This window comes from Algoriphagus aquimarinus (assembly GCF_900112005.1).
Lineage (GTDB): Bacteria > Bacteroidota > Bacteroidia > Cytophagales > Cyclobacteriaceae > Algoriphagus > Algoriphagus aquimarinus.
Genome location: NZ_FOKK01000004.1, coordinates 1 through 57671, shown reverse-complemented (window position 1 = coordinate 57671; position 57671 = coordinate 1). Strand labels below are relative to the sequence as shown.

The following is a 57671-nucleotide window of genomic DNA, read 5'->3' as shown; positions in this document are numbered from 1 at the left end:
TATAAATGAACGGTACGCTAAATGCGCACATCAGTAAGCATGACATGAGTAATGTCACAGGTTCAATTTCAAACATTGTGATGATAGTAAGGGTATGTAAAAAGAGTACTGAGCCAGTTAAAGGCTCATGGCTTTTTTATACCCCTACCAGGTATAGAAAAAATGGATAAAAGTCTCCTTTACATCAAATAAAGGAAGCGACTTTTTAAAAAATGAAGAATGAAGAAAAGCCTCTCCAACCTCAACTTCAAATGGAATCCAGGTCGAATTAAACTTAGACCAAACAGACCAATCAATGCAAAACGGTGGAGTCTTTGGACTGTAGTTGGAACCGAAGAAATAAACTGCAGGAGATACAGATTCCTGTACTGTCACTAATCTCCGCTCTCCAGTTCTGCTATGTTCAGAATCAGGCTGAAATGACATAAAAGCGAATAGACTCACGAGCCAAATTAGGCCAAGAAAGTACGTAATAAGCTTTTTATACATCTTTTTATCCAGGAAATGTCTGCAAGTTACATGAATAAAAAATCGATTTGCAAGTGATTTTCGAATGCTATTTAAAAATTCTTACGTCTAGAATATTCCTGTTAGAAAATTCAAAATAAACCCTTCATTAACAATAGCTTACAGCTAATCAAACTGATGACACTTTCCCAAATTTCTCTATTTTTCTGCTATAAAGACACCTAAAGATAACACTGCCCCAAAATGGTTACTGAATTAGAAAGATTTACAGAATAATAACCTAGCTGAAATACCTTGTCAATCATAATTCATAATAGCTAGGAAACTGAGGACAATAAGATCCAAATTAAAAATTAGACGAATTTAGAGGTATCTATCAGAAATCAAAAAATACCGATTTCTACAGCAATTTTAATAGCGTAAAGAATTAAAAATCAGATAAATAAAACCTAATCTGCACTACTGATCGCGTCCAAAGTTGATTAGACAATTAGAATTCCACCAATCAGCTGGAAACAAAAACCGGAGAGGAATTATTAACAATGACCTTCCGTATTACGGGAATATGTGCATGAAAAAGCAAGTAATTAATCCCTGGTAGAAAATCAAGATTTAGGGTAACAGTCGGATTTGAAATCATTATATAATACCTAATTATTTAAACAGGGAATAAATTCGCTAGCTGTTATTAAAGTAATAAAGTTTTAAGTTGACTATCAACCATTTTATTACTTACTCAATGCCTTTACTATCCGTTCCTGATTAATCACCACATCCCGAAAGAGCACATGAGGAAATGTCATATACTTTGAATTTTTAAATGCTTCATATATAGACAGCAAGGTAGAGGCTGTAAGTAAGGAGAGATTCATATCCACATCCATTTCACAGTCAGTCACAAAATCATCACTAAACTCAGGAGCAACCAACAGGATCTTCACGATCCGGAGGTTGTTTTTCAGAGCAATATTCTGGTAAGATTTCAACTGGCGGGAAACTGTACTGAATTTATTGTATCCGCTTTCTTTGCTCGTCTTACACTCTACAATTATTACTTCCTTATTTCCCAAATTAATCAGAATATCCATGAGGTCTTTCTGTGTATTCAGCTCTTGACGAAACTTCTCATCCACATTAAATCCTAAACCCTCAAAAATCACTTTTGTAAGTTCTTCGAATTTGACACCCAATTCGCTCTCACGGATCTGAATTCCATTCTCCTTCAGCTGGTTATAGTTTCGGTAGCCTACATTTTCGTAATTCTCCAGATAGAGATTTTCCACATCTTTATAGTGCTCTAGTATATTAAGAATATCATCTCCTCTAAGCTTTACCCCATGGTCTTTCTTGAACTTGTCGAGATCAGTTTTTTCGATAAGATCTAATATATCACGTGGCTTGATGTTATAATCGAGTAAAAACTCTGCATCTAATACATATTCATCCTGGAGCTCAAAGTGTTCTTTCATGGCTTTGTTCGAAGCAGGAATAGACTTATGAAGGTCAGTCAAAAGCTTGTCATACCCATCCACGGAGATCCCTACTTTTTCATCCTTTTCTACTGATTCAAAATATTGGATTAGGCTATCTATTTTTTCCTGAAGTGTACTACCTCTCAGATTTGGAATCTGCAGTCCCTTTTCACATAACTCATTAAGTATTTTCTTCTTATCGGTCAGTGTAGTTCCGTCCTTGTAAATTTCATCCAAGAGTAAATCAGTAAATGAAATTCCTGCATGGATAATACCTTCAATTTTCTGAGTGTATGAAAGCTTTCTGTCAAGGTTATGATTTTTGGCTATCGTGTTGATAATGGGTTCACGAAGCAGTTTTAGCGTCCTTCTAAAAAACTTATCCGCAACCTCTTTATTACGAACTTTCCGTAATAGTCGAACCATTTCATCTGCAACAAAAAGAGTGTTTTCTTTTTTGGAATAGAACACCACTCCTATGTTTTTAAGATTATTGATAACTTCCTGAATTTCCATCTTCTTGACTCCCAGAATAGAGTAATTGATCAATTTGATTTCTTCCTGAGACAAACCGAGCTCCTTTGAAAGAGTAATAATGATGGTAAGTTCGTCTGCAGTTATTTTGGCTTCTCTGTTATTGGCTACGTCATTGAAAAATGCTGTCGACAAACAAGCTTGATAAATTCTGTAATCACGCTTACGCTCCGGACCAAGATCTGACTTATCATCCTTAAAATCTACTGACAAAGCTTTGATTTTCCCATTGATCACTTTGAGTTCAGCTTCATATAGTCGTGAAAACCAATCCTGACGCATGATGCAGTTACCATCCCTTATGATGATATCTATCAGGATATCAAGCTGGGAATTTACTTCTTGAAACTCGCATTGAACATATTCAGTAAACTCGTCTGAAGTCAAGTCAAAAATCTTCGAGATGTTTTGGTTGTCCACTGTTTTCAAACCCTTATTGTCCGGCGCAAGGATTTTTTCAATCTCTTTACTCTTCTCCTTGCTTTTGGATATGATGTTATCAATTATTTTAATGAACGAATTTTTCTCAATTGAACTGAGTTTATCCAAGATCTTTTCAAGCTTCATGACTGGTTATTTATAAGGGTTTAAAAAGAGCTATCTGCGAAAAAATTGAATCGAAAAGAACCAATCCTTAAGAGGATGCACATGAGTAAACTATCTGATGGTTTCCGGATTTAAGACCGGACAGGTATTAAAAGTTGGTGTATTCTTCAGAAACTAAAAGGCTATATGCAAGAAAATAGATTTTGGACGCAAAAAAATACCCTATATAGGGTATTTTTCAGATTACCTTACCCTAACTCCAGATATCGCTTTACTCATCGGGAGTTAGGGTAAGGTAGGCCTCAGCCGCTGAGCGGTAAAAATGAAATCCGTTTACATCCTCCAGCACAATTTCTCGTTTCCAGAAGATGATTTTGCGAGGGAGGTTGGTTTATATGGTAATCTTTTAACCATGGGTTGAAACCCATGGCTATAATAATTTCGCTCCGACGGAGCTAGTGCCGATAGTAATCTTCTTTGCGGAATTCTTTGTGCCCTCTGCGACTCGGCGGTAAAAATGAAATCCGTTTACATCCTCCCGCACAATTTCTCGTTTCCAGAAGATGATTTTGCGCGGGAGGGTAATTGTGTGGTGGTCCTATTTACCATGGGTTGAAACCCATGGCTATAATAATTTCGCTCCTACGGAGCTCGTGCCGATAGTAATCTTCTTTGCGGAATTCTTTGTGCCCTCTGCGACTCGGCGGTAAAAATGAAATTCGTTTCCCATCCTCCCGCACAATTTCTCGTTTCCAGAAGATGATTTTGCGCGGGAGGTTGGTTTATATGGTAATCTTTTAACCATGGGTTGAAACCCATGGCTATAATAATTTCGCTCCGACGGAGCTAGTGCCGACAGTAATCTTCTTTGCGGAATTCTTTGTGCTCTCTGCGACTTAGCGGTAAAAATGAAATTCGTTTCCTATCCTCCCGCACAATTTCTCGTTTCCAGAAGATGATTTTGCGCGGGAGGTTGGTTTAAATGGTAATCTTTTAACCATGGGTTAAAACCCATGGCTATAAACATGTCGCTCCTACGGAGCTTTTTCCGTTAATAATCTCCTTTGCGTAATTCTTTGGGTTCATTGCGCATGTGAGGTTAAAAAAACTAGACTAGTGTCTCCACATTAGAATTTTACTCTTGCTCTGCACTGTAAAATACATCCTGCAAAGCTTCTCGAATACCCAAACTGTACAGTTTCTGGTGATCTCTAGACGGATAAACTCGATTGGATAGAAATATATACGTGAGCTTTTTTACGGGATCAGCCCAGACTAAAGTTCCCGTAAAACCGCTGTGACCAAAACTTTCGGGACTTGCCAAAGGGGAAGGATAAGCTTCCGCCAAGGGAAGCTCGGCATTGTTCAAGAGTGGTTTGTCAAAACCCAAGCCGCGGCGGTTTTCGTTTTCGCGGAATTGAACCTCGGTAAACTCTTTCACGGTTTCGGCTGAAATGAGCTGTGAGCCTCCCACACTGCCATAATTCTGATAAAAGAGCATCAATTTAGCCAAATCATCGGCCGTTGCGAACAAGCCTGCATTCCCCGAAACCCCACCTTTTAGCGCAGCATTTTCATCGTGCACCCATCCGTTTACTAGGGTTTTTCTAAAGAGGGAATCCACTTCGGTAGGGACAATGTCGTTAACATAGCCTTTCCCCTCGGGTAGATATCCCAAAGTATGAGCACCTATAGGTTGATAGAAATTCTCTTCCAAATAGCTTTGATAGTCGGTCCCAGTGAGTTGCTCGATCAAAGAAGGAAAAATTAGAAAAGTGAGTCCTGAATACAGGTATTTCTTTTCATCGGATACTTCGGATCGGTTGATGATTCGGTTCATTTTCCGTTCGAAACGATCGTTTATATAAAGCCCATCGTATACTTGTCCTTGAAATCTTTTATCGGGCGAATGATGCACAAATCTTCTTTTGACCTTGCCGTTTTTCCGAACGACTTCATCCAAAAACACTATGTAAGGGATTAAACCTGCTTGATGGGCCAAAATCTCCCGAAGCGTTAAGTCTTTTTTGTCCTTTCTGTTTCTCCAAGGCTTCCAATAGTTGCTGAAAGGTTTATCCAGATCAAGTTTCCCTTCGTCCACCAACTTCATTATGGCAGGTAAAGGCCCAGCAATTTTGGTAACAGAAGCCAAATCGTATAAGTCGTTCAGTGCTACAGGTTGGATGTTGTCGTAGGTATGATACCCGAAGGCTTTATGAAAAATAACCGTATCGTTTTTTGCTATCAAAAGTTGTGCACCTGGAAAAGCCAAACTGTCCATGCCCATTTTCATTATAGAATCCACTTTGTGGTTGATGAACTCTTCATTAAATCCTAGCGCAGCTGGCTCGGCAAGGATCAGTTCCCGTTGAGCAAACCCAAGTTGAATCACTGAAGTAAATAGGAAAAACGAAAGCAGAAATTTTTTCATTAGGGACTAGTTTTATCCTTAAATATGCAAAAATCTGCGGCAAAATAAATGGGAAGAGTATGAGTGGTTTCCTTGCTTGAAGCCCTTCCCTAATCGATGGCTATTTAGAACTCAGTTTGTCTCGTTTCTATCCTCCCGCAGATGCATCCGTTTACAGAAGATGGCTTTGGGCCAGAGGGAAATTGTGTGGATAGGATTTTCCTTCAATTTTGAATAGTAAACACATCTATACTATGATCAACTGAAACAAAAAACCGACAGGTCATCGACCCATCGGTTTTCAACATACAAACCCAGCTATCCAACTTGCTTAATCACTTTACGGACTTTAAAATCCATCCATTCGCATGTATGATTATAAAATCAACGGTTAATGTTGAGGTAATTAACATCTCTGATGCTGTCCTGCATATCGTATAAATAACCCCATTTTGTCATGTACTCATCAGCAGGAAGAAAATCGTCCTTAGTTTTCTTCAGTTTGGCTTTAAGCACTTTTTCTAAAGAGTCTTGTAATTCCTTATATTCTGCCTGACCTGCCAAATTATCCATTTGATAAGGATCTGTTTTATTGTCATAAAACAGCCAAGGACCTAGTAAATCCTTCACATATGTATAGCGTTGAGTCCTTATACCTCTAAACTCCCTACCTCCATTTTTAAATTGCCATTCATGAAAAGGCACTGGAAGCATGATTAAAGCGGCCTCATTATCTATATCATTTCCTGCCTTCAACTGAGCGGAAAAGTCTGTCCCTTCGACAGTTTTTGGTGTTTTCAAGCCACTAAGCCCCAATAGAGTTGGCAATAAGTCTGGAGTATCAATCGGGTTTGCTATAGTTCTTGGTTTAGAAATACCCTTAGGATATCTCAGCAGCATAGGAACTTTGATAGATTCATCCCAAGGTCTTTGTTTTCGAAGAACCCCTTTAGAAAAAAGCATGTCTCCATGCTCTGAGGTGAATACAAGAATCGTGTTGTCCGCTAGACCCTCTGATTCCAAAGTTTGTAACAAATCCCCCATCGCTTTATCCAGCGCTGTAATATGAGCGTAGTAACCGGCAATTACCTGTCTTGCACTATCTCTCAAATTTTCGGGAACGTTTGGCCTGAGGGAAATTTTAGCAGGGTCATACATTGCTTTGTATTTCTCAGGTGCAGTTTGATATGGGTTATGAGGTGGTCCCCAGGACATTACCAAAAGGAAAGGATTCTTCTTGTTCTTTTTTATATAACTGATAGCACTATCCGTTTGGGAGAAAGCATCATATCCTTCCCAAACATGCCTTTCATCATTTTCGTCAAAATAAAAAGAGTCGTTATAATCATGTGACACTTCTCGCACTTTCCAATAATCAAACCCTTGCCTGCGTTCTTTTGGTACTGGCAAATCCCTTGCACTAAATGGATGCTCACCCGGAGCATGCCCATTCAAGTGCCACTTACCAATATAACCAGTCTGATATCCAGCATCTTTATAAATCTTAGCCATAGTTACGGCTTCAGTTGCTAGCGGTTTGTCATTGTAAAAAACACCATTCGTTAGAGGGTATTGACCTGTAAGAAAACTAGCCCTCCAAGGAGCACAAACTGCCATAACAGTAATCGCATTTTCGAAAACCAAGCTCTCCTGTGCTAATTTGTCCAAATTTGGTGTGATTACATCCTTGTTTCCAGCATATCCAACAGCGTCTGCACGCCATTGGTCTGCTAGAATGAAAATCACATTGGGTTTCTCACTTTGTGCAAATAGCTTAAAAGGCATTGCAAATAAGAGAAAGGACAATAAGCTAAAGATCAACCGAAAATTATAGGACCGAGTTGAAGGCAAAATCGTTATAAAATCCATTTTAATATCCTGGGTTTTGGGTTAAACTATTTATGAGTATTTGCTCTGCTGGTAGCGGAGCCAATAGTTTATGAGGATCTATTTGGTAGGCGCTGTTGTAAAGGAAATCCTTCTGCGCCAACTCCCGCTTACCATGAGCAGTCATTACTTCTACCGCTTTGTCTGTTCTTTTCAGATCATACCAACGCTGATTCTCAAAGCAAAACTCAACTTGACGCTCTTTAGCTATTAGCTCTTCAAGCTGTGCTTTTCCATAGCCTGCCAAGGAAGCCTTCAGACCTGCCCGGTCACGAACTTGTTGAACATAAGACGTTGCTTCTCCTGTTTTACCCTGTTGATTTAGTACCTCAGCGTACATCAGCAGCACATCGGAATATCTTAAAACTGGAAAATTATCTCCTGTACGATCATCAGGAGCAGAAATTGGAGGTTTAAATTTTCCAGTGTAGGGTATATCTCTCACCGCACCATCCCAATCAGGGCCATTCCAGAACTTTATAGAGACGTCTTTTCTTTTATCACCATCTTCAAAAGCGTTTAGCAAGTCCGTAGTTGGCTGATTCCAACCTGCTGAAATAATATTAATATTAGGACGCTGCGTAATACTACCTTTTGAACTCCAAGGTGCGAACATGAAAATAAATCGATTGGAAAGTTCCCTGCTATTTTCTGAATACTGCACACTAAAGATGGTTTCCTTATAGTCTTTGTTACTTGGATCATACAAATCTGCATAATTTGGCAATAGAGAATATTTGTTAGAATCAATCACTTTTTTCAGCGACTTTTCCGCATTATCATACTCTTTCATTGTCAAATAAACCTTGCCCAATAAACCATGAGCAGAATACAAATTGGCTCTTCCATTTTCCTCCAACTTGGTCGCCATTGAAAACTGCTCTATTGCTGAATTCAAATCACTGATGATGCTGGCATAAATTTCTTCCTCACTTACTCTACCCATTTTAAGTGCTTCCTGAGCGCTAATTGGAGTGAGGACTAATGGAACACCTCCAAATTGCCTTACCAGATTAAAGTAATATAAAGCTCTAAGGAAATAAGCTTCTCCTGAAGACCTGTATTTATATGCCAAGTCTGTCCACTCTACTTCAGGCCTATCTATCTCAACCAATAGCTTGTTAGTTCTATTTATCCCGTTGTAGGATAAATTCCAAAACTCAGCATAGGCTCTATTGTCCGCAGTGATGATAAACTGATCAATAACACCTCTCACAGCCTCACCAGTTAAGATATTGTACTGAAAACTGGTATTGTCTGAGATCAATTCTGAAACAACCCAGTGAGTATTTTTCTCAATGTCTCGCAACGGGATATAACAGCCATTTGCCAAGAGAATAAATTCCTGCTGAGATTGATAGAAATTACCCTCACTCAGTGTGGTATCAGGATAAATTTCCAAGAAATCATCCGCGCAGGAAGTAATAGTAAATAAGAGAACTATATATAGTAACTTTTTCATAATGCAATAGTTTAGCTTGTGATGGAACATCGTTTTCATTCCAGATTAAAAAGAAAGGTTTATTCCCAATGACATAGTCCTCGAGAGCGGATACGACGTCATATCAAACCCGGGAACCAATGTGTTATTCTGATTCGCTGCCTGACCTTCTGGATTTGCCCCTTTATAATTGGTAAACATGGCTAAGTTTTGCACTGTGAAATACAGTCTAGAACTCTTCAATACTTTCATTTTCTCAGACAAGCTCGATGGAATGGTATATCCCAAGGTCATATTAGCGATACGCAAGTACGAAGCATCTTCCACCCAAAGGGTAGACACTCTATGTCCCCAGCTAGGCTTCAACTTTGGTACTCCTGAATGAATGCCATCGCCTGGATTTTCGGTGCTTCTCCATCTAGCTTCCCAATCTTTATCTACATTGAAAAAGCCTTGAAGATTGTCGGTAGTTTGACGCAGACCATTCATGACCTGTCCTCCAACTTGACCATTGACTATTACACCCAAGTCAAAGTTTTTATAAGAGACATTATTAGTAAGGCCGAAGATGAAGTCTGGATGGGGATTACCAATGATGGTGTAATCAAGCACATCATTGATAAATCCATCACCATTTACATCCTTGTACTTTACATTTCCTTCATACACCTGAGGAGAATTGACTACTCCCGGCTGGCTTAAATATTCTGGTGTATATACTCCTTCAAGAACAAAACCGAAAAATTGACCAATCGGCTTCCCTACTACTGAAATGTGTGTAGGATTTCCGTCATTATTTCCAGACAATATCCTCACGGTGTTATCATTCAAAGAAAGTACTTCGTTTCTGTTGAAAGCAATGTTACCACTGATGTTCCAATTGAATTCACCAGCGATAGGAGTTCCTCCAAGAGCGATTTCTATCCCTGTGTTTTGCACACTTCCTTGATTAATGGTTTGTGAATTAAAACCAGTGATGGCAGGTATCACATCCTCCAGCAACATATTATTGCTTCTTCTCTTGAAATAATCAATCATGAAAAAGGCGCGGCTATTGAAAAAATCAAAATCCAATCCCACATCGATTTGATTTGATTCTTCCCACGTTAGCCCTGGGTTAGATATCCCCACGCTAGATCCAGTGACTTGAGTGTTTCCGAAGACATAGGAGCCTGCACTGATATTTGCTAGATGAGCATAATTACCGATGTTATTATTACCACTCTTTCCGTAGCTGACTCTTAACTTCAAATTATCTATCCAGGAAATGTCTTTGAAAAACTCCTCCTCTGACACTCTCCATGCGCCCGCTAATGAGGGAAAGATTGCAAAACGGTTATCACTCCCAAATCGTGAAGAACCATCCGCTCTAAAAGTTGCGGTGAACAAATAACGTTCTTTAAATGAGTAGTTAATTCTTCCCAAATACGAAATCATGCTCCACTCATTCACTGCCTCACCCCATGAGTTAATCGCTTGGGCCGCGTTGATCGTTGTTATCAAATCGTTCGGATATGGGCTGGCATTCAAATTTATATTATTGGAATTAAAGCGTTGGATGGTATACCCCAGTAAGGAGTTGAATGAATGTTCTCCAAAACTCAAATCGTAATTAACTGTATTCTCAACCAACCAGTTGAAGCTGTTGTATCGGGTATTTGTAGAGTTACCGGTACCAGCAGTAGGCGGTCTATTAGATCCTCCCACAGTGCTAGGAACATATTGAAAATACTTAGATGCTTCCAAAATTGTATTCAAGGAAGACCTGAAACGAAGGTTTGGTAATATGCTCCATTCCAAAAATGCTAAGCCAAGGTTTTGAAAGGACTTCTGCTCGGTAGTCATTTCCTGCAGTACATACAATGGATTAGCGAAGCTCCATGCTGAGTGAAATTTGCTTTGAGGAGCTACTATGTATGGTTTCAGATTTCCATTCTCATCATAAGGAGTAGAAATTGGGTTTGCCCAAATACTCACACCTAAGACATCTTCCCTATTCAGGTTTGTATTCGCTCTTTGCTGGCTTATATAGGTGGGTTGTATCGACACACCTAATTTTAGATTAGGAGTGATATCTGTTTCAATCCCCAGTTTCGTACTAAAACGCTCTATACCAGTCTCCTTCAAAACACCTTGTTGATTGAAATACCCAAGGCTGAAATTAATACGAGAATCTTCTGTCCCCTTTTGAAGATTGAAATTGTAATCTTGAATCGGAGCATCTCTAAGAATGAGATCATACCAATCCGTACCTCGGCCAGTAAGTGCATCTAGATTTCGATATTCTTCAGGATAGTCTTCTAAGGTGGCTGCTCTGTTCTCTCTCAGATCTACTTCAAGATCTATTCTGTCACGTTGAAGCTGCGCGAATTCTCTTTTATTCAGCATATTAGGTCTACCTTTTTGAGGCACCTGCTGCACCCCTGACATAGCTGAAAAAGTAATACTAGTCTGATTATAGGTGCCTTTTTTGGTAGTGATCATGATCACACCATTTGCTCCTCTTGAACCATAAATAGCCGTGGAAGAAGCATCTTTTAAGATGGTGATTGACTCGATGTTATTTGGGTCAATGAACATGAGCGGATTCAGTGACTGATTCATACCAGAAGAATAAGGCATTCCATCTACCACATACAAAGGTTCATTTCCAGCTCCTAGAGATCCGCTTCCCCGAATTTTAATAGAAGTTCCTGCTCCTGGAGCACCAGAAACTTGCTGAATCTGCACTCCTGCCACTTGTCCAATCATCTTTTGATCCACTGAAGAAACAGGAAGATCTTTGATTGTTTTTTCATTCACTGAAACCACAGATCCTGTGACATCCTCCTTCTTTTGGGTCCCGTATCCAACCACTACAACTTCATCAAGCGCTCGTTCATCTTCGAGCATGATTACATTGATTTCTACTTGATTTCCAATAGTTGCTTTTTGTTGACTAAATCCTATAAATGAAAATACCAAGACATCTCCTGCTTCTGCGTCAATTGAATATTTACCATCAATATCCGAAACAGTACCGCTTGTGGTACCTTCTACAATAATGGTCACCCCAGGTAATGGAGCTCCGGTTTTGTCACTTACAATTCCTGAAACATTTATAGCCTCTAAGGGGGTTAGTACATCCTTAATCTCACCTTTTCTTGGGGCAAGCCACATGGATATATTTCTATTCACCTGTTGAAAATTGAGCCCAGTTTGGCTACCGATTTCCTTAAGCAAGTCTTCTACAGAAATCTTGTTTGCCTTAACAGAGATTTTTTTGTTGAGATAGGTTTCATTTTCATGAATGGTAAACTGAAACTCTGTTTGCCTTTCAACCTCATGTAGAACGTTAAGTAGCTTCTCTTCAACGAAAGAAACTTTCACATAAACTTCGTCGATTTTTTGGGCTTTAATTGTGTGGGCAAGTACCACGTTCAATACGAGCATCTGAAACAAAAAACCATATAGGGTGTATTTTGTCATTTGCAGTAATAGCAGTATAGATTTATTTATCATAATTTTGGGTTATTGAGTACTGACAAGTATTTAATTAAGCATAGCTGATTTGCGTCCAAACAATTAGTTATGCTGTCTCAGAATCAATGGGGTACGAACCCATTGGTTCTGTTTTTTTTAGAAGGTGATAGTCACATTCGAATGCTTTATTTCATAGGCAAATTTTCTAGAGTATTGTAAATCAGTTAATACGTTTTTTAAGCTTTGGTTCTCATATACTGTAGTCACTTTCCAGTTGGAAGGCACTTTTCCACTAATATCAATTTGGACTCCATACCATCTCTCCAGCCGAAGTTTTACTTCCTTTAAAGTTGCCTGTGTGAACACCAACTTCCCTACTTTCCAACCTATAACATCTTCAAGATCAAAGTCTCGTTCTAGAAATGTATTTGAATCGGCTTCAAACAGCAATTCCTTTCCAGGCTTTAGGATTAGTGAATTGGTATTATTTGCGAGCTGATTTACGCTCACTTCACCCTCTACCAAGGAAACACGAATTGCTCCCTCCTCTTTAAAAGCTTTTACATTAAAAGCAGTCCCTAAAGCGGTGGTTTCAACCGATCGGCTTTCAACTATAAATGGCTTGGACTTGTCCTTAGCAACCTCAAAAAAACCTTCTCCTTCTAAGAAAACCCTTCTCTCTTGTCCAGCAAACCCAGTTAAATATCTGATGCTGGAACTGCTATTCAGATAGGCAACAGAACCATCTGGTAGCAAGATTTTAGTTTTTTGACCTGGCTTATTTTCTCTGATAATGTAATTTGGAGCTTCGGCCACTACCTCATTACTCAGTTCTTTTTCTAGCTGTTGGTAATAAAAAATGCTCATCGCTAATGCTGCTAGTAGGAATAAGCTCGCAGCATATTTGAATAGGCCCACCCAATGTCCCTTTTCATCTGTTTTTTTTTGAAGGGATCTTTCCCAAATATCATTGGTCTTTTCTTCCAGATTGACTAAGATGGGTTCAGCTGTACTTTCGCCAGCTACTTTTTTAAAAGTTTCAAATATCTCCAGATTTTCATCACACAGATCTGCCCAGTTTTCCAGAATTAAAAGTTCCTCTTGACTTGCCGAATTTGTCAGCCACTTAGAAAGAATAAGGTCGATTTGATCTTCAGGTACATTCACATTACCAAGACAACCTAGAGGAACAAAGGGCGTAATGCACTTTGAATATTTGTTAAAATTTTATTTTAGAACAGGTGAGTAGAGCAGAATAATCAATAGGTAGTAAGAATATTAATCCAAATAATAAATCATCTTCTCCTTTAAAAAAATGGCGCTTTGGGATGATTAGTTTAAATCTAAAAAAGGCAGGCTAAATGTTCATAAATTGGGAAATCAACAAGACCAACATTACTAAACTGCCTACTTTCAAAGAAATAGGGATGATTTTTGAATGTGTATTTTGAGCAGAGATATAAGTCGCTATTTCTGCTCTTAGATCTTTTACCGCTAATTCCAAGTGCTTCTTCACCGTCTTTTCGGCAATATCAAGCAACTTAGAAACCTCCTTGATCTTTAGCCCATCATCTTTGATCATTTTGTACACTAACCTTCTTTTCTGAGGTAATCTATCTACGCATCCTGCTATTTTATCTCGCAATTCAGAGGTCAATAATTGCTCAAGAGGTTGGGTAGACTCACCAGTTTTACAATCTTGTAGATCAAGAGGGGTGAATATTTTATTCTGTCTTTTATTCTTTTTTAACTGGTTCAGGCATTGATTCTTAACAGAAAAATAAAGGTATCCTTCAAAATTCTCTATATCCTTCAGTTGTGTACGATTCTGCAAAAGCCTAATAAACACTTCTGACACCATGTCCTCAGCCTCTTCATAATTTGGTAAAAAACAGGTAGCAAAGGAGACCAGTTTAGAATGATATCTGCTGAAAAGTTCAGAAAAAGCAGCTTTATCTGAATCCACCGAAATCCTATGTAATAACACCTTGTTGGAGGACTGAGAGGACATGGAGATTAGGGTTTAACTATTTAGCATTCTCTATTAGAAACTAACTACTTATAGAATTAGGAATACTTACTCCTTACTGAAAAATGAGTATTACCCATTCCTCATTCTTAGTAACATTAGCTTATCGCCACTTAATATCAGCTGTATAGCATCCTTTCCCATCCTGTACTATAGGGCATAGGGTAACCGGCAAGACTGAATCAGCTTACTGATTTAATTACATCCATAGCGTCAGAAATCAACTGAATTAAAAATCAGGAAAAATATAATAGCAAGCTACCTATGGTTGCCAGTCTTGTGTAATGCTTCCACCAAATCCTCGAATATTTCTGAAGGTTATCTGTATAAATATAATCCATGAAACTAAGCAGTCTAATCTTGTCCAGAATCCAAAAAGAGTGTAAAATTGTCTGCTAGATATTTATAATTAGATCATAGTATGGTAGTTAGACATTACAAACCGACGAGACTTACTGCGAAATCATTCTTTATCTGGGCTCGACCACTTCGTGGACATACTGCCCTAATTAATCTCGTTTAAGTTTCCAAGGAGCTGTTTTCCATAGTAATTTTCTTAGCGGAATTCTTTGTGTCCTCTGGGGTTAGCGGTAAAAATGAAATCCGTTTCTATCCTCCTGCATTGGCCAACATTTCCAGAAGATGATTTTGGACGTGAGGGAAATTGTGTGGTGGTTTTTTCTATTATGGGTTTCACCTATGGCTATAATAATTTCGCTCCTACGGAGCTTAGTTCGTTCGTTATGTGGATAGGATTCTCCTTCCCTACCGTCTGGTTCAATGCTAAATTTTTCTAAAGGAAGACCTCTTAAAACCATGTCCTCCGCTGAGCCTACCCTATTTTTACTATTTTTGCTTCAGATGAAAGTTTGTATTGCTGAGAAACCAAGTGTAGCACGTGAAATAGCCTCAGTTCTAGGAGCTAATACTAGGCACGATGGATATTATGAGGGGAATGGCTATATAGTTACCTATACCTTCGGACACTTTTGCACCTTATTTGAGCCGAATGATTATGATCCTCATTGGAAAAGTTGGAGCCTAAGTCACCTTCCTATGCTTCCCGAAAAGTTCAAAACCAAAGTCGTTGATAACGTTGGGGTCAAGAAGCAATTTGACATTGTAAAAAAGCTATTTGACACCGCCACGCTTGTGATCAACTGTGGTGATGCCGGCCAAGAGGGAGAACTGATTCAGCGGTGGGTAATTGAACAAGCGGAGTATAAAGGAGAAGTCAAACGCTTGTGGATTTCATCTTTGACCACAGAGGCAATCAAGGAAGGTTTCGAAAAACTGCAACCCTCTGCTAAGTATGATAATTTGTATTATGCTGGATATTCCCGGGCAATTGGGGATTGGCTGTTGGGAATGAATGCCACGCGTTTATATACAGTGAAACATGGTGGATACAAACAGGTCCTGTCCATAGGTAGAGTCCAAACGCCTACCCTAGCGATGATTGTTAACAGGTTTAAAGAAATTCAAAATTTTCAGCCACAACCTTTTTGGGAATTACAAACGGTATATAGAGATGTCGTATTTAACTGTGAGGAAGGTAAATTTTTAAAGAAAGAAGATGGAGAGGCTTTTGCCAACGTGGTAAAAGAACATGACTTTGAAGTCGTCTCTATTGCTAATAAAAAAGGAAAGGATTATGCACCTAAGCTCTTTGACTTGACAGGATTACAGGTGTATTGCAATAATAAGTTTGGCCTTTCTGCCGATGAAACACTTAAGGTAGCGCAGCAACTATACGAACAGAAATTAATCACCTACCCGAGAGTGGATACCACTTTCTTACCGAACGATATTTACCCCAAAGCAAAAGGAATTTTAGAAAAGCTAACGAATTATACCTTGCTAACTCAACCGCTTTTCGGCAAAAAATTAAAAAAGTCTAGCAAGGTTTTCAATGATAAAAAAGTAACCGATCACCATGCCATGATTCCTACAGGAATTCAAAGCAGTTTGCACGGGAATCACCTAAAAGTATATGATATTATTGCCAGGAGATTCATCGCCGTGTTTTATGATGATTGTGCGGTGTCCAATACCACAGTATTAGGGAAAGTGGATACGGTTCCGTTTAAAACAACCGGGAAAGTCATTTTAGAAAAAGGCTGGAGAGTTGTTTTTGAAACTGCTGACGGCAAAGATAAAAAGGAGAAAGATGAGCTCCCGCTCTTTACTAAAGGAGAAAAAGGGCCGCATGAGCCATCTTTTCTGGAGAAAGAAACCAAAGCACCTCATCAATATACCGAGGCAACTTTGTTAAGAGGCATGGAAACCGCCGGCAAGCAAGTTGACGATGAAGAGTTGCGGGAGTTAATGAAAGAAAATGGCATTGGTCGTCCTTCTACTCGGGCAAATATTATTGAAACACTGTTCAGGCGGCAGTACATTGAACGGAATAAAAAGCAAATTTTGCCCACCGAAACAGGAGTGCAATTGATTGATATCATTAAGAATGACCTACTGACCTCAGCCGAACTCACTGGGAAGTGGGAAAAACAATTGAAAGAGATAGAAAAAGGGAATTTCAATGCGGGCTCTTTTGTGAAGAACATGAAGAGCATGGTGGAGCATTTGGTCTACGAAGTTATAAGGGAACAAAGCCATGCTAAAATATCTCACAGCACTGATGCCAAGGTTCCTGAAAAGGTAAAATCAACTACCCAAACTGCAATCGTAGGAAGCTCTTGTCCAAAATGCAAGGAAGGGGCACTGCTCAAAGGGAAATCGAGTTACGGATGCAGCGCCTATAAAACCGGATGCAACTTTTTACTTCCTTTTTCTTTCGAAGGAAAGACTATATCAGAGAATCAGTATTTGCGTTTGCTCCAGAAAGGATCTACTGTCAATTTGAAAGGATTTAAAACAGCGACAGGAGATAAAGAAGGATTGGTACGTTTCAATGATGAATTTCAACTCGTTTTGGAAGAAAAGAAACTAGCCAATTCTTCTAAAAAAACTCCTCCAGTCATTTCCTGTCCATTGTGCAATAAAGGAACAATAATAAGAGGTAAAACAGCTTATGGATGCAGTGCCTACAAAGAAGGATGTGACTTTAGATACTCTTTTGATACCCTCCGAGAAAAAGCGAACAAGAAACCCTTAACCGTTGAGCTAGTGACATCTTTATTGAAAGAAAGTGTGGGTGTTTAAGCTGTTGAATGAATGATATAGTGGGTTTTCCTTGAGCGTCAGTGTACTAAGCCTAACGCTCGCCCCGCCTGTACAGGGTATTTTGCATTTCTTAGAAAGTCAGTAGAAAAACATTTCAACTTACATCTATGTGATTACATAAGCCAAACATAATTCCATCTTATCTATTCAACTCAGCTATGTGACTTAATTTTATAGAGTCGACTAAGGTCATAACCCATTACTTAACACTAGGTTTAGCATTCTAAATAATCCATAATAAAGACATGCTACCTAGGTATCACTTAATTGGATTCGAAAAACCAAATTCCCAATCTAACAATCACATAAATAAAACCTGTTAACGCAAAGCCAAATGTCCACCAATACGTTTTATAGATCCTTTTAGAATTATTCACGTCGTACTTTAGCTTTTCGAGTTCTAGCTTCCGCTTCTCTTCCAAGATCATTTTTTCCTTCTCCTGATCTTTAAAAACCTCAGTAAATCCACCTTGGAAATAAAAAGCAGGCAGGTAGTCATTCTTCCAAAACATATCTGGTGTTGGATTTTTCTCGGGAAATAACAAGCGAGGACGGTGATCATTTAAATGATGAAACAAGGATGTTAAATATGCATCCGGTTTATCAGGAAAAAGATGGTTTTTCATATCCTCAACAGATGCTACTTTAGACTTGTTAGATAACAGATCTTTAATCACTAGGTCAAGATCTTCTGCTACTTCTTTATTGAGTTTCATTTTAAAAGAACGTTTAATAGATAGAGCTAAAAACTAAGGAAAGTGTTTACAAATTGAGACAGCTTGTATCAGATTCATATTCCTTAGCACCTAAATTACCAATCTTCAATAAAATCATTACTAATTTTGAAGACAAAATTCCACCTGAACACAATGCACTACTGGGCAGAAATATGCAGTGAATTAAAAGACCTGGAAAAACGGGTGGATATTAAAGTAGGCTTGATTCTAAGTACACACTCAGATCCTTTCCCTTTTGATCGCCTTCATAAAGTACCCGAAATCGCGTCACTCTCTAGAGCTATCCGCCTATTTATCGAAGAGGAACAGGAAAAAGATGCTGCAGTACTATTACATATACTCCAAGGAAAGGGCGTGAAATTGAAGTCGGTGAGGTAGGTTTAGAATTTAATAAAATGTAAAACGTCATAAACCGGAAAGTATTAATTACCACATCAGAATCTCATACTAGGTTTACAAAGTCATATTAAATCGGGTGAGTATTTTCATACCCCAGCACCTAGTACTAGCTTTGACCAACCAAACACACGCACGCTAACCATGCCGAATATCCGTTCTGCTTTCTTTCTATTACTCTGTTTCACTTTCGTCTGGGTTCCAACGCTTGTCGCTCAGCAGTCAATCCCCTACCTCAACCTGAATGTCCAGAATGGCGATCTTCTTTTTGTAGGGGCAGAATTAGAGCATTTGTCTGGAGCCATCAACCGAGTTACACAGCGTACTAGTGACGTCTCTTTTGACCATGTTGGCATTATTGAAGTTTGTGATTCTAGCGCCTATATCCTACATGCTATTGGCAAAAAAGGATCTATACGTGAACCGCTGGATAGTTTGGTGCTTAGCGAATCCGGCCAGAACCGACGGTTCGCGCTATATAGGCTAACTGATGAAGATCAAAATTCCATCAATCAAGCTATCATTACCTCCAAAACGCTGCTGGGGAAACCGTATAATTGGAGCTACGTCCTCAATGACACCTCGTATTATTGCTCGGATTTTGTTGAGCGAGCCTATAGGCATGCAGGTATTTTTGAGTTGGAGCCCATGACTTTTATTAATCCAGACACCCAGAAAACAGACACCTTCTGGGCGGAATTCTATCAGAAGCTTGATATGGATGTGCCCGAAGGAAAATTGGGATGTAACCCTAACGGTCTGGCAGCGAACGAAAAGCTGACATACATAGGATACCTAGAGAATTAAACTGGTTTGGGGCTTGTCGTGGATACAGTACAGCCATTTTGACAAGGAAGTTCGACTCCCTGCTCAACGTATACTCATCTTTTAATCAACTGGATTACCTTCCCGTAGATACACATGAATACCCTCTATCCGATCGATGACCATCACATCATTATCCAATGTGCTTTGGGCTCTCTCCCATTGACTTTGATCGGTTATGAATTTTTCATAGGCTATATCCAGAATCTGTCCTTCCTCAGGTAATTTGAACATTAATGGGCATTCAAAAGAAATCTCAGGTTCGGTAGGCATGTGGATAATAACTTTTGCTACTACATCCTCCTCCGTTTCAGTCAATTTATTAGGTTCGTCATTCATAGTTTGATGGTTTTAAGGGGTTGCTAAATATGGATTTTATAAAAGAGTTCGAGGGTACTACTACATTCTTAATAATCAGTTGCACCTAGTATTCGCAGCTGATTAAACGGGATCTGTTTTCGGAAATTCATCCTCTTTTTCAGGAGGCAATCCATCTCCTTTTCTGGGGAAATAAGGATCTTCCTCTATCTCTTTGGGAGGCTCTTGCACTGGCACTTCCTGCTCATCAGGCAAATACTCTTCCTCTTCGGGAATTACCTTAGTTGGATTGATCTCATCCCCATCCGGCATTGGAAAATCTTCAGCTGGAGGGTTGGGATTCTTCTCTTCGTCTTCGGCAGAGGTAGCAGAGATTCCATTGTTACTAATGAAAACCAGAAAACTCGCTGGATCAATGTAGAACAGAACAAATTTTCCAAGAGAATGTATAAAGGGTATAGAAGCGTAATTAGCCATGATTTCATAAGTTGGTTAGTGAGGACTTTAGTACAATACCTGTGCAAAATCTACTATTCACAAAAAACAGGTTCAAATTGCAATGAGAACACTAAATCGAGCTATATCTCCCTATAATATCGTTTCAAGGAGGGAACTTGCTACCACAGATCGAGAAGCTTATGCACCAAAATAAGTGTGTATGATCATCAGCTTATACCAAACTTTCTATGCCTATTGAATACTATAGTACCCTACTGTAAAAATCTTTCAGTGTCTGAGGAATAACTATTAAAAGGAGTAAAGTGTGCTGGTTTTAAATCAAGATCTTATGAAGACTTAAGGGCACAAGTAGCTCTACTAAAAAAAATCCCGGCAAATTGCCGGGATTAAATTGTACAGACTTTTTTAACTTAGTAAGATCAAGCTTGCTGATCTCTTAGTTGCTTAATTTTGTCATGTGATATTCTTAAGGTCGCCTTTTGCTCAAGAACAAGTGTCTTTAGATTAGCTGGCAAATCTTCATCATTTGCTGCGTCTTTGTAGGCCTTTTGGGCAGCGTCCTCCCCAAATTCACAGTTTTCCAAGACGCTTTTTCTGTCGTGTCCGGTAAACACAGCTTTAACGTCCATCCATGCTCTATACAGTTTACCGCTTGTAGTGGAACTGTCCTCTGTTTCAGTTTTAAAGACATTAAGTTCATTGGAAAGCGCCATTCTGCATTTTCGGCTCTCATCAATCATAGAAATAAACAAAGGTTTCAAATCCAGATCTTCGGCCTTTAAATTTTCAATTGCTTTCTCATACCCTTCGATACGGTCATTGTTGATCTGTACTAAATCATTCAAAATTTCTGCAGCTTCATTGGTAGTTTTCATAGTTGGTTGTTTTAATTAAAATTGCTTTGAATTAAATGACCTATTTGTCATTCTTAAAGAAATAAATCAAATACTTAGCCATGGGATTCAAACAACCGTGAATTCCACTCTGGCCTTTATAATGAGACTATAGGCTAATCTAAGCCCAGAATATGAAGTCATTTTTAAGAATAATTCTCCTCAAATTGTAGCATTTACTCCTAGGTAAATTCTAGCTCCACTCAACTTCTCATTAGCAAAATCTGTTGAAACTTCTTGAAAAGGCAAGTGCCCCTACACTTGAAAATCGGGCTATTTGCAAATAGGCCTAGAGCATATACAGCTTATCATATTTTTCTATATCTACTTACTTGTTTTACATGAAACGAATAAGTTAATTTAAAAATTAATTCCAAGATTACAGGAATGGCAAAACTTATGTTTAGTGTTTCAAGTATTACTAGTACTTGAAGTCCCGAATTTGGGCATGTTGCGAATCCTCTTACCACCACTGACTTTACCTTCCGAATAAATTCCAGAATGACCAGACTACGAATCCATTTTATAGAAAGAGAAACTAGACATACCAATTCCTTCAGTATTTCTCAAGTTGGTGGGATAAACAATACCGGAGAGCGCTGGATGATTTCTGCTCAGAAAGCAATTACTGGAATCAATGAGGGGGTTTGGGAATTTTATATTTTAGAGGACAAAAAAGAAGTCAATGTGAAAGTTGCCCATTCAGAAAATGGAGAACCTAATCTGGTGGCTATAGGAATGGGTTACCTGCATAATCTTCTGGAAGATTTACCAGAAGTCAGTAGAGCCCACTCATCTTAAGGTTGCATTTCCCATTTTTTAAAGTAAGCTTTTGATCTTAATAGACGCTTAAACCATTTTACTCTAATCACTTATTATATAATGACTTAACCTTCATCAAAATATAAGTAATTCCAAATCCTAGGGCTCCAAGCACACAGGATAAAATCACGGCTCCGACCATATATTGATAGAGTTGCAAGTATATCGTATCCACTGTTATTTCAGAAAAGTCCGGAATAAGCACCTTCTTTTCCACAAAAAAACTTCCGAAAAAGTAACTGGAAATAATGATCATTGGAATAAAAGGAGGTAAACTGATATTAGAAAAAGTAAGTACAATGACGCGGTTCATTTTCAGCAAACTAGCGGCAAAAAATGCCACAATCATCTGAAATCCCCAAATCGGAAACACACCGAAAAACAATCCTAAACCTACCGAACCAGCCATTTGCATCGGATCATGTTGGTGACGCTTAAACTCTCTTCTGATTTGTGTAAAAATATTGCTGTCTCCCTTGACAAAAAACAATCTTTTCGGTGCGAAATACCCGAGTGTTAAGAAAAAGAAAACAGTATTCAATACGCTGATTCTTGCAAAATCATGAAACGGTCTGAAGTGACTCACACGGTCTTCAGGATAATTCACATGCACGGGCACTTCCTTGATCTCCACTCCTTCCCAAGCTAGTCGTACCAGAACTTCGACTTCGAATTCAAATTTGTTTGAAAACCATTTCAACCTAGAAATGGGTCTCAGGGGATAAGCCCTAAAACCCGTCTGCGTATCCGATAGCTTAATCCCGGTATTAAACCAAACCCAGAAATTGCTGAACTTATTCCCAAAACTGCTCTTCTTTGGAATGCCATCTTGCTCCATATTGCGTGAGCCCATCAGCACAGTCTCCGTCTCCAGAAGCTGAATTTGTTCAGTCAGATCTTGGATATTCTCCGGCTCATGCTGCCCATCAGAATCCAGCGTCACCGCATACTCATAACCCAAAGCGTGTGCTCTCACAAAGCCTTTTCTAAGCGCATATCCCTTCCCTTTATTTTTGGGATAACTTATAACATTCAAACCTGAAAAGCTCTCCAAAATCGATTCTGTACTATCCGTCGAACCATCATTTACCACCAACAAATCAGGGCAGATTTTCAAAACCTCCGTGATCACTTGACGAAGAGTTCCTTCATTATTATATGTTGGAATGATAATGCAAACTCTATTTCCCATCAAACTGCGCAATAAACGCCTTTCATTTTGAAGAAAATCTTCTCTCCACAAAATAGATTTGCATCAATTTTCAACCCTTCTTCTACCGAAGAATGTTTAATTCCCATTTGCACATCCACATGTTCATTCGGATTTAGCACAGCCAAAAACTTGATGCTCAAAGCTGACATTAGGCGATATTCTTTTTGAAAAAGTTGATTCAAAGCAGTTCGCACTGACTCTACCATAATTACTCCTGGTAGAATAGGATTTCCAGGAAAATGACCTTCGAATACAGAACTAGTGCTCAGCACTTTCACAGCACATAGAGATTCTGTTTCTTCTTGAGTAATTATAGAAATATCAAGTGTTTGATCTAGAATTTCCTGCTGCATTTTATTGAAAAATTGATGCGGGGATCGATGTATTTATTTTCTGATTTGTAAAGCTGATTTCGGTGGAATCATCCTGATTCTCATACATTTTCAGCTGATCGAGTACTAGCGTTTTCTCGTCAAAGGTTAGCTCGATTTTTACCAATCGCTTTGCCATCCGCTTATCCAAAGGTACTAAGCTAATGCGCATCTCCCCATTTTTGCTCTGAAATCTCTTTTCAAACGAGGGATCATTCAAAATAGAACCATCCACCGTACTCAAAATAAACTGTCTAAAAATGCTCATCTGCATATTCAAACCAGTCGATTTTTTCACTGATTCCCCATCGAATTGGATGACTTCTTCCTTATTCAGGATAAAGTAATTTGCAGACGGAGCCAACTGTTCCCAGCGGATTTTATCAGGCTTTTCATAGTAAAAAACCCCTTTGGACACCAATGCCTCATCAAAAAGCAAACTCTGCTTGCTCTGTGTGAAATCTGCCGAAATGGATTTTACAGTCTTATAGTGCTCCTGAAGTTTTTTGGCAAAATCAGTATCCTGCTCCTGACTTAAGGCAGGAATACTTAGACTGATAAATAATATAAGGTTGACTAAAAATGACATTTAATTCAATTCAGCTTTTAAGGTGAGCTTTCTGCTTTTCAGCTCCAGGACCAACGGTTCTAAGATTGAAACAGTTAGATTCTGTGTGTCGTGCAAGAGTACAATATCTGATCCTTTTATTTCTTGGCTTAAGTTTTCGAGCAGTTTCTTAGGATCTTTTTTGACGGTATCAAAACTTCTAACTGACCAGCCGATTGACTTTAAGCCACATTTCTTGAGCGCTGAGGCTATAGTTGGGTTAGTCACACCAAAGGGCGGGCGATACCAATCACCTGCATTAGGAACGACCTTTAATAGCTCTTCATGCCCAGTTCGAATATCCATTGTTGTTCTAGCCTTATTCCAAAGCCCAATTTTAGAATCGTGGCTATAGGAATGACTTCCCAGCAAATGCCCTTCCTCCTGTATTCTACGAACGAGCGCTTCATTGCCCTTCACCTTTTTCCCGATCAGGAAAAACATCGCAGTAGCACCCTGCTTTTTCAGAATATCTAAAACGAGAGGCGTATTCACAGGATCAGGACCATCATCAAAACTCAGTAAGACGTTATTTTCAGAGGTGCGAAAAGTCGATTTTACAAAAAACTGAGCCCTAAGAAACATGGACATTCCAAACAAAAAGAATGAAACACCTACGAACAATGCGATCAGGTAATAGTTGGAAATAGAAGTCAGCAAAATTGCAATTGCCCCTAAAATCGCTATTCCAAAAATACCCTGAGTCTTACTCATGACCAAATAAGGTTAGGCCCATACCAGCCTCTGAGTTAGCATTCAGGATCAAAACATGGTTGTATTCTTCTCTCTGCAAATACGCACAGCCCAAATGAATCGCTATTCCAGAGTTCGTCATGTAATTTCCGACTAAGTCCCCTAGCGACTTTCGATCCATGCCGCAGTCAACTATCATATCAGGGGTAGTAATCAGCAAACAGCATTTCTTATCCACCTTATTTTTCGTCACAAAGGAATCGATCTCTTGAAGCTGATTCTCAGATTTCATTTTGACCAACGCATCCTGCACAAAAATCCCAGATGGCACATCAGCGCTCAACTGAAAAAACGAAGCTCCTTCGCCAAATTGGACTATAGCCCTTTCTTCATACTTCATCTCTCTGCCCAGCGTATCCAATAACGGAATATGTTCGTCAGCTGAACCGAGAAGTATATTTTTCATTCCACAGTTCGCTTGAAGGATAGCATCCTGAAGGGCATTTTCAAAAGAAAAGCCTCTCTGAACATGGGTCATGTTATACCCGTGATTTTTGAGCTGAAGTGCGATCTGTCCAGATAAGGTATTGTGGCTGGACTGCGTGAAAGCAGTGGGCGAATTCAACCCAGCATCAGTAGCCGAAATGAGCGTCAGAAACTTCTCTGTATCCGCCAAATTCCCTAGGCCTGTGCCTACGATTATCCCATCCCAAACTAGCTCAGTGTTCTTCGAAATCGTCAAACTGCACATCAAGGCCATTTTGGTAATTTTGGACATTCTACGCAAAGACATCACTGGAATTACAGTCTTGTAATCTGGATCAACTGCCTTGAACTCCTCTAGATCCTCTCTCAACTCAGGCAGATCGAAACCTTCCCAAAAGCCTTGGGTAGAAATTGAAATTGCTTGATGTATGTAGAGCTTTTGCATCAGCATTTGGAAAAAATCAAAGAGGTGGAATTACCTCCAAAACCGAATGAATTGGACATCACATGCTGAATATCTTTAGAGACTGCTTTTCTCAAAAGTGCTTTCGAAGCTGTCGCAGGCTCAGAAATATTGAAGTTTCCATAAGCGCAACCTTGAAGTAAACTCTCCACAGAGAACACAGCTTCTATCGCTCCAGAAGCTGCAAGCGTATGACCTGTAGCTCCTTTGGTAGAACTGAAATCTGGAAGTTCAGTCCCAAAAACTGCCTCCATCGCTGCTAATTCCGAGGAATCGTTATTCTGTGTTCCTGTCCCATGAGCATTGATATAATCGATTTCAGCAGGTTTCAAGTTTGCTATCTCAAGCGCTGCTTGCATTGCTTTTTGAGCGCCTATTCCTTCGGGCGAAGTGCCTGTATTGTGAAAGGCATCGTTGCGATTGGCCCAGCCTGTGACTTTGGCCAAGCATTGATTTCCGCTTTCCATAATGCTTTCATCGCTTTCCAAAAGCAAGTATGCCGCGCCCTCACCGAGATTCAACCCGCGCCGATTTGCGTCAAAAGGCTGGCACAATTCAGAATCATAGATCATCAGTGATTTGAATCCTTCGATTGTGAACTTGCACAAGGCATCGGTCCCTCCTACCAGCACGCGCTGATATTGCCCCGACTGGATCAGTTGAGCGCCTAGCATGATCGCATTTGCTGCAGAAGAGCAGGCGGTAGAAATTGTATTGATGTATTGAAAATCACCAAGATTTTTGGCGATAAAGTCTGTATTTGCTCCCAAATCATGCATTCCAAAGAGAGCTGCATCTGCCGGCTGTCCTTTGCTTTTCGCTTCGAAATACTGCTCACTCAGATCCATTCCACCGACTGTGGTTCCATTGATAAATGCTGCGGGAAATCTAGAATCCAAAATTGTATTGCTCAATGCCTCCCTTGCAGCCAAAAGCCCAAGTAAAGCAGTTCTGGAAGAGTAATCTGAATATTCAACTCCACACAATTTTGAAAGTTGTTGGTTGGTAAAATGTACTTTCCCGGCATACAAAAATTGCTCATCTCGCTGGAAATGGCTAATGCCAGTCACCCCAGATCTGAGCTGATTAAAATGATGCTTCGCACTGATTCCCAATGCAGTCACCACTCCACGTCCGGTTACATTTACGTTTATCAAGATCGACTTTTTACTATGTATTCTGCAAGTGTGTTCACTGACTTAAAAACGGCTCTGCCTTGATCCGGATTCTCCAATACAACCCCAAAGTGATTATCCAGCATGACAATAATTTCAAGCGCATCAATAGAATCTAGTCCTATCCCTGCATCTCCAAAAAGTGGCTGGTCATCTGCAATATCCTCAGGCGTCAAATCTTCCAAATTCAACTGCTCAATCAGATGCTTCTTTATTTCTTCCTGTAAACTCATTTTATATTGATGTTAATTTCATTTTTATTTCCGCAGCTTCCACTAAATACAGATGAAGCTGATAATTATCCTGAAAGACATCTACCCATCCACCAAGGCAATAAGTTGCTTTTCCACTAGAGATCAACAAATCAGCTTCCAAAGCCCATTCTTCAAAATTGAAATCCGGTCTCAAAATAAGTAGATTTTCTCCGTACCATTTATTTTTGATGGCAATTTCCCCCATCATTATATTTGGCAAAGTATATACAAAAACCGCGGGGCTAACTTTTGTCCCATCGTTGATCAATTGCTGATGCTTTGAATCGGTATCCAAACTGGACCGTCCATTGAAAAAACATAGCGCAACTTCATCATCCGTAAAGGGGATATCATTTGTCTTCAGGAGGTATTCTGTACCTAGAAATGCCAGCTGACAAAGCTTATCCATCTTGAAATACTTAGGATAAGAAATATCCAAATGCCTGTAAGCTGACTTTAGAAAGTCTGAAAAAACCTCATTTTCAACAGAATACTCAGGTGTTCCATTGACTACAACAGTACCATTTTCAATACTACAAGAGGACAACACTTGTATAGCCATAACTTATTGGTTTTCAATTAATACAGCTGCATTACATCCCCCAAAACCTGAAGCTGTTTTTAGGACGATTTTTATCTCCATTCCAAGATTTTCAGTCAACACATTCCGTTCTGTTTCCGTCCCAGATGCTGCACAGCCCATGGTTTTCAAAAATACATTCTCTCTCATACTTTGCATAGTCATCGCCATCTCCACCAAACTACTAGCACCAAGTGTATGTCCAAAATATCCCTTCAAACTATTGAGCGGGGTATTTTGCAAACCATGACTGGCAAATGCCTTAGACTCCATTTCATCGTTGAACAAAGTCCCAGTGCCGTGTGCTGATACAAATTCGATTTGATCAGCAGTTTTATGACTGTATTTCAACGCTTTATCTACCGCTCTATAAAGTCCTTCTCCAGTGCGTGAAGGTCCAGAAATATGGTTTGCGTCGTTGCTAGTCGCTCCACCTAGATAGCGTAATGGGCTAGTTTGGAAAAGTGTTTGATCCTTCGAAAGCACTAGACTTGCAGCCGCTTCACCCAGATTCAAGCCTTTTCTGCTCTTATCAAAAGGTTTGCATTGCTCAGAATCCAAAGCAAAAAAGGACTCAAAGCCCAGGCTTGTAAATTCACTGAGGGCATCTGCGCCTACGATCAAAGCATGATCCACCTGATCCGCAGCAATCTTATCAGCGGCATAGATCAATGCAGCCAATCCAGAAATACAGGCACAGGAAATAACTTTTCCCTGACTTTCAAATGGCAATTCCTTCTGAAGTTGCTGCATCAGGTAATACGGATTGGAGCGATCCATTTCTCCATTTTTCAGATGAATGATATCACCTTTAGTAGTACTGAGTACAAAGAGCCAGCGCTCATCCAACTGATGCTCGAAATTCAAGTTTTCCAGACTTCCTCGGCAGCTTTCACCTGCAAACTCTTCAATCGGAGAGTCCGTCGAGAAGGAAGCATCATCAAACTTCGCAGCGAATAGATTCGTAATTCCAGGAAACGGCTGTTCCAATTCCTTAAGACCAGTTCTGCCATTCTTGGCATTGGAAAAAGTCTCCTGAATCCCCCAGCCAAGAGGAGAAATAACATTCTCCGCACCCAAAAAAACATTTATTTTTCCAGCCATATCTGCTTTGCCTTCCAATCTTCAAAAACAGGTGGAGTGATCAGCTGAAGCTCCATTTCTTCATTCACAAAGACCTGAGTTGTTTCACCAACAGCTGCCAATTTCCCTGTAGTCTCGTTGTAAACGGTGTATTTGTAAATAACCTTCGCTGCTTTACTGAATTGAAGTTGGGTCACTAACCTAGCGACATGGCCGAATTTGAGCACCGATTTAAACTTCAAATTAGTCTCGACAATTGGCAGAATCAACTTGTTATCATACAGATCATGATAAGACATCCCATATTTCAATCCTAAGCTTTCACGCCCATCTTCAAAAAATTTAAGGTAATTCCCATGCCACACGATCCCTAAAGAATCAACTTCAGAAAATCGAATATTAACAAGGATTACGTCTTCTATATATTTCATCTATTTATTTTTCAACACAAATCGTGTCCGTCCTAGCGTCCCAATAGCTTTTGGTATCGAGGATCCTTCGATTTCGAGACTCTCGTCTCTCAAGTGCTCAGGACGATATAAATCTCGATTCAAAAACCGTCAACTCTCTTATGTAAATTCTAAATTTTACTAACTCAGGCAGGCCTGTCTGGCACCGGTAAACTCAATTTTACGGATTGATTACAATTTTCATTTCGCATTCCAGCAGCAGCTCATCCAAGATAAAGCATTTGCCTCTGATCAGCGTAATATTAAATACTTCCTGTAGGACTTCGATTTTGGTATTGATCGTATTTGTAGCTGCGGCAAAGCCAGCAACTTTCACTTTATTTATCCCACCAATAAACCCTAATGGCACTTCGCCACCTTTCTCTCTAGCCTCTATGCCCACCATCGCAGCGGCTGTTTGCGCGATGTTTTCCAGCATTCCTGACTCAGAAAACTGATCTTTACTTACAAAGATATTTTCCGATTCTATATCAAGCTCAGTCTGAATTTCACCTTTGGAATAGGCTATCACCCTGCTTATCATCACCATAGGTGCACGCTGAGGAATCAACGTAGTAACTGGGATCTTTTGCAATTCTTCAGTTGAAATCATTTAGCTGGTGCTTGATAGAAATCGTAATAATTAAACCATTGTTCTGGATACTGCCTCACTTTTTCCTCCAAGCATGTCACATAATCCTCTAAAATTTCATGAATTTGCCCATCTGCTTTTCGAGGCTTAGTTGCACTGAATTCATACCCAAATCTACTATTCTTAACTGCAAAGATAAAAGTGTAGTTTGCCTTGAGCTTATTCACAATTGAAAAAGGGCCTTCTGGAAAGTGTGCTTTCGAATTTAGAAAATCTGCGGAGATCGTTTTCGCACCTGGTAAAAAGCGATCAGCGTTGATGCAAATCAGTTCCTTTTGCTTGAAGTGCTTATAGATCTTGATCAAATGCGACATATCATCTTTGATAGGAATGATATTGAAATTAGGCTTCGAACCTATCCTGTCAAGGTATTCATTAAGCTTTTCTTCCTCGTTTTCATACATCAGCACGTTCAATGGCACATCCAAATTTTGCAGTAGATTCCCTGCAATATCCCAATTACCCACATGAGCTGAAAATACAAATCCACCGTGGCCAGATTTCGCCATTCGGATTAATTCATCCTCCCCTTTTTGTTGATAATAAATATCCGAACCCATTCCCATCGCCAATGCGATCTTATCCAAGATACTTTGAGCGAGTAAATAGAAATTGGTTTGACAGAGTTTCTTGGCTTGGCGAGGAGAGAATCCTAATTTATTTTGGTAGAAATCAAGGATGTGCTTCTTAGGTTCACCCGCAAAGAGGTAGTAATAAAATGAAATAATTTTCAGCAGAAAGTACGTGTTGGATAAACCAAAAATTCGGAGGGAACCAACTACTATTTTATACCCAAGGACGCTTCCTCTACTTCTGCCAGTCCATGAGGCCATTACTTTGCACTCACTTTTTCAAAAATCAAATCGTAAAAATCCTGATAAGTAGTAATAGACTTGAAATCGTCTCCTGTCACTTTGAAACCAAAATTATTTTCTATCACCACTACCAAATCCACATAGTCAAGGCTGTCTAATTCCAGTGTATCCTGCAGGCTAGCATTAGGTTTAATGACACTTTGATCCACCTCAAATTCTTCTACAAGGAATTCATTTATCTTGTCTATTACGATATCCTTCGTCATACTTTCTTTATAATTAAAGTTGAATTGGTGCCGCCAAATCCAAACGAATTCGATACAATATGGCTTAATTCAACTTCCTTTGAAGTTGCAATAATATTAAGATCCGCAGAAACTTCGTCTGGATTTTCAAAATTTATGTTCGGAGCGATGAAACTATGCTGCATCATCAGCAAGCAATAAACGATCTCACTGGCTCCAGCCATCCAGCATTCATGACCTGTCATGGACTTAGTTGAGCTGATTGGAGTTTTGGATCCAAAGACCTCACGAAGCGCCATTGCTTCAAACTTATCTCCCACGGGAGTAGAGGTAGCATGGGCATTTACGTAGTCAATTTCTTCAGCTTTCAGACCTGCACCTTTCAGCGCCATACGGATAGAGCGAACCTGACCATCCATATTGGGATTGGAAATATGCTCTCCATTGGAAGAAAAGCCGTAGCCCACCAATTCTGCTAAAATAGTAGCTCCACGAGCCATTGCAGATTCATAGCTTTCTATAATCAAAGTAGCTGCTCCCCCACTGGCTACCAGTCCATCGCGATCTCTATCAAATGGACGGCATGAAGCTTTGGGATCGTCCTCACGTGTGGAAAATACACCCAAGCCATCAAAACTACCAAATGCCAATGGATTCACTTCCTGAGCACCACCGACTATGATCATCTCTTGCATTCCTGCTTTGATCAACTGATAGCCCATGCCGATCGCATGAGAACCAGAAGCACAAGCTGCACTCACTGTATAATTGATTCCTCGAAGCTTGTAGATAGTTGCCAAATTCATGGTAACCGTACTATTCATCGATTGAAAAATAGACCCTGAACCAACTAAGGTTGTATCCTTCTTTTCACGGATTGTATCGACAGCATCTATTACCGCTTTGGCGGAGGAATCATTTCCATAGATCACTCCGGCTTCATTTTCCTCAAAGTAAGAAAGATCCAAACCTGCCGTTTTCAACGCTTCCTCTGTGGCGACAACAGCATATTTAGCCTCTTCACTTAAGGTATTCCGCTGCTTTCTATTCAACACAGACTTCAAATCTGGCTCTTCTACCAAGCCTGCCAGCCTTGATCGAAAACCCATTTCCTCTCTACTCGGATCAATGGAAATTCCGCTCAATCCATTTTGCAAAGAGTGTAAAACTTCTTCCAGATTTTTTCCGATACAGGAATAAATTCCCATACCTGTGATGACTACCCTTCTCATGAAATCCCTCCGTTAATATTGATTACCTCGCCAGTGATGTAGGCGGCTTTTTCGGAAACAAGAAATGAAACCGTGCCTGCTACTTCTTCCGGCGTACCAAATCTATTCATTGGAATCAGCTTTTTCAATTCATCCTCTGGCAAATCCTTAGTCATATCGGTACTGATAAACCCTGGAGCCACTGCATTCACCGTGATTTTTCGTTTGGCTACTTCCTGCGCCAAAGACTTTGTAAAAGCGATCATTCCGCCTTTGGAAGCCGAATAGTTTGTCTGACCAGGAACGCCTTTTACTCCGGCAAGTGAGGCTACGTTGACGATTCGACCATATCGCTTTCTCACCATATGATTGATCACCGCTTTGGTCACATTATAAGTACCACGCAAATTGATGTCAATCACATTATTGAAATCGTCCTTTTCCATAAACACCAAGAGATTGTCCTTGGTAACTCCTGCATTATTAACCAATACTTTGATTTGATCCTCAGGATGTGATTTGATCCAAGAATCTATCGCAGTAGTAGTCTCTTCATAGTCCTGCACTTTGAATTGAAGTAACTCAGCGGTTCCGCCATTCGCTTCGATTTCCGCCACGGTCTCAAGAGCCGCAGCTTCGTTGCTGGCGTAATTAATCAAAATATGTAATCCATAATCCTGAGCCAAGGTGATAGCGATGGTCTTACCTATACCTCTAGAGGCTCCAGTGATCAAACAACAATCTCTCATTTTATAATCCTTCTTTACTTTGTAATAAGTTAGCCTTTAATCTGGCTAAGCCTTCGTATTGAGGCTTATCTTCTTTTATCACATCTATAGATTTTCTCACGAAATCATACAATGCCTTCGAAGCTGTCGATAGCTTCTCATAACTCTGGTCTATATCTATGGCCTGCGCGATCGCCACTAGCTGGACGGAAAGCACCTCAAATGTATTGTTGATCACCCGCTCCGCCATCAGCGCCGAATTCGTCCCCATACTTACGATATCCTGATTATCTCCGTTGTTCGGAATAGAATGCACATACATAGGATTGCTCAAAGTCTGATTCTCAGCAGTTGTACTCACTGCGGTAAACTGCATTCCCTGCAAACCGAAATTGAAGCCCAGCTTGCCCATATTCAAGAAAGCTGGAAACTTATTGTTCAAACGGTTATTCATCAGGTAATTGATCTGCCGCTCCATCAGCATGCTCATCTTCGTTACGCCGATCTTAAGCTTATCCATTTCGAAGGAAATATAATCTCCATGGAAATTACCTCCGTGATATACATTTTCGGTTTCAGCACAGACAATCGGATTGTCATTGGCAGAGTTGATCTCCTCTTCTACTATTTTCTTTGCATTCAAATAAGTATCGTAAATCGGGCCTATGATCTGAGGTACACATCTCAAGGAGTAATATTCCTGCACTTTTTCGGAGAAAAATTCCTGACCATCAATGTACTCTTCATTGAACAAATGGTCTTTTCTATTTTTAAGAACATTGCCATCAACCAAATTCTCACGCATCTTCTGAGCGATAAATTGCTGTCCTGGATGAAGTTTTGCTCCGTTCAGTTCCTCGCTAAAAGAATCGGTGTACGAAGCCGTCAACTCGTTCATCACGGACGAAGCCAGCACGCTGTAATGCAAAAGTGTGGAAGTCTGAATCAAATTGATTGTCGCCAAACCGCTCATGCAGGATGTTCCATTGATCAGAGACAATCCATCACGGAGCTCTAACTCAGCTGGTTTAATATTTGCAGCCTGAAGGGCATATTCGGTAGTTACAATTTCATTTTTGAAATAAGCCTTTCCCTCACCGATCAAACCCAATGCTAAATGTGCGAGTTGCACCAAATCACCACTTGCACCCACTCCGCCATGCTGCGGAATGAGTGGATAAATCTCATGAGCGATATAGCTTTCCAAAGTCTTCAATACTCCTGGACTTGTACCCGAAAATCCGAGCGCCAGGGTATTCAATCTGCAAATCATGATGATCTTCGTAGTCGCTGGTGACAGGAAATCTCCCGTTCCATTGGCATGACTTCGGATCAAATTGTACTGAAGTTCCTTGAGATTCTCCTCTCCTACACGATACTGAGCCATGGGCCCAAAACCCGTGTTAATCCCGTAAATGACTTTATTTTTGGAGAATTCTTTCAAAAATTCGAAAGAACGAATAGATCTCTGCAGCTGGGTGTCGGCTAAAATATAGTCCTTATCGCCTTTTAAATAATCCTGAATATCCTTCAACTGCAGATAATCACTCGGCAGATTTCCTGTCATATTACTCAATAATTGTTAAGTACAAAACTATAATAATTAGCATTACCGAGAACCTTGAATGCCTATTTTAAAGGAATATTTGAATTAACGGTGGAGACTTTCCGCAGGTAGAATGTTAATATTGCATAGTTAAAACACGGTTTTCGTTGTTGCAATTTTATGCCCTCATTGAACAAGCTCCTTCCTATCCTTCTTTTTATCCTGGTTCTTTTGGTGGGTGCATACAGTGCTTCGAAGTTGGATATCCACGAAAATCTCAACAAATCCATTCCAAGCAGTCTGGACATGGATGCGCTCAAGCCAGTAATTGAAAAAGGTGAAAAAGCAGTCTTTTTTTCATTGAATATTGAGGATTTCAAAGGCGATAATTACAAAATAGACAGCGCTGGAACTGCACTTGTCACTGCTCTGAATGACAAGTTTGGTTCTCAATTGGGAGCACTTCAGTACCGCTCAGATATTGATCCTGATATATTCAATTCCTTCGTAGAAGAGCATCTTTATCTATTTCTGGAAAAAAGCGATTACGAGGCTATTGATAGTCTGTTGGAAAATGGGAATGTAGTCAAAGCCTTAGCTGAGGACAAGAAGCTTCTTAGCAGCGCGCAAGGTTTTGGAATGGCGCAGTCCATCGCAAATGACCCGCTTCATTTCAATCAATTTGCCTATAAGAGACTTTCGAAGGGACTTTCTCTTCAAAACATGTTAGCTACCGAAGGCTTATTTATCTCCACGGATGGAGCTAGCTTGATGGTAAATGGGGCAGTTCTTTTTGATCCAAAGGAAGTAAGTAATGTCCAGCTTTTTGATGAGCAATTAAGCGGGTTTAAAGACAGTTGGAATCAAAATACATCGAATGCTGAGTTGGATTACTTCGGCTCATTTGCAATCGTAGCTGCTAATGCCAAGCAGATCAAAAAGGACATCATCCTCACAGTCAACCTCGCGCTTATTTTCATAGTCGGACTGCTTTATTTCTATTATAGAAAGCTTTCCACCATTCTGTTTTTTGTGCTTCCTGGCACCTTTGGCATCGCCGCTTCGATCACCTTCGTCTATTTATTCAAAGGAGGGATTTCTGCCTTGGCGTTAAGTGCCAGTGCTGTGATCATGGGAATCGTGGTCGATTATTCTTTCCATTTCTTCTCTCATTTGAGTCAGGACAAGGATGCGATCAAAACCCGGAACAGCATCGCATTTCCACTTATTGTCAGCAGCTTCACGACTATCGTTGCATTCTTCTCCTTGACCTTCGCCAACTCGGAAGCACTACGAGATTTCGGCTTGTTCACGGGTTTGAGTTTGCTGTTCACCTTGTTGTTTATCCTATTTCTGTTGCCTCATTTGATTCAGCTTTTGGGTAAAAGGACCATGCAGGAAGGAAGTAGTAAACTGGATTTCCTGATAGAAAAATTTAGCTCCGATAAGATCAAGCAACCTAAATGGATACTGCTTATCATCCTCCTGGCAACAGGATTTCTAGCCTTTTTTGCAAATGATGTGGCCTTCGAAAATGATCTTAACAAGCTCAATTTTTATCCCGATTATCTCAAAAAGAAGGAAATCGCGCATCAAAACATCAATCCCGACTTAGAAAAGCGAATTACCATAGTAGCTCATGGAGAAACTGAAAATGAGGCTGCAGCAAATAACAGGGTTCTTTTTGCGGCATTAACAGGAAACTCGACTGCCCACAATCAGCAGGTAAACTCTATAGCTTCCTTTGTACTGCCAGCAGCTGAAATCCAACAAAAGTCCGAAGCTTGGGAAACTTACTGGCGAGAAAATGAGGACGCTTTCCTTCCATACTTTACTTCTATTGCTGATTCTCTTGGATACAGTTCCAGAGCTTTCTCTCCATTCGTCAGAAGCATTCAAACTACTCCAGAGCAGGTCAATTCTATAGAATTTGCAACTCAATTTGAAAGCCTGCAAAAGCTGATCATCCAAGATCAAAACACGAGCATCCTTACCACGGTAGTCTTCGAAAAGGCCGATTACGAGCAATTGAAAGCTACAATCTCAGCCGTGCCCGGCACCTTTATAGTCGATGGAGAAAGTGTGGCAGAGTCACTTGTCAATTCGGTGAAGGCTGATTTCAACTTGCTGCTGATTATCGCCAGTGTGCTGGTATTTGTATCCATGCTCCTCGTCTATGGCAGACTGGAATTGACGCTGATTTCCTTTCTTCCTATGGTGTTGAGTTGGATCTGGATTTTGGGATTGGCTGCACTTTTCGGGATCAAGTTCAACTTCATCAATATCATGATCGCTACGATCATTTTCGGTCTAGGAGATGATTTCTCTATATTCATCACCGATGGATTGCAGACCAAGCACAAGTATGGAAAGAACGCCCTAGCAACCAATAAAGCTGGAATTCTGCTTTCTTCCATCAGTACGATTATCGGGACTGGCGTCTTGTTTTTTGGGCAGCATCCTGCTATCCGATCTATCGCAGCGATCAGCGTAATTGGCATCAGCACCATAGTTATTTTGAGCTTCGTGGTTCAGCCATTTTTGTACAAAACGCTAATCACCAGACGCACAGATCAAGGCAAACCTCCTTACACCTTATTAGAGTTGGCAATAAGCATTTTTGCTTTCTCCTTCTTCTTCCTCGGTTGCCTGATCAGTACCATTCTGACCGTCATCGTGATGATCATTCCGTTTTGGAAACTGAAGAGTAAAAAGCTTTTCGTGCATCGCTTGATCCAGTTTTTCACCTGGGCACTGTTGAAATTCATGGTATTTCTCAAGAAGCGATACTACGACTATGAGTTGCTTGACTTCAACAAACCTTCAGTGATCATAGCAAATCACAGCTCCTTTTTGGACATTTTGTTTATCGCGATGCAGCATCCGAAAATCACATTCTTGGTTGGACCATGGGTTTACAACTCCCCTATTTTCGGCAAGTTTATTCGTTTTGCTGATTACATTCCAGCATTTCTGCCAATTGAGGATAGTCTTGAAAAGCTGCAAGGTTTGGTTGCTGATGGTTACTCTATCTTGGTTTTCCCCGAGAGTCATCGATCAGTAGATGGGAAATTGACTCGTTTTCACAAGGGCGCTTTTTACCTGAGTGAGTTGCTACAAATCGATATTACACCAGTGCTACTTCATGGACTTCATTACATCTTACCAAAAGGTGATTATTACGTCAAGAGCGGCTATCAAAACATGAAAGTACTCCCTAGAATCACCAATTCGGACGCACGATATGGAGAGGGATATAGCCAGCGAGCAAAGAACATCACGAAGTACTTCAAAGAAGAACACGCCAAGTTCACACTGGAAAGAGAAGATGCGGACTATCTATTCAGCCCGTTGAACTACGGCTATCTCTACAAAGGCCCAATTCTGGAATGGTATTTTAAAATAAAGTATAGCCACGAAAAGCACAATTACGAGCTTATCCACCGAGAACTGCTTACCAAAAACAAGATCTATGACCTGGGATGTGGCAATGGATTTTTAAGCTATTTCCTCAAATTGAAAAACGCGGACAGAGAAATCATCGGAGTGGATTACGATGAAGACAAGGTTGCCGTAGCGGAGAATTGCTACCTCAATGATGGAAGCATGAAGTTCCACACAGAAGACATTTCAACGATGAATCTGGAGCCGGCAGATGCTATTATCCTGATGGATGTGTTGCATTATTTGAGTCCGGAAAAAAAGAATATTGTCTTGGACAACTGCCTCAAAGCACTAAATCCTCATGGGATATTCATCATAAAAGATGGCTTACTCAGCGACTCAGACAAACATAAGTGGACGATCAAGTCCGAAAAATGGAGCACCAAATTGATGAAATTCAACAAGGTGACTGACGAGCTTTCTTTTTTTGAACTGGCTTATCTTGAGAACTGGGCTACTGATAATCAATTGGAAATGAAAATCCTTTCGGAGTCAGACAATTCGAGTAATACGCTGATAGCGATTAAGCGGGTGAGGTGATTTTTTAATTGAGGGGGAGAAGCAAATAAAAATCTAAAATGACATTTCCCAGCTACCGCGAAAATATGCAATCATTTTCTTAAGAGATTCCAGTATTAGTTTTCTCAATTAAAATCCATTTATAAACAATCCAGATATATTTAGAATCCCAACTTGCTCCAAATTCCTTAGCCCATTCGCCTTCATTTATTAAATTTACTGTGAACGGATTTTTAGTTTCGAAGTCAAAAAAATAGAAATAAAAGTAATTATTTTCTTGCAAGTCAGAACAATCAGAAGTTGAGGTACAGATCTTTAAATTATAGGTTCTAAACTCGCTAAAATATTCAATCACTTGTTCCCTCGTGGGATTGAGTTCAGAAATAACACCAATATCTTTAAATTCATTTTCATTGTATTGTAACACATAACTTTCATAGTTATTCCCAATCTCCTTTATTAAAGATCTTTCACCTATTGTATAAAAAGTAAGGGTTTGGATAGCGATTAGAAAGAGCATAGCAATTCCTATCCTTTTTAAGAAAATCATATATGCATTTTAGTTTTAATTAATGATAACGGTTTGGAAATGATGAGAGGGGATTAGCAGTACAAATTTTTACTCTTGCACATAGCCAACGCCTTGATTTAAATTTATACTTGTGGCGGACTTTCCAATCCCCACGAAAATATCCTGACCGATAAAACCCCATTCATTCATAGCATTTGTTACATGGCGTTTTATCTCCATAAAAATTCCAGTTCGATTCTGCCAGGAGTTAACTTTTTTAGTTTAAATGTTGCACCATCGTACGATTTTGATCCTTGGTCAGGAGTGTAATAAACCTCAGAATCAATTATCAGTAAAACATCACCTTCATCAATGTCCCATTTGTAACATTCAAGTTTTTCAAATTTCAAAGGATCGGATGCATGAGTTGAAAATTTCTTGCGGGAATTAAAAATCCAACCAACTTCGTTAGTTAGTTCGCTCTGTTTCAAGAGTGTGACATTCGTTCCCCATTTCCATGGCGCTTCAGGTGAAATAATTTGCCAATTTCCACGAATTGAATTGTCCAAATAGCTCTCATATTTTTTCCGTTTCAGATTCAGTTGATCGAAATGTTTGGAGAATAGATTTTGTTCCAAGTTGTCATATGAATAGTCGTCCCAATCACAAAATCGATTCCTAATGGAAATCTTGGAATTAGCATACTCGATTATATAATCTTCACTTGAAGTGCTCATATACTTATTGGTGCATGTGTCTTTGAAGTGAATAGCAGTTTTTAGGAAGTTTTGAATTAACAAGCGTTGTTTTTTATCCAAATCAAAAGTGTCACTTTTCAGAGGTTCAATTCCAATGTAGTATTCGAACGTATTTACAGCCTTGAGTTTATCATCACCCTTAAACACAGTAAAACTCTTCGTGTACATAACTTCATCCCCAGTATGAAAGGATACTTTCAAGGTATCAAAACTGATTTTCTCTTGTCCTTGAGCAGTCAAGCAGGAGATTAGTAAGAGGAATATTGCGATTTGAAGTCTCATGCCATGTATCGTTTGGGCTATGATCTGTGGCCGTTTTAAAACCACTTCAATATCCGCCCCAGATAAAGGTAATGAAAAGCAGAAATGTATCCGCACCTACAAACCCGGCCATAGATTATAGCCTCGTGTTATGCATATGTTCTTCGTCAGTGTAGAAAGTTGAACCAGTCATAATCTAGCCATCTGTGAAGAATGTAAGGCATTAAACCTACAGTAAGGAATATCAATGTTCTCGTTTCCTTAATTATCCTAAGCTGAGTCGAATTAAAACCGCGATTTAACATTATAGTTAGCAGTGCCAGTAGAAGGAATAATATGTTACTCCCTGTATTGTTAATTAGTCCATCACCAAGTTTAATGAAGTCTATGGTTATATACGATAAAAGGAGTGTTGCAAATGGCATAACGAACCGATGGTCACCCCTTCTAAAAATTGCTATTCCAATAATTAGACCGGCTATCCCCAGAAATATCTTTCCAAAAGTTATCCAATTAGGCATCATGTACAACCAAAAAGTTGCGGGAGCTGAATATTGATATAAGAAATGGACTCCAAAAAACAGATCGTAAAGGGCAAAAATGACCCAAATCGTCCCTAGAATTCTATGTTTCTTCATTTTGTCTAATTATGCATAACGCCATGTGTATGGTGTGTATCCCGAAGGGTATGCACTATACACGATGTGTGTGCCTTGAATGGTGAATATAGACCAAAAAGATGGTCGTTCCAACGGGTGAAAGTCCCTTAAGCGCGGGAGTTCCCGATAAGAATCGGGACAGGCTGTTACCCGAAGCCAAGCAAGTGGCAAGGTGGTTTACCGCGAGTTATACACTGAAGTAAGCCAGACTGCGGTGTCTGTACTGACAGCCTGTCCCGCAAGGCGGGAAACAGAAACTACATACAGAGGCTATTAGGTCGGATGAGGTAACACATGCTGCCGAAGTCCAAAGCTCCGTTTGATTCATCAAGTGGAGAGCGTACCGAAATAGTAGATGTAGCAGAGATACATACAAGGATATTCATCTTACCGAGGGAGGTCTCTAGATGTCGAGTACATTGAAGAGAAGTCAGCTGAGGTCATAGTAGCTACGAGGAACGAGCTATAAGAACTATGGAGGACTCACAGAAGTAGTGAAGGACTGAACGTATTGTGAAGCGAAAATTCGTATAGGAATACAATGTATAGCCTATACTTAAAAGTAGCGGAAAGGTATCATCGGTGTAAAGAGCGATGATTCTATGCTTTGCGAACCGCCGTATACGAGACCCGTACGTACGGTGGTGTGAGAGGCGCACCGTGGGCTTATGGCTCACGGCAGTCTACTCGATTATGTGGCGTTTTTCTTTATTTTTGTCGGTAAAATGTAAAGTATTTACCATCAATTATTAGTATTCCGCTTTTTTCACTTTCCTTAAAATTAAAAGTCAATAATTGTTTTCCATTGTCAAGGTGTTGATTGAAGTGAGCGTGAAAAATAAAATCAAATTTGTGAATTGGTTTCATTTTTCCATTTTCAATTAGTCCTATGTATGTTCCATTTTCATCAGAGTATAAGTGATATAGTTGTTTATCAACCACAAATGAAGTTGGAATATAAAAGTCGATTGTGTCTAATAATGTTTCAACGCCCTTATCAAAACGGCTTCCTTCATGTCGGTCAAATTTTAAGTTGGATTTTTCAAGTTTAGAAGGGTCTTGGATTTTTAAAATACTCGCAAATCCCATCATATGTCCCATATAATTCGTTACATAATATTCACCGTCAATTTTGTTAATGACAATTGAGCAGGTTGAAGAAGCTTCAAAACTTTCGTTTGTTTTTTTGTTTTTGAAATAAATTGTTCCGCCCCATTCTCCATTACAAGTTGCATAAATATCATACAATTCGTCCTGATAAAATTTTAAATCTTTGGTTTCTGTCAATTTGAAGTCTGCAACATATTTACCTAACAGAAAATTAATTTTTTCAAACTGAGATTCTTTCACATATAAGCTGTCATTTTGTACTATCAGGTCATAGTGTGGCATTCCTTGAATTTCTTTGGGAACAAAAACGTCTTCTACAAAATCTCCATTTTGACTAAACACAATCATTTTTTTAAATCTCTGTGATGTGTTTCTTCTACCTGTCTCAAACATTCCGTAAAAATTGTCTTGAAACAATACTACCTTTCTTAAGTATCCGTCAATTGAAATATTAAGAGTGTCAAAGTTAACTTGGAAGTCCGTTGAATTAATTGCAGGTGTTTCAACTTTTTTTTTGTCTGTTATCTGTGCTTGACAGGAAAAAAGAGTCATTAGTGAAAAAAGTATGATTAAATTTATCTTCATTGTCGTCTTTTTAAATGCCACATAACACTTCTATATATATAACTCCCACTACCCTATTGCGTCTATATCGCAATTGTTCACAGGTCTTCACTGTTTTACCTCCGTCCCTTTATTCTCGATCTGGATTACTTTCGCCAGCGTAGAAAGTATCGTTTTGTGCTTTTTTACAAATGGATTGGAGACATCCCATACGTGCCCAGCCAAAACGGAACAAATCTGGGCCTTAATTTGGGGATTGATCTTTGGATTGAAGAAAATTGTCTGCAGTTCGCCATTGTACCAGCCATCGACATAGGATCTGAACACTTCGATCCCATACCTCATCTCGTCTTCGTAGTCTTTTTGCCAATCCACAGATTCTCCATTTAACTCCTTTTCGACCAGTTTGGCAGCTTGCAAACCGGAAACTGTAGCCAGCGTAACTCCAGAGGAAAATACTGGATCGAGAAATTCGGTGGAATTCCCACAGAGCACATAGCCTTCGCCAAACATGCTTTTCACGCCTACAGAATAGCCTAAAATCATCGTAGGATCACGCTGATATGCAGCCTCCGTGAATCTTCCATTTAGCAACTCGAAACTTTGCACAAACTTCAAATATGCGGCAAAGTCATCGGCAGCACGAGCTTTGGTATCTTCCATATCAGACACGATACCTACACTGGCGGTACCATCTGAAAATGGGATAACCCAAATCCAGGAATTCTTCTCATCAAATGGATAGATGAAAATATCATCGCCCTCTCTTCCTGTTCTCTTCTGATCCACAAAGTGCGCAAAGACCGCACCTCTCGACTTTTGAACAGATGGGATATCCAAGTCAAATAACCTCGGCAGCACACGCCCATAACCACTCGCATCTATCACAAAGGATGCTTCAATTTTCGTTTCCTTACCATCCTGCGACTGATAGGTTACTGTGCGGTATTCACCCTCGATCTCCACTGCAGTTACAGTGCACCCAAAGACAAACTGTACTCCATTTGCTTGAGCTGCATCTACCAAATCCTGATCAAAATTGACCCGCTGCACATTCCAAGTCCAATCCCAAGATTTAGAGAATTGCTGACTAAACAGAAAATTACAGGTTTGATTAGCTCTATTATAATAGGAAGCTCCCATCTTCTTTTGGTAGCCTTTCTCAAGTAATGGAGACATCAGACCAGCTTCTTCCAGCGCATCCATGCATTTAGGGAGTAAGCTTTCGCCAATCACAAACCTTGGGAAACCTTCCTTTTCTAGTACAATCACCTCAAAACCCTGCTTCGCAAGATAACTTGAGGCAACTGCTCCAGCCGGCCCTGCTCCTATCACTACTATTTTCTTCATGTCAAAATTTTACCCACTCTTGAGCCTAACCAACTAACACTAAAAATCTACTGCTAAATACTATTTCTTCTTTTTAATCGCTTTCGCATTGCTTTCAAACAACTCATAAATCGTTCGTGCCCAGTAATTTCTCAAGCCAAATCCACCTGGCTTTTCTACAAATCTCTCAGCTGACAATATCTCAGAAGTTTGAGCGTCGATCAACACAAGCCAATGGGATCCTTCAAGCCTCTTTTTATTATAACACTCGGCTACTAACATCGCTGCCGTGCCGGAGATTTTAGACAAATCATAGGACTTCGCAACAGCTTCAACTTCTTCCTTGCTCAATTTAAAGTCCTCTTCTTGGACCATCGCCTCAGTATCAATTTCTTTATTTCTAGCATAAGTAAATGCCAAATCTATCGTAACGGAAGGTACGCCCAAGGCCTTTTTCACATCATATTTATCAGGCTCGGTGATGACAAAATCATTCCATTCGAGCAAGAATCTTGGCAAATCGCTAGGGTCGGTAAAGCCAGCTGAGCCTACAAATTTTGCTTCTGAATAATCAATACCTATCCAAGTCACTGACTCATCCATATTTACGAGCTGATCCTTTTCAAAACTTGGAAAAAATGCTAGAAACGGAAGAATAAGGGAGTAAAATAAATTCATAACTTTGACACTTAAATAATGTAAAAATACCTGCTCTTTTCCCAAAGAATCAGGCTCCTAAAATTAGACTAGAATTGCAGAAGAAAAAACTCATCATTGCCGGAGTTATATCTCTGTTGATAATTCTACCCATAGTTTTTATAAAAATTACGGTTTATACTGCCCCGAATCTACCTGAACTTCAGGCTCAAAATCTGGAACGGGAGACAATTAACTCCACAACTTTTCGCTTCAAAAACAATTGGCTTCGCAAAAACGAATCAGGGAACTGGGAGAGTTACATAGAAGGTACACCTTACGAGCGAGGCATTGCGCTGGGCATTTTACACAAAGAACTGATCCAAAGTCAGGAAGATGCTTTCGTAGGTGAAATTGAAAAGATGCTTCCTTCCAGATTCATGCGAACAATTATGCAGCTCGGGATCGGCTGGTTCAATCGCAATCTCGATGAAGACATTCCCGAGGAATACCTGCAGGAAATCTACATGGCATCCCAGAGCTTCTCTGATAAATATTCCTACGTAGGCCCTAAATACAATCGAGTTTTGAATTACCACGCCGCCCATGACATCGGCCACATGGTGCAAAACATGAACTTGGTAGCCTGCACCGCTGTAGTTCAATGGGATTTTGAGCAAGAAGAAGCTCAAATGGTGTTGGGAAGAAATTTTGATTTTTACTTCGGCGACGAGTTTGCCAAGGATAAAATCGTTCTGTTCGTCAATCCAAGTGAAGGTTACGACTTCGTCTCTGTGACTTGGGGAGGTTTTAGCGGAGTGGTTTCTGGTATGAACGAAAAAGGCCTAACCGTCACGCTCAATGCACTTCCATCCGAACTTCCTACCAAAAGCTCTACGCCAGTTTCCATTATCGCACGTGATGTGATCCAATACGCCTCTACGATTGAAGAAGCTTTTGCGATTATCTCCAAGTACGATGTGTTCGTATCTGAGTCTTTTACCATCGCATCTGCCTTAGACAAAAAGGCAGCTGTCATCGAAAAAACTCCTGAGAAAACGTCTATTTACTATCCTGAAGGCAATGAGCTCATCGTGGCAAATCACTTTCAAAGTGATTTCTATAAAGATTCTGAGCTCAATTTAGATCATATTCGAGATTCAGAATCCATGCCTCGCTTTGATCGAATGAAAGAACTGACCGGAGAAGACACTGCAATTTCTGTAGAAAACACGCTTCGATACATCCGTGATCAAAAAGGCGTCAGCAATAAGGATCTAGGAACAGGAAATCCCATGGCGATCAATCAATTGCTGGCACATCATTCTGTGATTTTTGAACCTTTGAAAGGAATTGCATACATTTCTGCAGCTCCATTTCAAGAAAATGTTTTTCATGCCTATGATGTCAATTCCATCAAAACCATGGGGACTTTTGATCCAATCAACTCTCCTGAAATAGACTCATTACGATTAGCTCAGGATTCATTCTACGCTAGTCAAGGATTTTCAAATTATACTGTATACAAGCTTTTAAAGGTAGAATTCAAAGAAAATGCTGAACAAAAAGTAGCTGAAAATGGATTCACCGAAAAGTGGATCGAGACCAATCCTGAGTATTACGAACCTTACTTGTTGCTTGCAGATTTCTATTTTGAGCAGGATGATTTTGCGACAGCAAAAAAATACTATCAGCAAGCACAAAGTAAAGCAATTCCATATCTTGGAATCAGTACGCACATCAGCGAAAATATGGCGAAGATCAAATGAGGGGAATAGGCATAGATATCGTAGAGGTGGACAGGATGGCTAAGAAATGCCAAAAGCCAGCATTTGTGAAAATGATTTTTACAGCTGAAGAAGAAGCCTATTGCAGCGCACAGGGAAATGCTCCTCAATGCTTTGCTGCGAGATTCGCAGCGAAGGAAGCCTACATGAAAGCCGTAGGCTTGGGCTGGGCAAATGATGCGCAATTCCATGAAATCGAAGTGATCAGACTGGAATCCGGTCAGCCGAAACTTAGCTTACATGGAAATACAAAGCTTCATTTTGAAAAAGAAGGCTATTCAAATATACTTTTGACCCTAAGTCATACTTCACAAACTGCCGTAGCAGTCGTAATTGTAGTTTGAAAGACATGAGATTCACACTTGACAAAAACATAGACTATTTACCAGCTGACGAGCTAGAAAACCTACAGGTTGATCTGCTCAAGAAGCATCTTCGCTATACGCTTGCCAACTCACCTTTTTACAAAGACAAGTTTTCCGAAAAGGACATAGCTTCTATTTCCAAGCTTTCGGATTTATCCAAATTTACCAAGACTTCAAAAAAAGATCTTGCTGACTGCAATTCAGATTTCTTAAGTATTTCTAAGAGAGATGTAGTAGAATACGTCACTACATCTGGAACCACTGGCAAACCTGTAAGCATAGCACTCAGCAAAAATGACTTGGATAGATTAGCTTATAACGAAGCTCGTTCGTTGGAAATAGCTGATTTCACCGCTGACGATACCGTTCAAATCACCACGACATTGGACAAATGCTTCATGGCGGGAATGGCGTATTACCTAGGTTTGACTAAAATAGGCGCTGCTGTAATCCGTGCTGGACAGGGAACTCCAGAATTCCACTGGGAAATGATCAAACAAATCAATCCTACTGCCTTGATTGCTGTACCATCATTTCTTCAGAAATTGGGAGCAAACTCAAGCTCGATTCAACACCAAATCACGAAAGCTTTGTGCATTGGAGAACCGTTGAGAAATGCTGATTTCAGCGACAATCAATTGACAAAAAATATCGCTGAGCACTGGCATCTGGATCTGAGATCTACCTATGCCTCCACCGAGATGGCAACGGCGTTTACCGAATGTCAGGAGAAACAAGGCGGACATTTACTCCCGGAATTGATCATTTTGGAGATTTTGGATGTAAATGGAAATGAAGTCGCTGATGGAGAACTCGGCGAAGTCACTGTCACTCCTTTAGGAATTGAGGCAATGCCTCTGGTGAGATTTCAAACGGGTGACTTGGCTAGAAAACATTCAAAAACTTGCGCTTGCGGAAGAATCACGCCACGACTTGGACCTATCGAAGGTCGCTTGGCTCAGATGATCAAGCTGAAAGGCACTACCATTTACCCAACACAGATCGAAGAAGTCCTCCACCTACACCCTACTGCCAGTCCATACCTTATCGAAATAGATCAGGATGAAAATGGTCTGGATTCGGTGAGTATTATCCTTCCAGAAACCTGTACCGAGGCAGAAAGCAATTCTCTACTTATTGACTTGCAGGCCAAACTCCGAGTGAAGCCCAATCTGAAAATATCATCAATTTCAGCTATCCAAAAGCTACTTTTCCGAGGAAATAGCAGGAAGCCAAAAAAGATAATTGACAATAGAAATGCCTAAGATCAAAGAAGAATACGACGTTGTCATCATAGGCTCAGGATTAGGAGGTTTGCTCTGTGGCTACGTGCTCGCTCAGGAGGGGAAATCAGTTTGCATCCTGGAGAAAAATGCCCAGATAGGCGGAAATCTTCAGACTTTCAAACGGGACAAAGTGAAGTTCGATTCCGGTGTGCACTACATCGGTGGGCTGGATAAAGGTCAGGCACTTTACCCATTTTTCAAGTATTTCAACCTATTCGAAAACGTAGAAAAAGAGCTTTTGGACAAAGATGGGTACGATGTGATATCCTTTGAAAATGATGATATCCTCTATCCACATGGGCAAGGATATGAGAATTTCGTCCAGCAATTGCTCAAGCATTTCCCTAAAGAAGAAGAGGGATTAAGGAAATACTGTGATGAGATAAAACGCATTTGCGAAAAATTCGAATGGTACAATCTGCATATAGATTATACCGAAACAGATGAAATGAGTGCTTTTAGCCTAAGTGCCAAAGAAGTCATAGCTGACTGCACCAGCGATCAAAAGCTTCAGAAGGTCCTCGCTGGATCCAACTTGCTTTATGCTGGGGAGGGAGATTCATCACCATTTTACATTCATGCGCTGATCATAGATTCCTACATCGGCAGTGCTTATAAGCTAAAACACAGTGATCAAATTTCGAAGCAACTTCGAAAGGACATCAAGAAAATGGGCGGAGAAATCTTCATTAATACTGAAGTCACAAAAATAGAAAACACGGCAAAACAGGTACAGTATGTAGTTCTTTCCGATGGGCAGACAATTAAAGGAAAGCAGTTTATCTCCAATATGCATCCCACGCAGACTTTTAAACTTCTCAATACAGAAGGCTTGAGAAAAGTGAATGTGAATCGCATGCTGCAGCTGGAAAACACAGTTTCCTCCTTTATTCTTTACATCAAGTTAAAACCAGACACCTTCAAATTCTCGAATTCAAACCGCTATCATTTCATCGAAGATGACGTATGGAACACGCAAAAAAATGGCCCAGAAAACAAACTGAAAGCACTGGCAATTTTCAATTCCAGACCCAGCAAAGACACAGAATATTCCCACACGCTCACAGCCATGGCCTACATGAATTATGAGGAGGTAAGGAAATGGGAGAACAGTTTTAACACTACACTCAGTGAAAGTGAGAGATCGGGAGAATATGTCAAATTCAAGAGAGAAAAGGCTGAGGAATTGATAGCAGCTTTATCGACTGTGTACCCAGGATTTACCGATTGTATTGAGAGCTATTATACCGCCACTCCACTCACGCAGCGAGATTACATCGGAGCTATAGAAGGAGGATTATATGGGATAAAGAAGGATTTCAACGCTCCCGTCAAGTCCTTTATCAGTGCCAATACGAAGCTGGATAATTTATTCCTAACTGGCCAAAATGTAATTCTTCACGGTGTACTAGGAGTCACCATCAGCGCGATGGTCACCTGCCAGTTTATTTTAGGGAAAAAGTACATGCTGGATAAGTTGAAGGCATACGTTTAATAAATTAATTCAGGGAATACAGCTTTGAACCTCGAAAGAAAGCTTTCTTAATTATTTGAGGTAATAGCATACAGAAAAAAAGGAGCCCTTTCGAGGCTCCTTTCTACTATTCTTTGTCATTATCAATTATATCCTGGATTCTGATACATACGCTCTGGGTCGAGCTGGTATTCATCAAATGGAATCGGATAGTACCTGTCCTTCTCAGAGAAATTCTGAAGATTGGCAATCCCATACTCTGACTGCTCCTTGCTCTTGAAGAACTGTACCAATTCTGCATTTGTAAAGGCTCTCAAGAGGTCATACCAACGCTTCTGCTCAAAGGCCAATTCTACTCTTCGCTCATGTAAAATCGCCAGTTTTAAGGTTGGATAGTTTGTAGCGTAATCAGCATTCTGCTTTGCCTGCTCATACAATGGCAGCCCTGCCCTTTCTCTTACTTGGTTTAACATGGCTACTGCTTCACCGGTATTACCCAATCGCTCATTTACCTCAGCCAATAACAGAATCACATCCGCATAGCGCATCATGATGTGGTCATTGCCACCGAAGCCATTTACCCCTGCAGCATCACTTAAATCACGATACTTGGAAATGAAGTATTCCTGAACTCTAGAGTCTTCAGCATAATTCACAGAGAAGTTCTTGCGAGGATCATTATCCTCAAATTCATTGACCAAATCCAAATTCACCCGGGTACCACTGCCTGTTGCCGGTCTCTGCGAGTTGATAGTTTCACCCAATGCCTGGTTATTTCTGGCTACAGATGAGCTTAGGTTCTGATCTCCCTGACGGTAAACAATCTGGAATATCAATTCAGGATTAGTGGATTTTTGATCCACATCGAAAACAGATTCAAAGCTGATCTCCTTAAGGTCTCCAAACGTTCTTTTCCCATAAGCTGCTTCCAGATTTTGTTTAGCTAGCGCGAAGTATTCACTTGGGCTTTTACCTGGAATCTCATCACTGCCCATAGTTAGGTAGACTTCTCCTAATAACGCCAACGCTGCCACTTTAGACACTTTCCCTTTTCCTGAAATCGGCTGATGGTCGGGCAGAGAACTTGCGGTAGCCAATTCCAAATCTGCGATGATCTGTGCGTAAACATTAGCCTCAGTTTCTCTATACGTGACCTCTTCCAACTCATCGGGAGTCTTCACTTCTTGAATAACCAGAGGAACTGCCCCCCACTTTCTAACCAGATGATAATAAGCCAACGCTCGAAGGTAAGTAGCCTGTGCCAAGTGTATGCTTCTTAGGCTTTCATCTGTATAAGTAACAGATTCTATATTATTGATCACATAATTAGCACGGGACACGATGGTGTACAATGCTGACCAGTGACTTTTCAGGTAGGTATTACTTGGGATAATGGAGAAATCAGTAAACTGAAAAGGCTCGCCAGCACTGGACTGGTTGTCATTACGGCCCATGTCGTCACTTCGCTCGTCGATATAAACACTGCTGCTTTCACCCAGTGCACTATTGCTTCGAATAGCTTGATAGATACCATTAACAGCTGCCTCTACATCGGCCGGTGCTTGCAAGAATTCACCTGCAGGAACTGCATTGGGATCAGAAAGATCCAGAAATTCTTCCCCACAGGAAAAAAGTGCGACCGTGCTGATGAATGTAAGAAATATGATGATGTATTTTTTCATGATTTTCAATTTTGGAATCAGATTAGAAAGTGACTTTTACACCTAGGTTGTATGATCTCATCAGTGGGTACTTACCATAATCTACTCCTGGAGTTAGGTTAGCGCCATCATTGTAATCCACCTCAGGATTGTATCCTAAATACTTGGTAAACGTGAAAGCATTGTCCACTCCCATATATATGCGGAAAGCTGCAAGTTTCATTTTCTGCAAAGCTTCTGGCTTTACATTATAACCCACGGTGATATTGGTGATCCGTAGGAATGATCCATCCTGAATGTAGAAAGTGGATAGTCGGGTACTGTTACTTTGGGTACCTCCTCTTGAAGCCTTGTACACCCAGCCATTGCCTGGTTCGCTTTCGCTTCTGAATCTATCATCCACGACTGCATATTGATTTCCCGAAGCTTCCATATTAAACAAGTAGTAATCCTGTCCATCCAGTACTTCATTTCCCTGAGAACCGTTCATTGATACCGCAAAGTCAAAACTTCTGTAATTACCGCTTAAGGTAAGACCATAGGTGAAGTCTGCGTAAGGAGTACCAATCACTGTCTTGTCCTCATCACTGACAATACCATCACCATTCACATCCTCAAAGTAGAGGTCTCCTGGACGTAGTGGATTACTTGAAGCCAAAGATCTCGGAGGGCCTTTGATTTCATATCCTTCAGGAAAGGATTGAGTTGCTGAATTATAAGCAGCATCATCAGCAGCGATGTTATCCATATCGCTTTGTCTTACCATACCACCCACTTTAAAACCATAGAACATTCCGATAGGCTGTCCTGTGGTCGTAATATGTGTCAGGTAAGATCGCTCAGCACCACGGGAAAGAATAGTACTCGCATCCCCAAGATCCAAAACCTTATTGCGGTTAAGGGAAATATTACCGCTGATGTTCAGGTTAAAATCACTTTTGGAAACCACTGCTGCATCAATCTGAATATCAAACCCTTTATTCTCTACTTTGGAATCCGGCATATTCGTCAGTACCGAGGTAGCTCCAGAAATAGCAGAGATAGGTCTGTTAAGCAATAAATTAAAAGAACGGCTTAGGTAAGCATTAGCAATCACAGAAAGTCTACCATTCAAAAATTCGGTATCCACACCGACGTTGAACTGGCTGGTGGATTCCCATCCTAAGGATTGATCTCTCATATTCAGCGGATAAACACCTGATTCTACGGTGCCATTGCCAAATACCACGGGTTGCGAAGTTGACACCACTTGGGCATAATTGTAATCCCCGATGTTATTGTTACCACTTAGACCCCAGCTTGCTCTGAGTTTCAGAGAAGAACCTTCGCCTAACCAGTCATTATAGAAATCTTCGTTAGAAATATTCCATGCAGCTGAAAGAGATGGGAAGTTGCCGTATCTATTGAGCGGACCAAATCTGGAAGACCCGTCCCGTCTGAAAGAAGCAGTCAGGTAATACCTGCTATCGTAATTGTAGCCAACTCTGGCTAAGTAAGACAGCAATCGAGTCTGGGTTTTCCCAGTGCCACCATTCATTTGGAAATTGGTTGGATCTGCACCTTTCCCAGTGATTTCTGGAATGTTATCATTCTCAAACCCATTTGAAGTCACACTGAGTACATCCGTATCGGTAGCTTGCACAGTATATCCGGCAAGTGCATTGATGGAATGCTTGTTAAAATCCTTCAGGTAAGCTAAAGTAAATTCTCCCAACTTATCTCTCCTATCATAGGTTTGTGCCGTAGCGTAAGCCGCATTTTTGGCCTGATCAGAATAAGGTGGGTTGGCACCACTACTCAAGCTGGTAGGCTTGTAGAATTCATACTTCTCAAAGTATGTCTGCATACCCAAGTTAGCCTTGAAAGTCAAGCCTTTCAGAATATCATAGCTAGCATTGGCATTGTAGGTACCTCGTTGTCCACGACGGCTAATAATGGTCTCACTGGCTAGGGCTAGTGGATTTTCTATACTTTGGAAGCCATAAGCTGAAGAAAGGGAAGCCGCTTCATTTTTGGCCAAAGTCCCGTCTTCGTTATAGGCTTTGAAGATTGGCATATAGATCAAAGCACCCAAAATAGGTCCCTGATTAAATCTTCCTTCCTGCACCTCACGGTTGATATTGCTAGTAAAAGCCACATTGGCACCCACTCTGAAGCGTTCGCTTACTTTGGAATCCACATTCAGTCGCAGGTTAAAACGATCCTGATTGGTTGTTTCAATAATACCCGGCTGATGTTGGTACCCACCACTAAGGAAGTAGCGAGACTTTTCATTTCCACCATTTACAGCAAGGTTGTAACGTTGAGTATGTGCATTTCTATAAAGCACATCTTGCCAATCCGTATCATACTCTGGTGCAATCGCCTGTTGATTTGCAAAATCGTAGAAATCAGTCGGAATACTTACTCCTCCAGCATTTCCTACATTGGAAACTCTGGTGCCGTTGGAATCCGAATACATAGCATCTGTCCATGTTCTTCCGGAATTTTCAATCAGATTTCTATAATTATTGTTTCTCGCATCAATCAAAAGATCTACAAACTCTGTAGAGTTTAACAGATCAACTTTCTTAGCCAGCTGCTGTACCCCTGACTGGTAGTCAAACTCTACCTGCGCTTTACCTTCTTTACCTCTTTTGGTAGTAATCAATACTACACCACCAGAAGCTCGGGAACCGTAAATCGCCGCAGAAGCTGCATCTTTAAGGATATCAATGGATTCAATATCATTAGGATTGATATAAACATCATTGGCAGCCGGATAGCCATCGATCACATAAAGTGGTGATGAACTGGCGTTGATAGATCCTATACCTCGAACTCTAATTTTAGTAGTTTCGTAAGGTGCGCCGGATACCTGAGAAACCTGTACCCCTGCAATTTTACCGGTCAGTGCTTGACCGAGTGTAGGAGTGGTCAAGTTTAGATCCTTTGCTTTTAGATTGGAAACCGCTCCAGTCAAGTCAGATTTACGAAGAGTTTGGTAACCGATCACGACTACTTCCTCCAAATCAAGGTCTTGCGAGATCAGCTGAACATTAACTATTGACTGTTTTCCTACTGGCATTTCTTTGGAGCCGTAACCCATCAAAGTAAACACCAATACAGCTCCATTTTGGGTCTTGAGCTGATAGCTTCCATCTGGATTAGTAATATCATAATTACTGGTACCTTTTTCCAGAATGGAAACACCGTCTAAAGGCTTTCCATTCTGATCTGTCACAGTACCACTTACAATTCCTTGGGCAAATGCGAAGCCCATGGAAAGTAGTGATACCAAGATCACATTGAATAATTTTCTCATCATGTAGTTAAATTTTAAGAATTAAGGGATTTTGATCAAAGCGGCATTTTGGGTTCTGGAAGAGGATACTGCTATTCCCAAGGAGGGATTCAGAAGGCAGAAACCTTCCAACTCGTCTTTTCTATCAAAGTCAATCTGCTGAAGCACTACTTCTTTTCCTGCTGACAGGGAAGCTTCCAAATCGAGGTATGTCAATCGCCACAGCCTTCCTTCGATTTGGTTTTGGATCAGAACCAAAACACCTTCATCGGCTATCCAGTGTAGATTTTGTACCCAAGGTGAGCAGGTGAATTTTCCTACTAAAACTCCTGAATCGGAGGACTTATTAGCGTTAAGGAGTTTTTCAGGGTCGTAAAGTCTGACCTCATTTCGTGTAGGCCCATAGTCTGCAGTAGCTACCATCATTTTGCTCTTATAGCGCACATATTCCGGTCGAGTCCCTTGGATACAGGCATCATCTTCTATGGTAGCCAAAAGATTTCCATCCAGAGTTTTAGTATTTAAAAACCCTTCCCAATCGATGGCATAAATCATTGCTTTCCAAAGCGTCCCTTCCTTATTCATTCGAATTGAATTCCCTATAAAGGTTGGAAAACCTTTGGCATAGGCTATGCCAGTGGGATGATTGATATGGTCTCTGCCGTCCACAGTAAACAGGTATTCCTCACCTGTATAATCCAAGGAGTCCGAAAGGGAATAGCTCCTCATCATGCCCACTTCCCGGTCGCCATACACATAAACATGGTCAGATATTTTAGTAACTCCCTGAGCTGCTCCTACTTCTGGAAGGGTTTGGACTTGAACAATGGACATGTCCTGTGCGCTTATCTTGGTAGCAGAAACAATGAGGAGCAAAAGAAATTGAATCTGCTTATTCATCTTAGGGATCAAGAGGTTCATCGGTGTCGATCTGAAATGAGGTGATCATAGGATAAAATTCTGCAGTCGTAGCCGAGAGACGCTTTCCATTGGAATAGGGATGGTAGCCCAGCTCCTTCATGCACCGGTTATGCATCACATCCGAATAGATGTAGGCGCTTTGTGCTGGAGTAGTCACAGTAATCGAAGGTCTATCTGTAGGAAATCCATAGCGAAATATGATTCTGGCGGTATTTCTCATGTTTGTAGTGGTATGCCTCGCGTGTGGATCTATAAGAATGGCAGATTCGGGCACGCCTAGTTTCAGCAGATAACGCTTCATTTCTATGGCCTCATTATGCAGTACTTTATATGGATGTACAAAGCCTCCCGAAACCAGAATGAATGGAGCTTTCTTTTTCTTATAGGCATCAAATGCGAGTTGGCTCCTCACTACCCCTCCTGAACTGAGACTGTCTAGGTAATTATCTGTTCCTGCCCCAGGAATCAGTATCAAGGGGTAATCAAACTGATCCCATACTGTGTTTTTTGCTGCTTCCAAAGCAGCCTTATTTTCATGCTCCGTCATGGGCTCGAAGTCCCCTGCTCTTTCAAATCTGGCCATTGCAAGTGCATCCATTGCATAGCCCAGTGTCAATTGATAGAACACCTTTGAGCCATCATATTTCACCAAAGCCAATTCACTTAAGGCCTGAATATTGGCTAGGTAGGTCGATGAGTTCAGGTTCATACCCAATGAGTCTATCTTAGGATAATTTGGCTTTTCTCCCCGACCATAGATGGCTATGATATGGTTAATGGCAGCGGCATCCTGCTTCCAGGCATTGGCCAAAAAGAGTGCTGCATCGTCAGAAGCATTCATCTGGTACATCCCTGATGGTGCGAGATGCTCAATGGAAATAGATGATAATGAACTGTGTTGCTTAGCAAGCTGCTCAATACGGCCGGCAATCAAATCAATTTCCTGATCCGTGAATCCCAATGCTGCGGGATAGCAGGTTGCATCCTTGCCACAATCCTTTAGTGATTGAGATAAGCGCTCGAACTTGGCGGAGGCGACTTTCGCTAATTCGGAGTCCTTTTCGAATAAGCTTTTCACTTCGGGCATCTGTTCAATTAAACTGAGCAGGTATACATTCTTAGCTTGTGTTGGATTCTCTCCTAAAATTGGCTGATAACCTGTTTGAGGAGAATTCTGACCCAAACAAAATCCCCCCAACAGCAGAAGCAAGAGAAATAAAGGTGGCTTTTTCATACCGCAAAGGACGAAAGCTAATGAGGTATTTTGAGCACGCTACTCGTTATCAAAAAATGAAAAAATCGTGAAGCAGAGACACTAAATCAGAACTTAGTAAGAATTAAAAAATGGAGTAAAAACGTATAAAATCAGGTAAAATCATGCGACAAAGGCAACTTGAATCTCGGAATTATCTAATTCTATACTAAGGAGTAAGCTCATAGCATGTAATAAATAAAACAGTCTAATCTGCTCTCTGATTAAAAATTTACTCCTAGTTAAATCCATGTTAAGATCATTCAGGAAAGTTCAGTTGCCCTATTTGAATATTATAAAATAAAGAATTATGATGAGTGGGAGAGCAAAACTCCGGAAACTATTAAAATACTAAGGCAGGAAATCTTAACTATTTAATAGGAAACAAAAGAGAACGTCCTAACTCAATAACATTCCCTAAATTCACTTTACCAGATGTCAGTAGAGAGTACTCCTCTTCTTAAGGTTGCATTTCAGGAAGTTCTCCATACGCCACTTTTTCAATGACTTCATGCCTTTTGAGTTTTCTGTATGAGAGGTATTACAAGCATCCCTTGAGAACATTAATACCAGAATTAAATTGCACACAAGCTATTCCTTGGAAGAACTACTGGCAATTAAGAGCTACTTCAAAACTATTTCTACTCTTCTATTTATTGATTTTCCTTCTTCATTTGCGTTACTGGCTTTTGGAGAAGCCATTCCCACTCCTACGGGGGTAAGTCTTTTTCTATCAATCTTATACTTAGAAATCAACACACTAACTACCGCCTCCGCTCTTTTTTCAGAAAGCACCTTATTCATTTCGAATTCACCAGAGTTGTCGGTGTGGCCCACGATTAACACTTTTAAATCTGAAAATCTAGCAAGATAATCGGCCATTAAATCTAAGGATTCATCGGCTTCAGGTTTGAGTACAGCGCTGTTGAGATCAAATTGAATCCCATAAAACGCATAGCTTCCCTCCATCTTAATTTTATCTGATACTGAAGCCACATCCACTTTATTGGTATCAAGATTTTCCTGCTTGATGATATTTATTACATACCTAGACATCTTTTCGTGTGAATTTTCTCCCACAACGATGATGACATAATAGGTTTCATTTTCATGAGATCCAGTAGCTACGATGAAAGATCCTTTTTTCTCAACCATAGAATTTCCCAAATCCTCACTTCCATCGATATAGTTACGCACAAAGTGCATAGGCATATTTCCGCAATCAGCAGAGCGACACGAAAAAACAAGCTTAAAACCAGCCTTTACTAACTGGATCTCAAACGTTCGATAGATCTGGGTTGCCGTTACTCCTTCAGCGGATTCATATTCTATAAATGTAACTTCTCCTTCTATGGCGTTAGAATCCTTCAACTTATTGGAGTTCACCAATTCTGC

General features: G+C 40.2%; 48 protein-coding genes. 10 read left to right on the top strand and 38 right to left on the bottom strand.

Annotated features, from left to right (window positions below; translation table 11 throughout):
- Positions 1–144 precede the first annotated feature (144 nt).
- The 8 genes from BM291_RS06185 to BM291_RS06150 all read right to left on the bottom strand — a co-directional run bounded on the left by BM291_RS06185 (position 145) and on the right by BM291_RS06150 (position 14231).
- The gene (locus tag BM291_RS06185; RefSeq protein WP_139229050.1) at positions 145–489 is read right to left on the bottom strand and encodes a hypothetical protein; all 345 of its coding nucleotides are present in this window, start codon (positions 487–489) and stop codon (positions 145–147) included.
- Between the two features lie 707 nt (positions 490–1196).
- Positions 1197–3041 (bottom strand): hypothetical protein, encoded by a 1845-nt coding sequence (locus BM291_RS06180; RefSeq protein ID WP_092895416.1) that lies wholly within the window; start codon positions 3039–3041, stop codon positions 1197–1199.
- Positions 3042–4155: 1114 nt separating this feature from the next.
- Positions 4156–5451, bottom strand: coding sequence for a serine hydrolase domain-containing protein (locus BM291_RS06175; protein WP_092895414.1), 1296 nt, complete (start codon positions 5449–5451; stop codon positions 4156–4158).
- 363 nt (positions 5452–5814) lie between these two features.
- Positions 5815–7215 carry a sulfatase family protein gene (locus tag BM291_RS06170; protein WP_092895412.1) on the bottom strand — a complete coding sequence of 467 codons (1401 nt, stop codon included), beginning with the start codon at positions 7213–7215 and terminating at the stop codon, positions 5815–5817.
- A gap of 85 nt (positions 7216–7300) precedes the next feature.
- Entirely contained in the window at positions 7301–8779 is a 1479-nt protein-coding gene (locus BM291_RS06165) for a RagB/SusD family nutrient uptake outer membrane protein (protein WP_092895938.1), read from the bottom strand.
- 45 nt (positions 8780–8824) lie between these two features.
- Entirely contained in the window at positions 8825–12259 is a 3435-nt protein-coding gene (locus tag BM291_RS06160) for a SusC/RagA family TonB-linked outer membrane protein (protein ID WP_092895410.1), read from the bottom strand.
- 117 nt (positions 12260–12376) lie between these two features.
- Positions 12377–13387, bottom strand: a complete 1011-nt coding sequence (locus BM291_RS06155) for a FecR family protein (RefSeq protein WP_092895408.1) — start codon at positions 13385–13387, stop codon at positions 12377–12379.
- Between the two features lie 190 nt (positions 13388–13577).
- A complete protein-coding gene (locus tag BM291_RS06150; RefSeq protein ID WP_092895406.1) occupies positions 13578–14231 on the bottom strand; it encodes an RNA polymerase sigma factor in 654 nt (217 codons plus the stop codon).
- A 614-nt stretch (positions 14232–14845) separates the two neighbouring features.
- Here BM291_RS06150 and BM291_RS06145 point away from each other — a divergent pair.
- Both BM291_RS06145 and BM291_RS06140 read left to right on the top strand, forming a co-directional pair.
- Positions 14846–15046 carry a hypothetical protein gene (locus BM291_RS06145; protein ID WP_092895404.1) on the top strand — a complete coding sequence of 67 codons (201 nt, stop codon included), beginning with the start codon at positions 14846–14848 and terminating at the stop codon, positions 15044–15046.
- A gap of 19 nt (positions 15047–15065) precedes the next feature.
- Complete coding sequence (locus BM291_RS06140; protein ID WP_317045646.1) at positions 15066–17414, top strand: DNA topoisomerase 3; 2349 nt, start codon at positions 15066–15068, stop codon at positions 17412–17414.
- A 284-nt stretch (positions 17415–17698) separates the two neighbouring features.
- Here BM291_RS06140 and BM291_RS06135 read toward each other — a convergent pair whose 3' ends face one another.
- A complete protein-coding gene (locus BM291_RS06135; RefSeq protein WP_092895402.1) occupies positions 17699–18151 on the bottom strand; it encodes a hypothetical protein in 453 nt (150 codons plus the stop codon).
- Positions 18152–18277: 126 nt separating this feature from the next.
- On the opposite strand from BM291_RS06135, the gene BM291_RS06130 reads away from it, so the two are divergent.
- On the top strand, positions 18278–18550 hold the full coding sequence (locus tag BM291_RS06130) for a hypothetical protein (protein ID WP_217647296.1): 273 nt from the start codon (positions 18278–18280) through the stop codon (positions 18548–18550).
- A 162-nt stretch (positions 18551–18712) separates the two neighbouring features.
- Positions 18713–19375 carry a YiiX/YebB-like N1pC/P60 family cysteine hydrolase gene (locus tag BM291_RS06125; protein WP_092895398.1) on the top strand — a complete coding sequence of 221 codons (663 nt, stop codon included), beginning with the start codon at positions 18713–18715 and terminating at the stop codon, positions 19373–19375.
- Positions 19376–19456: 81 nt separating this feature from the next.
- Here BM291_RS06125 and BM291_RS06120 read toward each other — a convergent pair whose 3' ends face one another.
- From BM291_RS06120 to BM291_RS06110, 3 genes are all read right to left on the bottom strand, one after another.
- Positions 19457–19732, bottom strand: a complete 276-nt coding sequence (locus BM291_RS06120) for a hypothetical protein (protein ID WP_092895396.1) — start codon at positions 19730–19732, stop codon at positions 19457–19459.
- Positions 19733–19834: 102 nt separating this feature from the next.
- Positions 19835–20188: a hypothetical protein gene (locus BM291_RS06115; RefSeq protein WP_092895394.1), complete on the bottom strand. Its 354-nt coding sequence runs from the start codon at positions 20186–20188 to the stop codon at positions 19835–19837.
- Positions 20189–20589: 401 nt separating this feature from the next.
- Entirely contained in the window at positions 20590–21045 is a 456-nt protein-coding gene (locus BM291_RS06110) for a PA2169 family four-helix-bundle protein (protein ID WP_092895392.1), read from the bottom strand.
- Between the two features lie 519 nt (positions 21046–21564).
- Between BM291_RS06110 and BM291_RS06105 the strand changes: the two genes are divergently transcribed.
- Positions 21565–21864 (top strand): DUF3892 domain-containing protein, encoded by a 300-nt coding sequence (locus BM291_RS06105; RefSeq protein WP_092895390.1) that lies wholly within the window; start codon positions 21565–21567, stop codon positions 21862–21864.
- Between the two features lie 67 nt (positions 21865–21931).
- Here the strand turns inward: BM291_RS06105 and BM291_RS06100 are convergent, their stop codons facing one another.
- The 16 genes from BM291_RS06100 to BM291_RS06025 form a co-directional block, all read right to left on the bottom strand.
- Positions 21932–23077: a DUF2062 domain-containing protein gene (locus BM291_RS06100; protein WP_092895388.1), complete on the bottom strand. Its 1146-nt coding sequence runs from the start codon at positions 23075–23077 to the stop codon at positions 21932–21934.
- The gene (locus tag BM291_RS06095) at positions 23077–23451 is read right to left on the bottom strand and encodes an ApeI family dehydratase (protein ID WP_092895386.1); all 375 of its coding nucleotides are present in this window, start codon (positions 23449–23451) and stop codon (positions 23077–23079) included. Before BM291_RS06095 ends, BM291_RS06100 begins: the two co-directional genes overlap by 1 nt.
- Before the next feature lies 1 nt (position 23452).
- Positions 23453–24058, bottom strand: coding sequence for a flexirubin biosynthesis/transport protein LolA2 (locus BM291_RS06090; protein WP_092895384.1), 606 nt, complete (start codon positions 24056–24058; stop codon positions 23453–23455).
- On the bottom strand, positions 24059–24790 hold the full coding sequence (locus BM291_RS06085; RefSeq protein ID WP_092895382.1) for a polysaccharide deacetylase family protein: 732 nt from the start codon (positions 24788–24790) through the stop codon (positions 24059–24061).
- Positions 24783–25700, bottom strand: coding sequence for a beta-ketoacyl synthase chain length factor (locus tag BM291_RS06080; RefSeq protein WP_175499652.1), 918 nt, complete (start codon positions 25698–25700; stop codon positions 24783–24785). Before BM291_RS06080 ends, BM291_RS06085 begins: the two co-directional genes overlap by 8 nt.
- Positions 25700–26875 (bottom strand): beta-ketoacyl-[acyl-carrier-protein] synthase family protein, encoded by a 1176-nt coding sequence (locus BM291_RS06075; RefSeq protein ID WP_245786784.1) that lies wholly within the window; start codon positions 26873–26875, stop codon positions 25700–25702. The genes BM291_RS06080 and BM291_RS06075 overlap by 1 nt, the downstream gene beginning before the upstream one ends.
- Positions 26872–27126, bottom strand: coding sequence for a phosphopantetheine-binding protein (locus tag BM291_RS06070; protein WP_092895378.1), 255 nt, complete (start codon positions 27124–27126; stop codon positions 26872–26874). The genes BM291_RS06075 and BM291_RS06070 overlap by 4 nt, the downstream gene beginning before the upstream one ends.
- 1 nt (position 27127) lies before the next feature.
- Entirely contained in the window at positions 27128–27709 is a 582-nt protein-coding gene (locus tag BM291_RS06065; protein ID WP_092895376.1) for a beta-ketoacyl-[acyl-carrier-protein] synthase family protein, read from the bottom strand.
- Positions 27710–27712: 3 nt separating this feature from the next.
- The gene (locus BM291_RS06060) at positions 27713–28831 is read right to left on the bottom strand and encodes a beta-ketoacyl-[acyl-carrier-protein] synthase family protein (protein ID WP_092895374.1); all 1119 of its coding nucleotides are present in this window, start codon (positions 28829–28831) and stop codon (positions 27713–27715) included.
- The gene (locus BM291_RS06055) at positions 28816–29241 is read right to left on the bottom strand and encodes an acyl-CoA thioesterase (protein ID WP_092895372.1); all 426 of its coding nucleotides are present in this window, start codon (positions 29239–29241) and stop codon (positions 28816–28818) included. Before BM291_RS06055 ends, BM291_RS06060 begins: the two co-directional genes overlap by 16 nt.
- A 199-nt stretch (positions 29242–29440) precedes the next feature.
- Positions 29441–29872, bottom strand: coding sequence for a hotdog family protein (locus BM291_RS06050; RefSeq protein ID WP_092895370.1), 432 nt, complete (start codon positions 29870–29872; stop codon positions 29441–29443).
- Positions 29869–30744: an LpxL/LpxP family acyltransferase gene (locus tag BM291_RS06045; RefSeq protein ID WP_092895368.1), complete on the bottom strand. Its 876-nt coding sequence runs from the start codon at positions 30742–30744 to the stop codon at positions 29869–29871. The genes BM291_RS06050 and BM291_RS06045 overlap by 4 nt, the downstream gene beginning before the upstream one ends.
- Positions 30744–30992 (bottom strand): phosphopantetheine-binding protein, encoded by a 249-nt coding sequence (locus BM291_RS06040; protein ID WP_092895366.1) that lies wholly within the window; start codon positions 30990–30992, stop codon positions 30744–30746. The genes BM291_RS06045 and BM291_RS06040 overlap by 1 nt, the downstream gene beginning before the upstream one ends.
- Complete coding sequence (locus BM291_RS06035) at positions 30989–32203, bottom strand: beta-ketoacyl-[acyl-carrier-protein] synthase family protein (RefSeq protein ID WP_092895365.1); 1215 nt, start codon at positions 32201–32203, stop codon at positions 30989–30991. Before BM291_RS06035 ends, BM291_RS06040 begins: the two co-directional genes overlap by 4 nt.
- Positions 32200–32931 carry a flexirubin biosynthesis SDR family reductase FlxB gene (fabG, locus tag BM291_RS06030; RefSeq protein WP_092895363.1) on the bottom strand — a complete coding sequence of 244 codons (732 nt, stop codon included), beginning with the start codon at positions 32929–32931 and terminating at the stop codon, positions 32200–32202. The genes BM291_RS06035 and fabG overlap by 4 nt, the downstream gene beginning before the upstream one ends.
- A gap of 1 nt (position 32932) precedes the next feature.
- The gene (locus BM291_RS06025; RefSeq protein WP_092895361.1) at positions 32933–34477 is read right to left on the bottom strand and encodes a flexirubin biosynthesis tyrosine ammonia-lyase FlxA; all 1545 of its coding nucleotides are present in this window, start codon (positions 34475–34477) and stop codon (positions 32933–32935) included.
- A 159-nt stretch (positions 34478–34636) separates the two neighbouring features.
- Here BM291_RS06025 and BM291_RS06020 point away from each other — a divergent pair, with 159 nt between their 5' ends.
- Complete coding sequence (locus BM291_RS06020) at positions 34637–38440, top strand: trifunctional MMPL family transporter/lysophospholipid acyltransferase/class I SAM-dependent methyltransferase (protein WP_092895359.1); 3804 nt, start codon at positions 34637–34639, stop codon at positions 38438–38440.
- Between the two features lie 79 nt (positions 38441–38519).
- Here BM291_RS06020 and BM291_RS06015 read toward each other — a convergent pair whose 3' ends face one another.
- The 5 genes from BM291_RS06015 to BM291_RS05990 all read right to left on the bottom strand — a co-directional run bounded on the left by BM291_RS06015 (position 38520) and on the right by BM291_RS05990 (position 44289).
- Complete coding sequence (locus BM291_RS06015) at positions 38520–38969, bottom strand: hypothetical protein (protein ID WP_092895357.1); 450 nt, start codon at positions 38967–38969, stop codon at positions 38520–38522.
- A gap of 191 nt (positions 38970–39160) precedes the next feature.
- Positions 39161–39970, bottom strand: a complete 810-nt coding sequence (locus BM291_RS06010; RefSeq protein WP_092895355.1) for a hypothetical protein — start codon at positions 39968–39970, stop codon at positions 39161–39163.
- Between the two features lie 1346 nt (positions 39971–41316).
- Entirely contained in the window at positions 41317–42303 is a 987-nt protein-coding gene (locus tag BM291_RS06000) for a hypothetical protein (protein ID WP_139229049.1), read from the bottom strand.
- Between the two features lie 87 nt (positions 42304–42390).
- On the bottom strand, positions 42391–43632 hold the full coding sequence (locus tag BM291_RS05995) for an NAD(P)/FAD-dependent oxidoreductase (protein ID WP_092895349.1): 1242 nt from the start codon (positions 43630–43632) through the stop codon (positions 42391–42393).
- A gap of 60 nt (positions 43633–43692) precedes the next feature.
- On the bottom strand, positions 43693–44289 hold the full coding sequence (locus tag BM291_RS05990) for a hypothetical protein (protein WP_092895347.1): 597 nt from the start codon (positions 44287–44289) through the stop codon (positions 43693–43695).
- Between the two features lie 74 nt (positions 44290–44363).
- Here BM291_RS05990 and BM291_RS05985 point away from each other — a divergent pair, with 74 nt between their 5' ends.
- The 4 genes from BM291_RS05985 to BM291_RS05970 are packed head-to-tail and all read left to right on the top strand — an operon-like array spanning position 44364 to position 49180.
- Entirely contained in the window at positions 44364–46016 is a 1653-nt protein-coding gene (locus BM291_RS05985; RefSeq protein WP_092895345.1) for a C45 family peptidase, read from the top strand.
- Positions 46013–46378 (top strand): holo-ACP synthase, encoded by a 366-nt coding sequence (gene acpS / locus BM291_RS05980; RefSeq protein ID WP_092895343.1) that lies wholly within the window; start codon positions 46013–46015, stop codon positions 46376–46378. The genes BM291_RS05985 and acpS overlap by 4 nt, the downstream gene beginning before the upstream one ends.
- A 5-nt stretch (positions 46379–46383) precedes the next feature.
- Complete coding sequence (locus BM291_RS05975) at positions 46384–47664, top strand: phenylacetate--CoA ligase family protein (protein ID WP_092895341.1); 1281 nt, start codon at positions 46384–46386, stop codon at positions 47662–47664.
- Entirely contained in the window at positions 47657–49180 is a 1524-nt protein-coding gene (locus tag BM291_RS05970; protein ID WP_092895339.1) for a phytoene desaturase family protein, read from the top strand. Before BM291_RS05975 ends, BM291_RS05970 begins: the two co-directional genes overlap by 8 nt.
- Positions 49181–49302: 122 nt before the next feature.
- Here BM291_RS05970 and BM291_RS05965 read toward each other — a convergent pair whose 3' ends face one another.
- The 5 genes from BM291_RS05965 to BM291_RS05945 form a co-directional block, all read right to left on the bottom strand.
- Positions 49303–50841, bottom strand: a complete 1539-nt coding sequence (locus BM291_RS05965; protein ID WP_175499651.1) for a RagB/SusD family nutrient uptake outer membrane protein — start codon at positions 50839–50841, stop codon at positions 49303–49305.
- Between the two features lie 22 nt (positions 50842–50863).
- Entirely contained in the window at positions 50864–54127 is a 3264-nt protein-coding gene (locus tag BM291_RS05960; RefSeq protein ID WP_092895337.1) for a SusC/RagA family TonB-linked outer membrane protein, read from the bottom strand.
- 18 nt (positions 54128–54145) lie between these two features.
- Positions 54146–55003 (bottom strand): hypothetical protein, encoded by an 858-nt coding sequence (locus BM291_RS05955; protein ID WP_245786783.1) that lies wholly within the window; start codon positions 55001–55003, stop codon positions 54146–54148.
- Between the two features lies 1 nt (position 55004).
- Positions 55005–56258, bottom strand: a complete 1254-nt coding sequence (locus BM291_RS05950) for a YdcF family protein (protein ID WP_092895335.1) — start codon at positions 56256–56258, stop codon at positions 55005–55007.
- Positions 56259–56900: 642 nt separating this feature from the next.
- Positions 56901–57671 (bottom strand): OmpA family protein (locus BM291_RS05945; RefSeq protein WP_092895333.1); only part of this gene is annotated, 771 nt, incomplete at its 5' end.

Excerpts from the sequence above, each read along its gene's own strand:
- BM291_RS06185 (WP_139229050.1), bottom strand. The coding sequence starts at position 489 with ATGTATAAAAAGCTTATTACGTACTTTCTTGGCCTAATTTGGCTCGTG.
- BM291_RS06180 (WP_092895416.1), bottom strand. The coding sequence starts at position 3,041 with ATGAAGCTTGAAAAGATCTTGGATAAACTCAGTTCAATTGAGAAAAAT.
- BM291_RS06175 (WP_092895414.1), bottom strand. The coding sequence starts at position 5,451 with ATGAAAAAATTTCTGCTTTCGTTTTTCCTATTTACTTCAGTGATTCAA.
- BM291_RS06170 (WP_092895412.1), bottom strand. The coding sequence starts at position 7,215 with ATGCCTTTTAAGCTATTTGCACAAAGTGAGAAACCCAATGTGATTTTC.
- BM291_RS06165 (WP_092895938.1), bottom strand. The coding sequence starts at position 8,779 with ATGAAAAAGTTACTATATATAGTTCTCTTATTTACTATTACTTCCTGC.
- BM291_RS06160 (WP_092895410.1), bottom strand. The coding sequence starts at position 12,259 with ATGATAAATAAATCTATACTGCTATTACTGCAAATGACAAAATACACC.
- BM291_RS06150 (WP_092895406.1), bottom strand. The coding sequence starts at position 14,231 with ATGTCCTCTCAGTCCTCCAACAAGGTGTTATTACATAGGATTTCGGTG.
- BM291_RS06145 (WP_092895404.1), top strand. The coding sequence starts at position 14,846 with ATGAAATCCGTTTCTATCCTCCTGCATTGGCCAACATTTCCAGAAGAT.
- BM291_RS06140 (WP_317045646.1), top strand. The coding sequence starts at position 15,066 with ATGTCCTCCGCTGAGCCTACCCTATTTTTACTATTTTTGCTTCAGATG.
- BM291_RS06135 (WP_092895402.1), bottom strand. The coding sequence starts at position 18,151 with ATGAAACTCAATAAAGAAGTAGCAGAAGATCTTGACCTAGTGATTAAA.
- BM291_RS06125 (WP_092895398.1), top strand. The coding sequence starts at position 18,713 with ATGCCGAATATCCGTTCTGCTTTCTTTCTATTACTCTGTTTCACTTTC.
- BM291_RS06120 (WP_092895396.1), bottom strand. The coding sequence starts at position 19,732 with ATGAATGACGAACCTAATAAATTGACTGAAACGGAGGAGGATGTAGTA.
- BM291_RS06115 (WP_092895394.1), bottom strand. The coding sequence starts at position 20,188 with ATGGCTAATTACGCTTCTATACCCTTTATACATTCTCTTGGAAAATTT.
- BM291_RS06110 (WP_092895392.1), bottom strand. The coding sequence starts at position 21,045 with ATGAAAACTACCAATGAAGCTGCAGAAATTTTGAATGATTTAGTACAG.
- BM291_RS06105 (WP_092895390.1), top strand. The coding sequence starts at position 21,565 with ATGACCAGACTACGAATCCATTTTATAGAAAGAGAAACTAGACATACC.
- BM291_RS06100 (WP_092895388.1), bottom strand. The coding sequence starts at position 23,077 with ATGGGAAATAGAGTTTGCATTATCATTCCAACATATAATAATGAAGGA.
- BM291_RS06095 (WP_092895386.1), bottom strand. The coding sequence starts at position 23,451 with ATGCAGCAGGAAATTCTAGATCAAACACTTGATATTTCTATAATTACT.
- BM291_RS06090 (WP_092895384.1), bottom strand. The coding sequence starts at position 24,058 with ATGTCATTTTTAGTCAACCTTATATTATTTATCAGTCTAAGTATTCCT.
- BM291_RS06085 (WP_092895382.1), bottom strand. The coding sequence starts at position 24,790 with ATGAGTAAGACTCAGGGTATTTTTGGAATAGCGATTTTAGGGGCAATT.
- BM291_RS06080 (WP_175499652.1), bottom strand. The coding sequence starts at position 25,700 with ATGCAAAAGCTCTACATACATCAAGCAATTTCAATTTCTACCCAAGGC.
- BM291_RS06070 (WP_092895378.1), bottom strand. The coding sequence starts at position 27,126 with ATGAGTTTACAGGAAGAAATAAAGAAGCATCTGATTGAGCAGTTGAAT.
- BM291_RS06065 (WP_092895376.1), bottom strand. The coding sequence starts at position 27,709 with ATGGCTATACAAGTGTTGTCCTCTTGTAGTATTGAAAATGGTACTGTT.
- BM291_RS06060 (WP_092895374.1), bottom strand. The coding sequence starts at position 28,831 with ATGGCTGGAAAAATAAATGTTTTTTTGGGTGCGGAGAATGTTATTTCT.
- BM291_RS06055 (WP_092895372.1), bottom strand. The coding sequence starts at position 29,241 with ATGAAATATATAGAAGACGTAATCCTTGTTAATATTCGATTTTCTGAA.
- BM291_RS06050 (WP_092895370.1), bottom strand. The coding sequence starts at position 29,872 with ATGATTTCAACTGAAGAATTGCAAAAGATCCCAGTTACTACGTTGATT.
- BM291_RS06045 (WP_092895368.1), bottom strand. The coding sequence starts at position 30,744 with ATGGCCTCATGGACTGGCAGAAGTAGAGGAAGCGTCCTTGGGTATAAA.
- BM291_RS06040 (WP_092895366.1), bottom strand. The coding sequence starts at position 30,992 with ATGACGAAGGATATCGTAATAGACAAGATAAATGAATTCCTTGTAGAA.
- BM291_RS06035 (WP_092895365.1), bottom strand. The coding sequence starts at position 32,203 with ATGAGAAGGGTAGTCATCACAGGTATGGGAATTTATTCCTGTATCGGA.
- fabG (WP_092895363.1), bottom strand. The coding sequence starts at position 32,931 with ATGAGAGATTGTTGTTTGATCACTGGAGCCTCTAGAGGTATAGGTAAG.
- BM291_RS06025 (WP_092895361.1), bottom strand. The coding sequence starts at position 34,477 with ATGACAGGAAATCTGCCGAGTGATTATCTGCAGTTGAAGGATATTCAG.
- BM291_RS06020 (WP_092895359.1), top strand. The coding sequence starts at position 34,637 with ATGCCCTCATTGAACAAGCTCCTTCCTATCCTTCTTTTTATCCTGGTT.
- BM291_RS06015 (WP_092895357.1), bottom strand. The coding sequence starts at position 38,969 with ATGATTTTCTTAAAAAGGATAGGAATTGCTATGCTCTTTCTAATCGCT.
- BM291_RS06010 (WP_092895355.1), bottom strand. The coding sequence starts at position 39,970 with ATGAGACTTCAAATCGCAATATTCCTCTTACTAATCTCCTGCTTGACT.
- BM291_RS06000 (WP_139229049.1), bottom strand. The coding sequence starts at position 42,303 with ATGAAGATAAATTTAATCATACTTTTTTCACTAATGACTCTTTTTTCC.
- BM291_RS05995 (WP_092895349.1), bottom strand. The coding sequence starts at position 43,632 with ATGAAGAAAATAGTAGTGATAGGAGCAGGGCCGGCTGGAGCAGTTGCC.
- BM291_RS05990 (WP_092895347.1), bottom strand. The coding sequence starts at position 44,289 with ATGAATTTATTTTACTCCCTTATTCTTCCGTTTCTAGCATTTTTTCCA.
- acpS (WP_092895343.1), top strand. The coding sequence starts at position 46,013 with ATGAGGGGAATAGGCATAGATATCGTAGAGGTGGACAGGATGGCTAAG.
- BM291_RS05975 (WP_092895341.1), top strand. The coding sequence starts at position 46,384 with ATGAGATTCACACTTGACAAAAACATAGACTATTTACCAGCTGACGAG.
- BM291_RS05970 (WP_092895339.1), top strand. The coding sequence starts at position 47,657 with ATGCCTAAGATCAAAGAAGAATACGACGTTGTCATCATAGGCTCAGGA.
- BM291_RS05965 (WP_175499651.1), bottom strand. The coding sequence starts at position 50,841 with ATGAAAAAATACATCATCATATTTCTTACATTCATCAGCACGGTCGCA.
- BM291_RS05960 (WP_092895337.1), bottom strand. The coding sequence starts at position 54,127 with ATGATGAGAAAATTATTCAATGTGATCTTGGTATCACTACTTTCCATG.
- BM291_RS05955 (WP_245786783.1), bottom strand. The coding sequence starts at position 55,003 with ATGAATAAGCAGATTCAATTTCTTTTGCTCCTCATTGTTTCTGCTACC.
- BM291_RS05950 (WP_092895335.1), bottom strand. The coding sequence starts at position 56,258 with ATGAAAAAGCCACCTTTATTTCTCTTGCTTCTGCTGTTGGGGGGATTT.